This window comes from Nonomuraea sp. NPDC049378 (assembly GCF_055586745.1).
Map to the genome: position 1 here is coordinate 142756 of NZ_JBVJHP010000008.1, position 43347 is coordinate 186102.

A 43347-nucleotide genomic window follows, 5' to 3' on the forward strand; every position below is an offset into this window, starting at 1 on the left:
GGGGGGGGGGGTGGGGTTGTGGGGTGTGGGGTGGTGGTTGGTGGGTGTGGGGGGGGGGGGCGGGGGGCGGGGGTCCGGCCCGGGGCCGCCCCCCCCCCCCCCCCCCCCCCCCCCGGGCCCCGTCAGGCGGGCGGAGGGATCCGGGTCAGGCGGGTCCCACCGGCCTGCCAGGCATCAGTTGATCGGCGGGTAGGCGTTGGCCAGCAGTTCGCGGAACTGCGCCGAGAACCACTGACCCGAGATCGGCGCGTCCGCCAGCGCGCCCGTCAGGTTGTTGCCGTTGAGGTCGTTGCCGCGGTAGGTCGGGTCGCACATCCGGTCGAACCGCTTGCCCTCGTCGTTGTCGATCTCCTCGCTGGAGCCGTCGGACTCGCCAGGAGGCTTGACCCAGACGTAGGCGTCCAGACCGCTCGCCGGGCTGGCGGTCGGCCGCTCGCCCATGCCGGCGCCGCTCTGGTTGCACCAGTTGCCGGCGTGGATGCGCCGGTCGACCCGCGACTCCTCGACGAACTGGTTGACGTCGGTCGAGGAGCTCGGGCCGCTCGGGCGGTCGGAGCCGCCCCAGCCGTTGCGCGAGGTGTCGATCAGCATGCCGAGCCCGCTCCTGAAGCCCTTGGCGATCAGCGCGTCGCGCAGGGCACGGGCGAAGGTGAGCTCGTCGATGTAGTAGTTCCAGTCCACCCAGTCCGACTGGCGGACGGAGGTGCCGTTCACGTTCGTGTTGATGGTGAAGTGGGGCTCCGTGGTGATCGAGTAGTTGGCGGTGTTGACGATGAAGCCGTCCACGCTGTCCACGCCGGCCTCGGTGCCCGCGACGGTCTCGTGGAACAGGTCGACCGCGGGCTGGAAGTTCGAGTCCCAGCCCAGCCAGGCGTGGTGGGCGGCGTCGACGTAGGTGTAGACGTTCGAGATGGCGTGCAGCTGGTCGAGCGCGTAGCGGACGCCGTCGCGGTAGCCGCCGGCTCCGTTCGCCTCGCGGCAGTCCTCGAAGCTGTCGATGTTGGTGACCAGGTTCGGCAGCGAGTCGGGCTCGATGATCGTGACGATGCGCAGGTTGGCGTACTGCGGGTCGTCGAGGATGTCGGCGATCGGGTTGATGTACTCGTTCTTGTAGCGGTTGAACCCGTCCTCCGAGATGCGCAGCTCGCCGTTGGAGGCCAGCGCCGAGCAGTCGCGGTTGGGCAGGTTGTAGATGACGACCTGGATGGTCAGCGGCGCGGAGCCGTTGGCGGCGTCCTGGCTGACGGCCTCGTCGAGGTGCTCGCGCAGGCTCATGGCGCTGTCGGAGCCGCCGATCGCGGCGATCCTGTCCATCCACACGGCGGTCGAGATGTCGGCCACCGCGGATCCGCCGGGCTCGGCCGCGGCCTTGGCCGACCAGTTGGGGTTCACGTAGCCGGTGGCCCCGGAGTACGGGTTCTCGACGTGCGGGCCGGGCTCGTTGCCGCCGTCGTCGTCGGCCTCGGTGGCGGTGACCGTCCTCGAGGTCAGGCCGGTGGAGGCGACGGTGAAGGTGCGGGTGCCGTTGGCGGTGTCGGAGTCCTGGGCCGCGGCCAGGGTCACGGTCTGCGGGGTGTTCCAGTTCGAGGTGGTGAACGTGCGGCTGGCGCCGGAGGAGACGGTCAGGTCGGCGTCGCCGCTGCCCGCGGTGGAGGTGACGGTCACGCTCGACGAGGGCTGCTCGGCCAGGCGCACCGTGTACGTGCCGGTGGAGCCCTCGGGTACGGTCACCGACGTCGGCGAGACGATGATCGACTGCTCCGTGGTGGCGTCGTCGTCGACCTCGGTCGCGGTGACCGTGGCGCCGGTGACGCCGGTGCCGGTGACGCTGAAGGAGGCCGTGCCCGCCGTGGTGTCGCTGTCCTGGGCCGCGGCCAGGGTCACGGTCTGCGGCGTGTTCCAGTTGGACGGGGTGAAGGTCAGCGAGCCGCCCGAGCTCACGCTCAGGTCGGCGTCACCGTTGGTGCGGGTGGTGGTGACGGTCACGTTGGAGCTGGGGGCCGCGGAGAGCCGGGCCGTGAACGTGGCCGTGCCGCCCTCGTTCACGGCGACCGCGCTGGACGAGGTGACCACCGACGGGTTGGTCGGGGTCGTGCCGCCGCAGGTGGTGCCGTTGACGGTGAACGACGTCGGGTCGGGGTTGCTGCCCGTCCAGGTGCCGTTGAAGCCGACGGAGACGGAGGCGCCGCCGGCCAGGTTGCCGTTGTAGGACATGTTGGTGCCGGTGACGCGGGCGCCGGACTGGCTCCATTGGGCGCCCCACCCGCTCGGGGTGTACTTCTGGCCCGTGGTCGGATAGTCGAACGCCAGCGTCCACGAGCTGAGCGCGTCGCCGGTGTTCTTCAACGTGATGTTCGCGGTGAAACCGCCCTGACCTGGGCTGCTCGTCCACGAATTGGCGGAGTAGGTCACGTCGCAGGCGACCGCGGCGCTCGCGGCCGTGCTCTGGCCGACGACGAGACCTAAGGCCGCGACGCTCACGGCGGTCATGGTCACGGCCCATTTGCGGAGGCCGCGTTGGAGTCTCACGAGCGATCATCTCCAGTGCTAGGTGGCTGGGAGCGCTCCCATGGTGAGCCGGACTCGCAGCCGTGTACAGAGGGCCGCTTCCGCCGGCCTCATTGCCGCCCCGCATGCTCGCCGAATACCATGGAATGAGGATGAAACTTTCATCCCGGGCAGCCTGGTGAGAGGAAACACGGGGGTTACCCGGAAGCCATTCCGTTGACATACGCGGGGGTGCATCCACAATCCATCGTGGGAGCGCTCCCACACCCCCTACTCCCATGGAGACCCCGTGAAGTACAGACCCCCTCTCATCCTGACGCGCTTATCGAGGCGACTGGCCGTGGCCACGACCCTCGTCCTCGTGGCGAGCGCGACCGCGGCCGTGGCCGCCGCACCCGCCCAGGCGGCCGTGGCCTGTGACGTCACCTACACGGCCAACCAGTGGACGAGCAGCCCTGGCCAGGGCGGTTTCACCGCGAACATCACGTTGAAGAACACCGGCGACGCGCTCAGCTCGTGGACGCTGGCGTTCGACTATCCGACCACGGGCCAGAAGTACACCCCGAGCGGGTGGGGCGCCCAATGGAGCCAGTCCGGCACCCGCGTCACCGGCACCAACATGCCGTGGAACGGCAGCGTGGCCGGCGGGGCCTCCGTCTCCGTCGGCTTCAACGGCACCTGGACGGGCAGCAACCCCGACCCGACGTCGTTCACCGTCAACGGCACCACCTGCGGCGGCGAGGGCTCCAACGCGGCGCCCACCGTGTCGCTGACCTCCCCCTCGGCCGGCCAGACCTACACCGCCCCGGCGAGCGTGGCCATCGCGGCCAACGCGGCCGACTCCGACGGCACGATCTCGAAGGTCGACTTCTACCAGGGCTCCACCCTGCTCGGCACCGACACCTCGGCGCCGTACGCCTACAACTGGACCGGCGTGGCGGCCGGCAGCTATTCGATCACCGCCAGGGCCACCGACAACGGCGGCGCGACCACGACCTCGTCGCCCGTCGGGATCACGGTCTCGCAGAACACCGGGCCCGCCCTCGTCGTCAGCCCCACCAGCCTGTCCGTGCCCGAGGGCGGCACCGCGAGCTTCGGCGTGAAACTGTCGCAGGCGCCCTCGTCCAACGTGAGCGTCTCCGTCGCCCGCGCGAGCGGCGACGCCGACCTCACCGTCTCCAGCGGCGCCACCAGGACGTTCACGCCGTCGAACTGGAACACCGAGCAGAACGTCACGCTGGCCGCGGCCGACGACTCCGACACGACGAGCGGCTCAGCGGTCTTCCGGGTCAGCGCCACCGGCTACGACCCCGTCGACGTCACCGCCAACGAGGCGGACGACGACGTCGGCGGCGGCAACGAGTACGTCCAGCGCTTCGTCGAGCTCTACAACGAGCTCCACGACCCGGACAACGGCTACTTCTCTCCTGAAGGGGTGCCGTACCACTCGATCGAGACGTTCATGGTCGAGGCGCCGGACCACGGGCACGAGACCACGTCCGAGGCCTACAGCTACTACCTGTGGCTCGAGGCGGTCTACGGGCAGGTCACCGGCGACTGGTCGAAGTTCAACGACGCGTGGACCTCGCTGGAGACGTACATCATCCCGTCCACGGAGGACCAGCCGACGAACTCCTTCTACGACCCGTCCAAGCCGGCCACGTACGCGGCCGAGCACCTGGAGATCAGCAACTACCCGACCGCGATGGAGACCGGCGTCACCGTGGGCACCGACCCGCTGGCCAACGAGCTGCAGAGCGCGTACGGCACCCGCGACATCTACGGCATGCACTGGCTGCTCGACGTCGACAACACCTACGGCTTCGGCCGCTGCGGCGACGGCACGACCAGGCCCGCCTACATCAACACCTACCAGCGCGGCCCGGAGGAGTCGGTCTTCGAGACGATCCCGCAGCCGTCCTGCGACACGTTCGAGCACGGCGGGCCGAACGGCTACCTGGACCTGTTCATCGAGGACAGCGCCTACGCCAAGCAGTGGAAGTACACCAACGCCCCCGACGCCGACGCGCGGGCCGTGCAGGCGGCGTACTGGGCGCTGACCTGGGCCAAGGAGCAGGACAAGGAGTCGGAGATCTCCGCGACGGTGGCCAAGGCCGCCAAAATGGGCGACTACCTGCGCTACGCGATGTACGACAAGTACTTCAAGCAGCCCGGCTGCGGCAGTCCCTCGTGCCCGGCGGGCTCCGGCAAGAACTCCGCCGCGTACCTGCTGAACTGGTATTACGCCTGGGGCGGCGCGACCGACTCCAGCGCGGGATGGGCCTGGCGCATCGGCTCCAGCCACAACCACGCCGGCTACCAGAACCCGTTCGCGGCCTGGGCGCTGGCCAACGTGGCCGAGCTCAAGCCGAAGAGCGCGACCGGCTCCTCCGACTGGAGCACCAGCCTGACCCGCCAGCTGCAGTTCTACACCTGGCTGCAGTCGGACGAGGGCGCCATCGCCGGCGGCGCGACCAACAGCTGGGAGGGCCACTACGGCACCCGGCCGAGCGACCTGCCGAAGTTCCACGGCATGACCTACGATTGGCAGCCGGTCTACCACGACCCGCCGTCGAACCAGTGGTTCGGCTTCCAGGCGTGGACGATGGAGCGGGTGGCCGAGCTCTACAACGTCACCGGCAACGCCGACGCCAAGGCGCTGCTCGACAAGTGGGTGGAGTGGGCGCTCGACAACACCACGGTCAGCGCCGACGGCAGCTACGAGATCCCGTCGACGCTGCGGTGGAGCGGCGCGCCCGCGGGTGACTTCTCCGCCACGTCCGGCATGCCGCAGGCCAACCCGGACCTGCACGTGACCGTCCTGGACCACACGCAGGACGTGGGCGTCGCCGGTTCGTACGCCAAGGTGCTGATGTACTACGCGGCCAGGGCGAACCACGCCGAGGCGCGTGACACGGCCAAGGCGCTGCTCGACGGCGTCTGGGCGAACCGCGACGAGGCGGGCGTGTCCGTTCCGGAGACCAAGGCCGACTACCGCCGCGTCACCGACCCGGTGTACGTGCCGCCGGGCTGGAGCGGCGAGATGCCCAACGGCGACCCGATCAACGAGGACTCCACGTTCCTGTCGATCAGGTCCTTCTACGAGGACGACCCCGACTGGCCGAAGGTCGAGGCCTTCCTGAACGGCGGGGAGGCGCCGGTCTTCAACTACCACCGGTTCTGGGCGCAGGTGGACGTCGCCGTCGCGCTCGCCGAGTACGGGCGGCTCTTCCCGTGAGGAGGACGACTCTGATAGCGGCGGTGTCGCTGGTCCTGCCCCTGGTGACAGGGGTGGGGCCGGCGGCCCGTGCCGCCGAGCCCGCCTTCGCCTACGGCGAGGCGCTGCAGAAGTCCCTGTGGTTCTACGAGGCCCAGCAGTCGGGCGAGCTGCCCGACTGGAACCGCGTCTCCTGGCGCGGTGACTCGGCCGTGGACGACGGCGACGACGTGGGGACGGATCTCACGGGCGGCTGGTACGACGCGGGTGACCACGTCAAGTTCGGCTTCCCGATGGCGTTCTCCGCCACCATGCTGGCCTGGGGCGCGGTCGAGTACCGCGACGCCTACGCGGACTCCGGCCAGCTCTCCCACCTGCTGAACAACCTCACGTTCGTCAACGACTACTTCATCAAGGCCCACCCGTCGCCGAACGTGCTCTACGGGCAGGTCGGCAACGGCGGCACGGACCACGCGTGGTGGGGTCCGGCCGAGGCGATGGGGATGGAGCGGCCGGCGTACAAGATCGATGCTTCGTGCGGCGGGTCGGATCTGGCGGGGGAGACGGCGGCGGCGATGGCGGCCTCCTCGATCGTCTTCCGCCCGACAAATCCGGAATATGCCGACACGCTGGTGACGCACGCCGAACAGCTGTACTCCTTCGCCGACACGGTCAGGAAGAAGTACACCGAGTGCATCACCGACGCCTCCAGCTACTACAACTCCTGGAGCGGCTACAACGACGAGCTGGTGTGGGGCGCGATCTGGCTCTACCGGGCCACGGACGACGCCTCCTACCTGGCCAAGGCCGAGGCCGGCTACGACAACCTCGGCAACGAGCCGCAGACCAGCACCAAGTCGTACAAGTGGACGATCGCCTGGGACGACAAGTCCTACGGCGCGTACGTGCTGCTGCACAAGCTCACCGGCAAGCAGCGCTACCTCGACGACGCCAACCGCTGGCTCGACTGGTGGACGGTCGGCGTCAACGGGTCGAAGGTGGCCTACTCGCCCGGCGGCCAGGCCGTGCTCGACCGGTGGGGCTCGCTGAGGTACGCGGCCAACACGGCGTTCGCGGCGCTCGTGCACAGCGACTCGATCACGGACGCGACCCGCAAGGCCCGCTACCACGACTTCGCGGTCAGCCAGATCGACTACGCCCTCGGCGACAACCCGCGGGACTCCTCGTACGTGATCGGCTTCGGAGACAACCCCCCGCGGAACCCGCACCACCGCACGGCGCACGGCTCGTGGACCGACCAGATCACCAACCCCGAGCAGACCCGCCACACGCTGTACGGGGCGCTCGTCGGCGGCCCGCCCGACCCGAACGACGCCTACACCGACGAGCGGGACGACTACGTCATGAACGAGGTCGCCACCGACTACAACGCCGGTTTCACCAGCGCGCTGGCCCGGCTCTACCGGGAGTACGGGGGCGCTCCCGCGGCGAACTTCCCGCAGGAGGAGACCCCGGACGGGCCCGAGATCTTCGTCGAGGCCGGCGTGAACGCGTCGGGCTCGACCTTCACGGAGATCAAGGCCATCGTCCGTAACCAGTCGGCCTGGCCCGCCAGGGTGCTGTCCGACGGCTCGTTCCGCTACTACTTCACCCTCGACGGCTCGACGACGGCCTCGCAAATCAGCGTGTCGTCGGCCTACACGCAGTGCGCGGCGCCCACGCTTCACCCCACGGGCGGCACCACGTACTACGTGCGCATCGACTGCTCGGGCGAGGACATCGCCCCGGCAGGACAGTCGCAGCACCGCAGGGAGGTGCAGTTCAGGATCTCCAGCGCGGGCACGTGGGACCCGGCCAACGACTGGTCGTACCAGGGCATCCCCACCACGCCCGGCACGACGCCGGAGAGAACCGAACGCATCGCCCTCTACAGCGGCGACTCCAAGATCTGGGGTGAGCCCCCGGGTCCGGACGTGGAGGACGACACTGCGCCCAGCAAGCCCGGCACGCCCGCGGTCTCCGCGATCACGGGTTCGAGCGCCAGGCTCGGCTGGACGTCCTCCACGGACAACGTGGGAGTGGCCGGCTATGACGTCTACCTGGGGTCCACCAAGGTAGGCACGGCCACGACCACGTCCTACGACCTGACCGGGCTCACCCCTTCCACCGCATACACCGCCCACGTGGTGGCCAGGGACGCGGCGGGCAACACCTCGCCGCCGTCGGACGCCACGACGTTCACCACCTCCGACACGCCCGCGCCCGCTGACGGGTGCGCGGCGGAGTTCGAGGTGACGAACGCGTGGGGCGGCGCGTACCAGGCAGAGGTGACGGTGCGCAACGGCGGCACGGAGGCGATCGGCGGCTGGACGGTCGCCTGGACGTCGCAGAGCTCGATCACGCAGCTCTGGGGCGGCAGGCACACGGTCTCCGGCTCCGCCGTCACGGTCGCGAACGAGGCGTGGAACGGCTCGCTCGCCCCCGGCGCCACCACCACGTTCGGCTTCATCGCGAACGGCACGCCGGCCACACCCGACCCGATCACCTGCACCGCCACCTGACCCCGGGTCGAACCCGTCGGCCCCCGGCTGCGTATGAGGAGGTGAGGCGAAGCAACACTCCTGCCTTGTGACACATCCCGCCCGGATGGGACGGACGCGGCCCGATACCTCCAGTCGGCGCCGCGTCCGTTCGTGTCCTTCACCGGTTCATCTGGCTGTGGTGGCCTGCGCGAAGCGCTGCTTGGCCGCCTCGATGGCGGAGTCGTCCGAGAAGTCCGCGAACGCCTCCTCGTGGTAGCGCGGGGGGATGAGCCGCCTGACCCGCTCCGGATAACCCGCGCCCGCCTCGGGCACCTTGACGAGGGGCGGGATGCCGAGGCGTACGGCGATGGGCCCCGAGGCGCGCACGGAGACCGGCCATTCGCTGCTCTCGCCGGTGATGGCACACAGGTGACGGGCGTAGACCCACTTCACCTCGACGAGGGAGGACGCGCCGGCCGGTTCGGTCCCGAACGGCTCCACGGCGCACACGACGTCCGACTCGAAGGTGTGGCCGTGTGCATGGTGCTCGCCGGTCGACGCCCGTTCCAGGATCATGGTCACCTGGGCGGCGAGCTCCTCGTTCAGCTGGGCGGAGGGCTGCCTGCCCGCGAAGAACATCACCCCGGCCAGGGTCAGGCCGGCCAGGGTGACGCTCGCCGCGACAAGCCCGCGACGCGTTCTGATCACGAGCTGGTGCAGCTCAGGGTGGGTGCTGGGTTGGGGATGGAGCCGGTCGCGTTGAAGCCGAACGAGGTGGTCGCGTTCGGCGCGAGCTGGCCGTTGTAGGAGGCGTTCTTGACGGTCACGTTGGGCGGTTGCCCGGACAGGACGCCGTTCCACGGCGAGCCGTCGAAGGCCTGGCCGCCGCTGTAGGTCCAGGAGACCGTCCAGCCGTTCAGCGCGCTGTCGCCCGTGTTGCGCACGGTCACCTCACCCTGGAAGTGGCCGGCCCAGCCGTTGTCGGTGGCCTTCCACGTCGCGGTGCAGCCGCTGTCGCCGGGCGGCGGGTCGGTCGGCGTGACCGTGGGGTCGGGGTCGGGGTCCGTGCCGCCGCCGGGGCCGACTCCGGTCACTTCGCCGTTGCCGCCGTCGAAGACGACGTCGGAGCAGCTGTAGAAGTTCTCGTTGCTGTCCGAGCGGATCCAGTGGGTGAAGATGATGTGCCGCCCGCTCTTGCCGGACGGGAGCTGGGCGTTCCAGTAGTAGTAGCCGAGCCCGCCGGGGCCGCCGTTCTTGGGCGGGTCGGTGACGGTGCCGAACGGCTCGAGGTCGGACCACTTGAGCGGGCCGTTGGGGTTCCAGCCGTTCTTGGTGATGTAGTAGTCGAAGTCGCCCGGGTGCTCGGCCCAGTTGCTGTGCCGCATCTGGATGTTGGCGCCCGCGGTCAAGTGGGTGAGCGGCCAGTCGTCGCGGACCGCGTTGTAGGCCGAGAAGTCGTAGGGCCCGCCGGTGCCTCCGCTGCAGATCTGCCCGTCGGGGATGAATCCGGAGGTCCGGCCCGCGCCGTCGGAGCGCAGCACGGCGAACCAGTTGTACAGAGGGGTCGTGCCGCTCTGCGCGACCGCGTCGGCGCAGGCGGGGTTGTAGGGCTGAATCTGGCCGTTGTCCCGGAGGCCGTCCTGCCAGCACAGGAACGTGCGGCTGCCGGGGAACATCGTCACGCCGTGGGCCTGTGCCGGTGAGGGCACCATCAGGACACTCGTGATCAGGACCATGACGGCGGTGATCGCCGCCGACTTGAAGAACTTCATGGGGGAATTCCCTTGCGCTGACGACAGAGGAAGACCTGCCCATGACCAGCCCGCCCGGCCAGCGCATTGAATCACGGGTCCGGCCGATCCGACAACGCGCCGTGAAACTTTCAACCGATCTTGGTCATGGTTCCGCTGGTCGCCGCCGCCCGGGTGCTTGCCGCACATCGGTGCCGCCGGGAGGCTGCCATATTGGGAGCGCTCCCAGTACACTTCGTCACCAGACAGGACGGGGGCACATGCCAACGAGCTCGCGCGGCCGTGCTTTGCGAGGGGTGCGGCCGCGCGTTGGAGGGGTACGGCTGGTGCTGCCGTACCCCTCATCAACGCCGTCAGTTCGGGCCGAGTGCGGCCTCGATGTCGTCGAGCCGGGCCTCCAGCTCGCTCAGGCAGGCCGGCGCCAGCCGGCCCTCCCGCAGGCGGTCGGAGAGCTTGCCGCGCAGGCGCTCGGTCCCGCTCGACGCCGCGGGGCCGTGCGGCGCGACGAGGCCGTTCAGCACCTGGTTGAGGTCGAGCACGACGTCGGCGTCCGTCGCGCCGCACGGCGTCCTGTCCTCGAGCGTGGTCCTGAAGCCGGCCACCGCCTGCTCGACGGTGATCGCCGCGGACGGCGAGCTCTCGACCAGCGGCGACGCGGGGGACGGCCGCGGCTGCGCCGCCTGTTCCGGCATGTGGAGCTCCGACTGCTGGAACCAGAGCAGGATCGACAGCGCGATCGTCGCGGAGCCCGCGACCGTGAGCGCGCGCCTGACGTGCCGGCCCAGGGTGGCCGCGCCCAGCGCGCCGGTCAGCGCGGAGACGATCTCCGCCGCGCCCGGCCGCTCCTCCGGCCGGTGCGCGAGGCAGCGCTGGCACAGCGTGGCGACGGCGTAGGGCACGCCGGGCACCCGGGGAGGCGGCGCCGTCCTCCTGGCCGCCTCGATCTCCTCCCACGTCGTCTCCGGGTAGGGGGTGCGCCCGGTGAGCATGGTGTGCAGCAGCACGCCCAGGGCGTACACGTCGACCGCGGGATGGGTGGGCGCGCCGTGCAGCCGCTCGGGGGCGACGTAGGGAGGGGTCCCGCGGGCGTCGTCGGGGTCGCCCGCCCAGGCCGCGATGCCGAAGTCGAGCAGCTTCGGGCCGTCGGCGGTGAGCAGCACGTTCTCGGCCGTGACGTCCCTGTGGACCAGGCCGCGGGCGTGCCCGGCCATCAGCACCCTGGCCAGCCGCAGCGCGATCGCGGCGGCCTCGGTCCACGGCAGCGGGCCCTGCTCGACGCGCTCGGCCAGCGGCGTGCCGTCGAGCAGCGGCATCACCACGAACGCCGCGACGCCCCCGCCCGTGGTGACGGTCTCGCCGTAGTCGTAGATCTCGATGGAGTCGGGGTGGATGAACCTGGCCGCGGCGCGTGCCTCGCTCCGTACGCTGACGCGCTCGCCGTGGTCGGCGTGGAGCGACGAGGTGAGCACCTTGACCGCGACCATCCGGTGCAGGGACTGGTCGAAGGCGCGCCAGATGACCGACATGCCCCCGCGGGCCAGCGGATCCAGCAGCAGATACCGGCGGGCCAGCACATCCCCAGGCTCAAGCCGACTCACGGACGACCAGTTCCGTGGGGAGAACGGGGTCGATGCCCGCGGCGCCCGTCAGGAGCAGCCGGGTGGCGACCGTGGCGAGCTCCTCGACGGGCTGGCGGACGGTGGTCAGCGTGGGGACGGTGTGCCTGGCGACAGGGGCGTCGTCGAATCCGATCACCGCCACGTCGGTCGGCACCTTGCGCCCGGCCCTGCGCAGCGCCTGGATCGCGCCCGCCGCCATCAGGTCGGAGGCCACGAAGACGGCGTCGAGGCCCGGGGCGTGGCGTAACAACCACTGCATGGCGTGGGTGCCGGAGGCGGCGGTGAAGTCGCCGTAGGCCACGGGCACGTCGGGTGCGCCCGCCGCCTGCAGGGTGCGCACCAGGCCGTCTAATCGGTCGCGCGCGGCAGGTAATGAGGGCGGCCCGCCGATGGCGGCGACGTTGCGGCGGCCGGTCAGCAGGAAGTGCTCCGCCGCCTGTCGGCCGCCGTCGATGTTGTCGACGTCGACGTAGGGGAGTTTGAGGTCGTGGGGCGGGCGGCCGATGTTGCGCACCGGGATGCCCGCGGTGGACAACTTGATCGCCAGGGGGTGGCGCTCTCTCGCGCCCACGATGAGCACCGCGCCGGACAGGGCGGGCAGCGTGGACGACGTGGGGGTGACGGTGGTCACCATGAGATGGGTGCCGTGTTCGGCGATCACGCTGCCGGCCGCGGACAGGAGCCTGGCGTAGTAGGGTTCGGAGAAAAGCCGGGGAAGGTGGTCACAGATCACCGCTGTGACACCGTCGGCCATGGTTTTGGCGGCCGTTCCCCGTGGTGCGCGTTGCCGTACGTAGCCCATTCGGGAGACGGCGTCGTAGACTTGGCGGCGGGTCGAAGTGCTGACCCGCACCGAGCCGGTGAGGACTCGTGATGCGGTCGCGGGGGAAACCCCTGCAGCGGCCGCCACCTGTGCCAGTGTGGGCTGCTCGGTCATGGAGCACCTCGCGGAAAGATCCTGGGAGCGCTCCCACGTTACCAATGTTTCGCCGCTGTTAATAGGGCCTTTGCAAGGAGTGCGTCCTGCTGTACGGACGCGCTCCGGATCGATCGGCCAGGCATGCCGGTAGCCGTGGAAGCCTCCCGGGCCGCCGGATTTCCGACGGCCCGTTCAGGCATTTACGGCCCCTCCCTATGGGGTCACCCGAGGCCGACGTCCGCGTCGTCCAGCTCCGGATCGGTGACATCGTCGCCGGAGTCCGGCTCCGACCGGTCGGACCGCGAGGGCTGGCAGCTCGAGCCGCAACCGCCGAAACGCGAGGTGTTCATCGGGTGGAACTCGGTCTCCGGCACGCCCTTCAGCGCCAGGAGCATGGTGTCCTTCCAGATCGGCCCGGGGATCGAGGCCCCGAAGACCGAGCTGTAGTAGCGGCCGCCGATGGTGACGCCGTTGAGCTTGTGCTTCTGCGCGCCCCGCGTGTCACCGATGCTGACCGCCCCCGCCAGATCGGGGGTGAACCCGGCGAACCAGGCGGCGGCCTGGTCGTCCGTGGTGCCGGTCTTACCGCCCGCCGGGCGGCCGATGCCGCCGACGCCGCGCATCGTGCCCTTGGTGAAGACCCCCTCCAGGATGTACGACGCGGCGTCCGCGACCTCTGGATCCAACGCCTGCTTGCACTCGGGCTGGTACGTCTTCGTCTTGCCGTACCGGTCGGTGATCTTGCTGATGGCCATGGGCTTGCAGTATTTGCCCCGGGCGCCGATCGCCGCGTAGGCGGTGGCCACGGTCACCGGGTCCATCTCGTTGGTGCCGAGCGTGAACGTCTCGAACTCCGTCAGCGGCAGCCCGTCGGAGCGCTTGATGCCCAGCGACTTGGCCGTCTTGACCGTGTCGCACAGCCCGACCTTCTGCTCCAGCGCCACGAAGAAGGTGTTCACCGAGCCCCAGGTGCCGGTGGCCAGCGACTTGAAGCCGCCGCCGCCCCCCTCGGCGTTGGTGACGGTGTGGGAGGGGTCGCCGATGTTCTCGCCCTTGCAGTTCTTGAACGAGGAGTAGTAGGGCGCGCGGTAACCGCTGCCGGTGGAGACCCCGTCGTGGATCTTCATGCCCTCCTTGAGGGCGGTGAGCAGCGTGAAGACCTTGAACGTCGAGCCCGCCTGGAAGCCGGTGCCGCCGCCGTGCACCGCGTCGGCGACCACGTTGTACGACATCTCGTTCTTGCGCTTGTTGTCGCCGTACTTGCGGCTTGCGGCCATCGCCTTGATCGCGCCCGTGCCCGGCTCCACCAGGGCTTCGGAGGCGACCGCCTTGTCCGACGCGTGCACGTGCTTCCTGATGGCCCGGTCGGCGGCCTTCTGCATCTTCGGGTCGAGCGTCGTCTGGATCGTCAGGCCGCCCCGGTTGAGGAACTGGGTCCTGGCCTTCTTCGTCGCACCGAAGATCTTGTTGCTGAGGATCTCGTTGCGCACGTACATGCAGAAGTAGGGGTAGGCGCTGGCCCCGCAGCCGCCGGGCAGCGGCTGGCCCTTGTCGAAGCCGAGCTTCTCGGCCTTGGCCTCCTTGGCCTGCGCGGGCGTGATCTTGCCCAGCTCGGCCATCCTGTCGAGCACCACGTTGCGCCGGTGCAGCAGCCGCTCGCGCTGTTCCCTGCCGAGGTTGGGGTCGGTCGCGTTGGGGTCCTGCACCGCGCCGGCCAGGGTGGCGGACTGCACCAGGTTCAGGCTGGTCGCGTCGACTCCGAAGAAGCGCTTGGCCGCCGCCTCGACGCCGTAGGCGCCGGCCCCGAAGTAGGCGATGTTGAGATATTTCTCGAGGATCTGGTCCTTGGTGTACTTCTCCTCGACCGCCATCGCGTAGCGCAGCTCCCTGAGCTTGCGCGCGTAGCTGGCCTCGAGCGCCGCGTTCTTCTCCTTCTCGGTGGTCGCCGAGTTGAGCAGCACCTGCTTGACGTACTGCTGGGTGATGGACGAGCCGCCCTGGGCGATGCCGCCGGAGCTGAGGTTCTTGGCCAGGGCGCGCAGGGTGCCCTCGATGTCGATCGCGCCGTGCTCGTAGAAGCGGAAGTCCTCGATCGAGATGATGGCCGTCTTCATGATTTCGGCCACGTCGGCGAGCTTGACGTTCTCGCGATATTCCTCGTAGAACTGCGCGATCTGGTTGCCCTTGGCGTCGAGCACCGTCGTCTTCTCCGCGAGCGGGGGCTCCTTGAGCTCCTCGGGCTTGATGCCGAGCTCCTCCGATGCCGAGACGAACATCGCTCCCGTGCCTCCGACCGCCGGCAGCGCGATGGCCGCGGTCACCACACCTGCAGCCACCGCCGCACCGGTCAGGCGCGCGATACTCGACATACGGGACATGCTGGTAATACCTCCCCCTCTTGGCATTCGGGTGCATCCTAAACCCAGCCATGACGTGTTCTATGTAAAACCTTGGACCCTGTGAGACGGGAGTTTGTTCGGGCGGCGCGGCCGGTTTTCCCGTGTCTGTAGGTATATCTGACGTTCGTGCTGCATGGGGCCCCTGTGCGGGCTGTGGCGATCTTTCTCCTCGCGATCGGCCGATTTCCCCCAGCCGAGGGCAAAGAAGCGTGTTGTCTGGCGGGTCCCCTGCCACCCGTCTGGCAACGTCGGCCAGGGCGTTTCCTGCTGGCCTTGGTGGAGGAGTCTTATGCGTGGTGTCGGACATAGCGCGGACTTCGACCGTCTGCTCTCGGCCGCCAGGTCATATTGGGGCGACACTCCCGGCGGCGACGGCTGCGTCGTGGCAGAGGCGTACGACGACGACATCCGGGTCGTGACGCGCACGCTGCTGGTCGCGAGGGCCGTGTGCGACCTGATCCCGGCGCGGCTGGTCGTGCTGACCGGCCCCGAGTGGCGGCGCCTCGCGGAGGCGTTCGGCGCCGCCGGCGACGTCCAGCCGGAGCTGCCACCCCTCGCGCTCGTCACCAGCCGCGCCGACCGCTCGGTGACCAGGGAGATCCCGGTCGTGCACGTCCACGGCACCGGCTCGCTGAAGGCGTACACGATGTTCCCCGACCAGGGCCCGTGCTCCTTCTTCGACGAGCTGCCCGCCAGGGTCGGCGCGTTCTTCGAGCGGCACGTGTGGCCGCACAGGAAGACGATCAGGCCCGGGGCCGAGCGGGTCGCATGGCGGGCGAAGAGCGGATACCAGCTCCGTACGGACACCGAGCGCCGCCAGCTCCGCTACTACGGCTGCTCCCGCCTGGGCATCGACGCCGACCGGCCGACGATCGCCGTGTTCGGCCACACCCCGGGACAGGACACCGAGCTGTACGACGCGACGGCGGAGTTCGCCGCGTCCGACGAGTCCGCGAACTGGCTGTTCCTCGACCCCGTCGCGAACGGCCATTCCCGGATGAAATGTGTGACCGGCGCCCTGTCCACCAACATGCTGTGGAGCGTGACGGACGTGGGCGTCACCTTCAGGGACAGCGACCTGCCCGCCTTCGGCATCCCCGTCATCCAGGCAGGCTGGTCGGAGGGCAGCGCCTGCGGCGCCACCTATCTGGCCCGCTCGCCCGCGGACCACCGCGGCCTGCTGGAGGAGGCCATCGGCAGGCACGCCAAGGGCGAGTCGTTCCTCGGCCCCGAGCAGCGCGAGCGCGCCCGCCTGTGGCTCTGGCTGCGCCGCTGCGGCTCCGACGTCCCCACCCAGCTCCTGCCGCACTGGGAGCACGGCACTGAGGACTACGCCCGAGCCCTCGCCGTCAACCTCCGGTACGTCGAGCGCGACGGCGACCCCCTCTACCGTGCCGTCGCCCGCATGTGGGATCGGCGCGAGCCCGTGCTCACCCGATTCGACTTCCACGACCCGGCAGCGCTGGCCACCACCATCACCCCCGAGAGGAGCATCCGATGACCAGCAGCACAGGATCCGACACCGACACCGACCTCGACCAGGTGATCCTGCCCGCGATACCACCCGTGCACCTGCTCAGCGGGCAAGTTCCCTCGCTTCAGGTGACCGACCGGCTGCACAGGGGCAGCCACATCGTCGGCAGATTCGAGACCTCGGGGCTGGCCGGTTTCAAGGTGGCCGCGCAGGGACGCCCGCTGCGGGTACTGCTGACGCTGTCGGCCGACGACCGGTCGGTGAGCGGCTGGCACACAGGAAAACCCGTGCCAGGCGGCCCGCTCACGCGGCTCGTGCAGATCCGCTCCCAGGGGCGGCTGCGCCAGTGCCTCCTGCTGAAAGGCCGGCGGTCGCACGCCAAGGTGGCCTTCGACCTCGCGGCCGAGGAGATCCCCGACGACGGCCTCGTCTGCATCGAGGCGCTCGACATCATGGAGGGCGACGGCGTCGGCGAGGAGGTGCGCCGCATCGTGTCCGGGCGCGTCGCCCCCGACGGGGTGGCCGGCGTGCGCCTCGACAAGGTCGTGCTGGACGAGCCGCCGGAGGTGGACTTCGACCCGGACACGCTCGACGGCTCCCGCTGCGAGCTGTCGACGCTGATCAGCGCCGGCGGGCTGGCCAACCTCAACCGGCAGGGCGTACGCGTGCTGCGGTCGGGCATGTTCGTCGTCAACCCCGTGCTGAAGGACACCTTCGGCGCGACCGGCCGCATCACCCTGAGGCTCGGCACCAAGGCCGAGCCGGCCAGCCTCATCCCCGCGTCGTGGCGGCGGGTGAACAGCGAGCTGCGCTGGCTGCGGCACGCCACCAAGAAGCTGCTCGGCTCGGCGGCGCCCAGGGTGGATCGGGTGCTCAGCGTCAGGGACGGCGAGGCGGTCGAGTTCGAGCAGCGGCCCTGCGGCAACGTGACGGAGCTGGAGCTGGCCAGCCCGACGACCTCGCCGCTGCTGGTCTTCGTCGCCTCCGGACGCGGCGTGCTGACGACCCTGGAGTCAGGCATCTCGCACTGACCGGATCAATGGAAAATGCCAGATCTTCCGTGAAAACGCCGTGCTGAGGGCAGTCTGTATGGATGACCGAGCGTGGATTGCGAATCGAAGCCACACGATACGTGCACTGCACGGTCATGCGCGCCGGCGGTGAGCTCGACCACGAGGGCAGGGTCAGGTTCAGCGCCTGCATCACGTCCGTGTGGGACTGGTCGCAGGGGCCCGTGCTCGTGCTCGACCTGCACGACCTGGACTTCTACGACTCGTCGGTCATCGGGGTGCTCGCGATGGCCATGCAGCGGATGGAGGAGGAGCGCAGCGGCGGCCGGATCATCCTCGTCCAGCCGGACCAGCACCTGCTGTCGGTGCTGCGGCTGACGGACCTGCTGTCGCACGTGGAACTGGCCGACAGCGTCGACCAGGTCGTGGCGGAGCTGATGGTGCAGGCGCAGGACGGGTCGCCAGGGCGGGCCTCACCACGCGTGATCACCAGGGACGCCGGGCGAGACGATCGCCGCTGAGCGGCTCCGCGCGGACGGCGGAGCCCGCCACGTGCGTCACGTTCAGAGCCCGTACGCCTCCAGGAGCCGCAGCCACACCTCGCTGACCGTCGGGAAGGACGGCACCGCGTGCCAGAGGCGGTCGAGCGGCACCTCGGCGGTGACGGCGATCGTGGCGGCATGCAGCAACTCGGCCGCCCCCGGCCCGGCGAACGTGACGCCGAGCAGCACCTTCCTGTCCTCGTCGACGACGGCCCTGGCCTGGCCGCGGTAGCCGTCGCCCAGGAGATAGGCACCGGTGACCGAGCCCATGTCGTAGTCGACGACGCGCACCCGGAAGCCGTCCGCGCGGGCCACGGCCTCGGTACGGCCGACCGCGCAGATCTGCGGATCGGTGAACACCACCTGCGGCGCGCCGTAACCGCCCGCCAGGTCGCGCATCGCGGGCAACTCCTCACCGCGGGCCCGCGCGGCGATCACGTCACCGCAGACCCTGGCCTGGTACTTGCCCATGTGCGTGAGCAGCGCGCGCCCGTTGACGTCGCCCACGGCGTACAGCCAGCCATCGGAGACCCCGGTCGCGCGCATGCTGTCGTCGACCTCGATCGGGACGTTGTCGGGCAGGCCCACCGTGCCGAGCCCCACGTCGCGGACGGCGGGTCGGCGTCCCGTGGCCACCAGCAGCTCGTCCGCCTCCAGCACGGGCCCCTCGGGCAGGTGCACCGTCACCTTCCCGTCCGGCTCCGGCCGCTCGACCCGGCTGACCTGGGTGCCGGTGCGCACGGTGATTCCCGCGTCCGCGAACGACCGGGCGAGCAGCTCACCGGCGAACGGCTCCATCCTGCCCAGCAGCCCGTCGCCGCGTACCAGCAGGGTGGTCTGCCGGGCGCCCAGGCCGTGCATCGCCTGCGCCATCTCGCAGGCCACGACCCCGCCGCCGAGCACCACGAGCCGCTCGGGGATCACGCTGGTCGCGGTCACCTCGTGGCTGGTCCACGCATTCGCCTCGGCCAGCCCGGGCACGGGAGGCACGGCGGGCGTACTGCCCGTCGCCACCACGACGGCCTGGTGGGCCGTCAGCAGCCGCTCGCCGCCGTCCGCCAGGGCGACGCGCACCCGCCTCGGACCGTCGAGCCTGCCGCGCCCGCGGACGAACTCGGCCGGCACGCCCTCGATCCACCCCACCTGGCCGGAGTCGTCGAAATGGCCGACGGTCTCGTCACGACGGGCCAGCACCGCCGCCGCGTCGATGGGCCCGAGCTCCATGCCGGGCACCCGCGCCACCTCGCCCGCCAGATCGACCGGCCGCAGCAGCGCCTTGCTCGGCACGCACGCCCAGTAGGAGCACTCCCCGCCCGCCAGCCGCTCCTCGACGATCGCGGCCGTGAGGCCGCCGCGCACGGCCCGGTCCACGACGTTCTCACCGGCGGGACCGGCGCCGATCACGACGACGTCGAACTCGTCAGCCACCTTGCCTCCCAAGCACTCGATTCGGACGTGGGGAAACTCTTTCACGTCCGTGCGCCTATTACCGGGAACCTCCCGGCCCGTCGCCGGGGTGAGAGGCCTTTCATCTGGCACTCATGGTGGTCCAACCGCCGGCCGAGAGCCTGAAGGCAGCCGCGGAGGAACCGCGGGAGCACGTCAGGAGGCTTTCCCATGGCTCAGGAGTTACGGCGGGCCCTGCTCGCGATCTCGCTCACGCTCGGGCTGGGCGCCGGCACGATCTTCGTGACCGCCCCCGCCCAGGCGGCCGTCCCCACCACCCTCACGATGTCCTCGGCCGACGACGATGACGATGACGACGGCGCACCCCGTGGGGGCGTGGACACGGGTCTTGGCGGGCTGGCCCGTGACGACGACGATGATGACGGTGCGGCTCCGCGTGGCGGGGTCGACACCGGGATGGGCGGGACCGCGGCGGGCGCGGACGCCGGCAGGACCGCTGAGTCGGCCGCGCCCGTACGGTTGCGCGTCCCCGCCATCAAGCTCTCCACCAAGATGATCCCGTTGCGCCTGGACGCCGAGCGCCGCCTGGTCGCCCCCAAGGCCTTCGACAGGGTGGGCTGGAACGAGGCAGGGCCGGAGCCGGGCGAGCGGGGCGTGGCCGTCGTCGCCGGGCACGTCGACTCCACCACCGGTCCCGCCGTGTTCTACCGCCTGCGCCACCTGCGCAAGGGCGACCGGGTGCACGTGGACCGGGCAGACGGCAGCACGGTCACGTTCGTGGTCGGCCGCGTGACCCGCTATCCGAAGAGCCGGGTACCGGACAAGGAGGTCTATCACGGAGGTGCGGGCGCCGAGCTGCGCCTGATCACGTGCGGCGGTACGTTCGACCGCGCCCGCCGCAGCTACCGGGACAACGTGATCGTGTTCGCCCGCGGACGGGCGTCGCCGGTGTGCCGCAGGGGAGCCGGTTTCCCGGCGGCACACCGGTTGTCCTGGCCCGCATTCGTCTTCGCGTACTGAGGTCGGAACCGCGTAGGCGCGGCTCGGCCGGGCGACCACCTGACCTACGACGTTCTATGACGGGCCCCCTGCCAGCGGGTTGGGCAGGATGGCCCACCGGTCGCCGGGCGGCGCGTCGTCGAGCTGGGCGAGCAGGTGGGCCTTCACCGTGAGGTGCGCGCCGAACACGGCGTCGCGGTCGGCGTGCGCGTCGGGCGTGCCGGGCAGCTCGTCGAACGCCCTGCGCGCGGCCGCGGCCACGACGTCCCACAACGTCGCCTCCGTGGCGCGGTCGCGCCGCCCGAGCAGCGCGACCAGGCTGCCGAACGTGGTGCCGACGAGCGAGCCGAGCAGCTTGCCGTGCAGCACGTCCGGGTCGTCGGTGAGCAGCCTGGGGCTGACGGGCGGGGTCTCGATCCCGTTGCGGGCGAGCCGGGCGGGGCTGATCCTGACGTCGGCCAGGTCCCGGTAGATCAGCCGGTACGGCAGGCCGTCACGGTCGAGCGCGACCAGCAGGTTCTGGCCGTGCGCCTCCAGCGCCACGCCCAGGGCGAGCATGCCGAGCAGGTCCTCCGACGCCAGGCGGGCGAACGCCGCCAGCCACGCGACGGGGTCGCGGACCATCTCGCGGGTGATCGCCGCCACGGGCAGCACCGTCTCCGCGCCGGCGCGCGGTGTGGGCTCCCGCAGCATGGCCGACACGTCGGCGCTGTGCTCGCCGTCGACCCTCGCGGCGGCCCCCGCCAGGTAGCCGGCGACGGCGGGACGCCCGCCCCGCCGCCCCGACAGGGCGGCGAGCAGGCGCGACAGCGGGACGCAGTCCCGGACGGAACCGGGGGAGATGTCCCTGACGCTGGAGGTCATCCGGGTGCTGAACGCCGTCTTCACGTGCGGGCCGCCGTCCACGGGGGCGAGGGTGCGTACGGACGTCAGCGGCCGGGCCGGGATCGCCCCCGTGGCGTACGGGCGTAGGCCCAGGCCGGGCAGGACATGGCGGGTCTGCCAGGGGTGCAGGGGGAGCAGGAGCCGGTCGCCGTCCACGAGCGCGGCCGGCCACGACCCCGTCACCAGGCACGCGGCGGCGGGCAGCGCGACCAGGTCGAGGGCGACGGTGGTGCGGTGCTCCGGCATGTACGCGAGCTGCTCGGCCACGGAGACGCCGGGGCGGTTGCGGCAACCCGGATGGTAGGGATGCCCGTCGACCACGCTCTGCTCGTAGTCCTCCGGCGTGTTCGGGCCGTCGGGGCCGGCCCGGGCGGTGGCGGCGGCGCGGGACAGGGCCAGCGAGGCGACGCTGTTGTCCAGGTCGTGGACCAGCCGGGTGGTGCCGGGCAGGGCGAGCGCGGCCAAAAGCTCGGCGGGGTGCGTGTACGGCCGGCCGTCCAGCCAGAGAGCCGGCTCGCCTCCGAGGTCGTACGGCAGCCGCGCCCGCCCCCGCAACCGCCGCCCGTCCGCCAGCGCCACGCACACCTGCCCGCCCTGGCGCCCGTCCGCGAAGCCCGCCGGCCGTGCGAGGCCGGGCAGGGGTTCGTACAGCAGGCTGCGCCACAGGCGGCCCAGCACGGCGGCTCGGGCGCCAGGCAGGGCGGCGGCGTAGCCCGCTGAGAGCTCCGGACGCACGACGGCCAGCTCCGCCTCGAACGCGGCCTCCGCCGCCCGCGCGTTTCGCGTCATGTCCTCCTGGCTACCCGGAGGGTTCCGTTCACGCGCCAGGTTCCGCCCCCGTGGGCACGTCGAGGAGCCCGAGGCTCTCCTGCTCGCCCCTGCGCGTGATGACCTCGTTGATGGCCCGGGCGAGCCGCTGCCTGCTGTAGTCGCCCTCGGGCAGCTCGTTGAGGTGGGTGAGCAGGTCGGCGGGCAGATTCACGTGCTGGGACACCGCCGAGTACACCTCCCGCATCGCCACCCGGTCCCGGCCGCGGAACGCCTCGTCGATGGCCTGCTGCAGTTCGTCGCGCACGGCGTGGTCAGTCATCGGTGTCATCTCCTGTAGGTCCGGCGAGCAGATCCTCCGCCTGTTCCATCACCATCTCGACCGAGACGTCGCGCACCCACGACCGGTCGTGCGGGCAGCGCTCCGCGGCCGGGTCCACGCCGCTCGCGCCGCACTGCGGGCAGGCCGTGGTCCAGGAGATCAGCGGGCGGTGCCGGGTCCTGCTCAGCGGCCCGGCGTTGATGAGGTTGCCGCACCAGTAGACGCCGACGGTGGGCGTGCCGACGGCGGCGGCCAGGTGGCGCGGGCCCGTGTCGTTGGACACCAGCAGGTCGCAGCGCTCGTACAGCGCGGCCAGCCCGCCGATGCCGAGCGCGCCGACGACGGCGACGGCGGGCCGCCGGATCGCCTCGACCACGCCCAGCACCAGGTCCTCCTCCTCGCGGGTGCCCGTCACCACGACCGGCCTGCCCAGCCGGTCGGCGACCTCGGCGAACCGTTCCACAGGCCAGCGCCGTCGCGGGTCGCGCGCGCCCGGATGCACGGCCACCAGCCCGGGCGGCGGCTCGCCCAGCAGTTCCGTCGCCTCGGCGCGGTCGGCCGCGGTGAGCGCCAGCCGCGGCTCCAGCCCGTCCGCGACCCCGCCGACCAGCGCGGCGACCTGCAGGAAGCGCAGCGTCTCGTGGTGGTAGTCGGTGTACGGCACCCAGCGGTCCAGCCGCTCGGCGCCGGGGGCGCGCATCCCCGCGCTCACCCTGGCGTCCAGCCGGCGGACGAACGGGTTGGAGTAGCGGCCACCGCCGTGGATCTGCACCGCCAGGTCGAACCGGCGCCTGCGCAGCCGCTCGCACAGCTTGTCGGGCGCGGCGTGCCCGGGCTCGACCGTGGACACGCCCGAGATCGGCGGCAGCGCCACCACGTCGTCCACGGGCCCCGGCCGTCCCGCCAGGAACGCGGCGTGCCACGGCATGCCCAGCAGCGTCAGGTGCGCGCCGGGGTAGGCCCGCTTGAGCGCCTCCAGCGCCGGGACGGCCAGCAGGAAGTCGCCGAGGGCGTTGGCCCGCAGCACCGCGATCCGTTCCACCCCGCCGACCAGCGCCGTCATGGCGCCTCCCGTACGGGGGCTGCCGGGCGCTTGGTGTGAAGGGTGGTGCATAGCCGCCTGGCTACCCCGAGACGTCATGCCCGTAACACCCGCCTAAATACTCCATCGCGGGTTTGACCTGGCCTTTTGCTGGTATGCGCCTCTCATGGGCACAGAGCGGGTCATCAGCGCCGCGGTGGTCGGCGACGTCATGCTCGACTCGTGGCTGTACGGCTCGGCCAAGCGCCTGGCGCAGGAGGCGCCGGTGCCCGTGATGAGCCTGGAGACCACCGTGGTCGCGCCGGGCGGCGCCGCCAACACCGCCGCCAACCTGGTGGCGCTGGGCGCCCGCGTCCGGCTCGTCGGCGTCGTGGGCGACGACGAGTGCGGCGAGACCCTGGTGCGCTCGCTCCAGCTGCGCGGCGTCGGGACGGACCTGCAGACGGTGCCGGGGCGGCGTACCGCGCACAAGCGGCGGCTGGTCACCAGCGGCCAGCTCACCGCGCGCTACGACGAGGAGGACCTCGACGGCATCCCCGGCCACGCGGAGCGGCGGCTGCTCGGTCGGCTGGCCGGCGCCATGGCGGGGGCCGACGTGGTCGTCGCGTGCGACTACGGAGGCGGCGTGTTCACCCCGGCCGTGCGCCGGGCGCTCGCCGGGGCGCCCCTGCTGGTGGTGGACGCGCACGCGGTGGCGGCGTGGCGGGAGTGCGCGCCGGCCGCGGTGCTCCCGAACTTCGCCGAGGTCGTACGCCTGCTCGACGACGGTGTGGAGCCCGGCGACCGGCCGGCGTACCTGGCGGCCCGGTCGGAACGGCTGCTGGAGCTGACCAGGGCCGGGGTCGTGGTCACCACGCTGGACGGGGAGGGCACGCTGCTGCACAGGCGCGGCCTGCCGCCGTACCGGACCTACGCCAGGCCCGCGCCGCAGCACATGGCGACGGGCGCGGGCGACACCTACACCGCCGCGTTCGCTCTCTGGCTGGCGGGCGGGGCCTCGCCCGAGGAGGCCGCGGAGGCGGGCCAGGCAGCGGCCGGCGTCGTCGTACGGCGCCAGGGGACGGCCGTCTGCACCCGCCACGAGCTGATGCGCGCGCTGCGCCGCCACGAGGGGACGGTCCAGACGGCGGAGAGCCTCGCCCAGCTGCTGGACGAGCACCGGCGCAGGGGCGAGCGGGTGGTGTTCACCAACGGCTGCTTCGACGTGCTGCACCGGGGGCACGTGAGCTACCTGGAGGAGGCGGGGCGGCTCGGCGACGTGCTCGTGGTGGCCGTCAACAGCGACGCGGGCGTGGCCCGGCTGAAGGGCCCGGGACGCCCGGTCAACCCGTGCGAGGACCGCATGTCGGTGCTGGCGGCGCTGAACGACGTCGACTACGTGACCGAGTTCGACGAGGACACGCCGGAGCGGCTGCTCAGGATGATCCGGCCCGAGATCTACGTCAAGGGCGGCGACTACACCCCCGAGATGCTCGCGGAGGCCCCGCTGGTGCGCTCGCTGGGCGGCGAGGTGCGCGTGCTCGGTTACGTCCGCGACCGGTCGTCCACCGCCATCATCGGCCGCATGCGGGCGATGCCCTGAGGTTTGGCGGCCCCGCCGTTCGGTAGACGGCTGCTCATGACACAGACCCTTCCGGCCCGCCCTCACCTGCCTGCGGAAGCCGAGCCCCGGCGGAAGCCGGAGCCACGGCGCAGGCCGGTCAGGCGGGCCGCCGCCCGCGGCGCGATCGCGTCCATGGCGATGTCGGGCAGCAGACAGTTCACCACCGCGCTCGGGCTGGTCGAGAGGACGCCGCCGGAGTCGGTGATCGAGCGGACCGCTCCCCGGATGTTCCACAAGATCCCGGTCGGGCGCCGGCCGGCCCTGGTGGAGGCGGTGCACTGGACGTACGGGGCGGTCGGCGGGGCGGTCTTCGGGCTGTTGCCGGGCGCCGTGCGCCGCCGGAAGTGGGCGGGCCCCGTCTACGGGCTGCTGGTCTGGGCCGCGTTCGAGACGGCCATCGCGCCCGCCCTCGGCCTGCCGCGCAGGAAGGGCACCGCCGTGGAGCGGATCGCGCTGCTGGCCGACCACCTGTTGTACGGGACGGTGGTGGGCGCCTCGCCGTGGCCGTACCAGGACACGCCTCAGAGGTGAGCCGAGAGCGCCCCGGCCAGCCACGGGCGCAGGATCGGCAGCACGGTCGCCGAGTGCATGGCGGACATGTGGTCGAGCCCGTCGAGCACCTGGACGTCCCAGCCGAGGGCTTCGAGCTCGGCCCGGTGGCGGGCCAGGGTGCCGCCGATGCTGACGTGCGTGCCGCCCCACCGCTCGTCGTAGTGGATCTCGTCGGCCGAGCCGGCGAAGCAGAGCCGGGGGCAGGAGAGCCGGACGGCCCGGTCGTCGAACCCCTGCAACTCCTCGTAGAGGGTGACGAACTGCCGGGTCTGCTCCTCGGTGGTGGCCACCTCGGCCGACGACCAGTCGTACGCGTCGCCCGTTTCGGTCTTGTCGGTCTTCTCGGGCTGGGGCGCCTGCCCGGTGGCCATCTCGTACGTCGCGTTCGTCACCCGCAACATCTCCGCGTACGGCGCCCCGTACGCCGGGAAGCCGCCCATGACGAGCGCCGAGAGCCGGTCGGTCCTGATCGCCAGCTGCAACCCGCTCACCGCCAGCCACGAGTAGCCGTAGTACGCGAACCGCTCGGCTCCCGCCGCGTCGGCCACGGCCACCAGGTCGGCCGCGATGGCGGCGGGCGTGAGTGTGGCGGGTTTGGGCGTGGCCATGACGTGGCCCTGGTAGTCGAAGGCGATGACCTGGAAGGCGTCGCCGAGGCCGTCGATGAGCGAGCGCCCGAGCGCCGGGTCGGCGCCCCATTTCCGCATCTCGTCGGCCTGCTCGCCCTCGACGGGGCGCGGGTCGACGGGCAGCAGCAGGGCCGGGCCCGAGCCGTGCACCTCCACGTCGATGGTGCTTCCGTCGTGCAACGTCGCCTTGGCCATGGCGGGCTCCTCGTTGATTCGATACGCCGTAAAGTATTGTCCCGGCGAGAATAGCTTATGGCGTAAAGAGTCTCAACGGGTTGGGCACGGGCACGCACCGCATGTCGCCGCCGTCGGCGCCCAGCCAGCGCAGCGTGAGATTGGCCTTGGCCGGCACGTGCGAAGCCGACAGCAGGTCGCGCAGCTCCACGGGATCGTCGTGGTCCTTGCCCGCGGCGGCGAACACGCCCCTGGCCCGCGCCCACAACTCCGCGCGCAGCCCCGGATGGCGGGCCGCGACCGAGCCGCCGATCTCTCGCAGGTGGTTGGTCACCAGGCAGTACACCAGCCGCTCCCAGGCGTAGGAACGGCTCACCAGCGGCGCGTCCCCGAGCGCGGGATGCCGGTCCGCGACCAGCTTGACGCCCTCGTGATCGCGGAAGACGGCCTGCGCGGGCATGCCCTGCCCGTCCACCGCGATCAGCACGTTCTGCAGGTGGCATTCGAGCACCACGCCGTGGCGCAGGTAGGCGTGCAGGAGCGGGGGCACCACGTGGTCGAGATAGGCGCCCCACCAGGCCAGCGCCTGCTCCTCACCCAGCCCGTCGAGCGGGTTGCCGGCGAACCCCTCGGCGATCGCCGCCGACAGCAGCGGCGTCAGCCCGGGACGAACGTGCTCGCGCAGCCCGTCGCGGACGATCGCGGCGAGCCCCTCGCCGCCGTCCGAGCCCAGCCGGGCGCTGCGGTAGCCCCGGTCGCGCAGCACGGCCGGGCGCGGCAGGTGACAGGGCAGGTCGTCGAAGGCCAGGTCCAGCGCGTCGGCGACCACGGGCAGGCGGCGCAGATCGCGCAGCCACAGCCGGCGGACGTCGTTCGTGATCCGCACGTCCAGGCTGAACTTGCAGAACAGGTCCGCCTCCGGCAGGTACACCGTGCGGATCGACGCGGTCGGCACGGCCACGGCCGCCGTGACCCCGAGGTGGCGCAGCCGCCCGCCGCGCAGGCCGCCCAGCAACTTCACCTGCCAGGGGTGAGCGGGCAGCGCCACCAGGCCGCCGGCGTCGAACCCGCCGGGCCGGTCCCGCGCCGCCGCGAACCCTCCGTGCCCGTCGGGCCCGGCCGCGAACGTGCCGGGCAGGTCGGGTCCTGCCGCGCGTCCGAGAAGGTCGAGGCCGGTGGTGTCACCCTCCTCCACCAGATCCTCGGCGGGGACGCCGAGCAGCGGCAGGGGAAAGCTCGCGTGCGCCTCCGGCGAGTACCGCAGCCACACCTCCGGCCCCGACCCGCCGCGCGCCTTGGGCGCGGGATGGTAGCGGTGGCCCGCCACCAGAGCCTGCTCCGAGCGCAGGTACGGGTCCGCGGGCGGCGCGGCGGTCCGCCTGGCGGCCAGCAGCGCCGCCGTGACGTCCCGGCTGTGCAGGATCTCGGCGGGCAGCGCGTCGTTGCCGACCCCCGTGCCGGCGCGCAGCTCGGCGGAGGCCAGCGTGACCAGCTCGGCCAGCGTCAGCTCGCGCCAGCCGCCAGGCGTGCGGAGGGCGGGCCTGCCCGGGTGGCGCGCGTTCCGGACCCGCAGGACGCGGCCGGTCGCGGGCAGCAGGTACGCCCCGGGTTCGGGGCCGTACGGCCCGGCAACCTCGCGCAGGAGGCAGTTGAGCAGCGCCGTCGCCGTGAGGTCGTCGGCGTCCGCCCCTGCCTCGCCGTGCCCGGCCGGCGGGAGGAGGCCGTCAGTGATTGCCATGGCGAGCTTCTCCTACCGTTCATTCATCAAGCATCCCCCGGTGGGTCCCCGGGACCCGTGGCCCGGTCCCAGGCACCTGCCCCGGCGGCGGGGTCTCACGACCGGTTTCCCGTCCGTTCTGCGGCCGGTGGTCCCGTGCCTCTATCTAGACCGATCGTTCTCGAATGTGTTAGCTTGGCGGCATGGCGAGGAACAAGGAGTTCGACCCGGACGTCGCTTTGCAGAAGGCGCTGGACCTCTTCTGGGAACGCGGCTACGAGGCGACGTCGATGGCCGACCTCGTCGAGCACCTGGGCGTCGCGCGGGCGAGCGTCTATGCCACGTTCGGCGGCAAGCGGGAGCTCTACCTGCGGGCGCTGGAGCGCTACCTGGCGCAGCGCGACGTCGTCGGGCCGCTGGCCCAGCCGGGGCCCGCGCTGCCCGCGATCCGGGCGTTCCTCGACGCCTACGTCGCCGAATGCCTGGCCGACGAGCTGCGAAGAGGCTGCATGGTGGTGAACACCGCCGTGGAGTTCGCCGCGCGCGACGCGGCCATGTCGGCGAAGGTGGTCGCGAGCTGGGCGGAGCTGGAGACCGCGATCGCCGCCGCCCTCGTCAGGGCGCGGGCCCAGGGCGAGATCCCCGCGGAGAAGGACCCGCACGCGCTGGCCAGGTTCCTGCTCGTGCTGCTGCAGGGCGTCAGGGTGCTCGGCAGGGCCGACCCCGATCCCTGCCGGCGGCTGCGTGACGCGGTCGATCAGGCGATGAACGTCATCAACATTTAAGAACGATTGGTATGGAATAATGGCAGAACGTTTCGCAGGCAAGGTCGCGCTCGTCACGGGCGCCGGCGGGGTCGTCGGCCGTGCGGCCGCGCTGGCGTACGCGAGGGAGGGCGCGGCCGTGCTGCTCGCGGGCCGCGACCCCGCGCGGCTGGCCGAGGTCGTGCGGCAGATCGAGGCGGATGGGGGGCGGGCCGGGGCGTTCACGCTCGACATCACCAGGTCCGCCGAGGTCGCCGCCATGGTGGAGGCGGCCGTCACGCGGTTCGGGCGGCTCGACGTGGCGTTCAACGCGGCCGGGATCTTCGGCACGCTGGCGCCGGTGGCCGGCTATGACGAGGACGTCTGGGACGACGTGCTGGCGGTCAATCTCAAGGGCGTGTTCCTGTCGATGAAGCACGAGATCGCTCACATGCGCGCGCACGGCGGCGGCGTCATCGTCAACGTCGCCTCCAACCTCGGCGCCCACTGGCGGTTGCCCGGGGCCGGCGCTTATGTCGCGTCGAAGGCGGCCGTGAGCCACCTGACCCGCACGGCGGCACTCGAATACATCGCGGAGGGCGTACGCATCAACGCCCTCAGCCCCGGCCCGATCGACTCGCCCATGTCCGCGCGGCCCGGCGAGACCCCCGAGGAGCGGGACATCCGCATGAAGGACGCGCTGCCGATCGGCCGGGTCGCGGCCCCCGAGGAGATCGCCGCCGCGGCGCTGTGGTTGTCGTCGCCCGAGTCGTCGTTCGTCGTGGGCCACGACCACGTGATCGACGGCGGCGCCACCGCCTGACCTGCTCAGGAGGCCTGGAAGTCCGCGACGTTCTCCTTCGTCACCACCTTCACCGGCACCGCCACCGTCTTCTGCACCGTCTCGCCCTTGGCGACCTGCACGGCGGCCTCCACCGCCTGCCGGCCGAGCAGCTGGGGCTGCTGCGCGACGGTGGCGGCCATGGTGCCGGCCTGCACGGCCTTCAGCGCGTCCGGCGTGCCGTCGAAGCCGACCACCTTGACCTGCTGCCCGGCCCTGGCCCCCAGCGCCTTGATCGCGCCCAGCGCCATCTCGTCGTTCTCCGCGAACACGCCGGCGACGCCGGGATGCGACTGGATCAGGTTGGTCATGACGTCCAGCCCTTTGGTCCTGTCGAAGTCGGCCGGCTGCTTGGCGACGACCTTGATGTTCGGGTACGCCGCGATGCCCTGCGTGAACCCCTGGCCGCGGTCGCGCGAGGCGGACGTGCCCGGCGTGCCCTGGAGCACGGCCACCTCGCCCTTCTCGCCGAGCTGCTTGGCCAGCTCCTGCGCGGCCATCTTGCCGCCCGACACGTTGTCGGAGGCCACCGTCTGCGCGACCTCGGCGCCGTTGACGCCGCGGTCGGCCGCGACGACCGGGATGTTCACCCGCTCCGCCGCCTTCACCGCCGGGGCGGCCGCGTCGGAGTCGACCGGGTTGATGATGACCGCCTTCATGTTCTGGCTGGTGAAGTTCTGGACCTGGTTCACCTGCTGGGACGCGTCGTTCTGGGCGTCGGTGACGGTGAGCGTGGCCCCGAGCCTCTTCGCCTCGGCCTGCGCGCCGTCGCGCAGCTGGACGAAGTACGGGTTGTTCAGCGTCGACACCGACATGCCGAGCTTCAGCTCGCCGTCCTGAGCGCCACCCCCGCCCCCGCCCCCGCCGGCCGAGCCGCACGCGGCCAGCCCGAGCACGGCCGCGGCCATGATGATCGCGGGACTGCGCATGATGTATCCCCTCCTAGTTGGTTCCTCTGCGCCGCAGGGTGTCGACGAGGACCGCGAGCGCGATCACCACGCCGATCACGACCTGCTGCCAGAACGCCGAAACCGACAGCAGGTTCAGCCCGTTGCGCAACACGGCCAGGATGAGCGCCCCGACGAGCGTGCCGAGCGCCCTGCCCTTCCCGCCGGACAGGCTCGCGCCGCCGATCACCACGGCCGCGATCGCGTCGAGCTCGTAACCCGCCGCCGCCTGCGGCTGCGCCGAGGCCAGGCGGCTGGCCAGCACGATCCCGGCCACCGCGGCGAAACCCCCGGACAGCGCGTACGTGATGAGCAGCTGCCGGCCCACCTTGATCCCCGACAGCCGCGCGGCCTCCTCGTTGCCGCCGATGGCGTACATGGCGCGGCCCGGATAGGTCCTGTTGAGGATCACCGCCGCGATCACGCCCATGACCACCATCACGATCAGGGGGATCGGCAGGTAGGTCCCGATCGTGCCGCCCAGCTCCGACACGGCGTCGGGCATCGCGATCGGGCTGCCCTCCGAGACGACCAGGGCCAGGCCGCGGGCGATGCCGAGCATGGCCAGCGTGGCGATGAACGGCGGCAGCTTGCCGTACGCGATGAGAGCCGCGCTGACCAGCCCGCACGCGACGCCGACCGCGAGCGACAGCAGAGTGGCCAGCGGCCACGGCAGCCCGGCCGACGTGGCGGTCCAGGCGAGGGAGATCGCCGACAGCGCCGCGACGGACCCGACGGACAGGTCGATGCCGCCCGTCACGATCACGAACGTCGACCCGAACGCCAGGATCGCCGTGACGGCGGCCTGGACGCCGACGTTGAGCAGGTTCGTCAGGCTCAGGAAGTCGGCCGACAGCAGCGACAGCGCCACGACCAGCACCACGAGCGCGACCACGGCGCCGTTCTCGGCCAGCCACGCGGCGGCCGGCGAGCGGCGGGGGAGCACGTCAGCGGACATGGGAGGCCTCCATGGTCGCGAGCGCCATCACGTCGTCCTGCGTCGCCTCGGTGGCGCGCAGCTCGCCCACGAGCCGCCCCCGCGCCATGACGAGGATCCGGTCGCTCATCCCGAGCACCTCCGGCAGGTCACTGGAGATCATGAGCACCGCGTCGCCGGCGGCGGTGAGCGCGTTGACCAGCTGGTAGATCTCGACCTTGGCCCCGACGTCGACGCCGCGCGTCGGCTCGTCGAGGATGAGCACCTTCGCGTTCGCCGCCAGCCACTTGCCGATGACCACCTTCTGCTGGTTGCCGCCGGAGAGCGTGCGCACCTCCTGGCTCAGCCCGGTCATCCGGATGCCGAGCTGCTCGGCCACCCTGGCGGCGATCCTGCGCAGGCCCGGCCGGTCCACGAACCCGGCCCGCGTGGCGTCGCGCATGGTGACCAGGCCCAGGTTCTCGGCGACGTCCGCACCCAGCACCAGGCCCTGGGCCTTGCGGTCCTCGGGGACCAGGCCGAGCCCGGCCTCCATGGCGGCGTGCACGTCGCCGGGCGGCAGCCGCCTGCCGCGTACGAACACCTGGCCCGAGTCGTAACGGTCGGCGCCGAACACCGCCCGCGCCACCTCCGTGCGGCCCGCCCCCACGAGCCCCGCCATGCCGACCACCTCGCCGGCCCGCACCTCGAACGACACGTCGTCGAACACGCCCCGCCTGGCCAGCCCGCGCACCTCCAGCAGCGGCTCCCCCCGCTCGGCCGGCCGATCCGGAGCAGCGCGCGGGTACTGCTGGTCGATGGGCCGACCGACCATCAGGCCGACCAGCTCGTCCCGCCGGGTGTTCGCCGGCACCTCGGCCACGGACTTGCCGTCACGCAGCACGGTCACCCGGTCGCCGATGTCGGCGATCTCCTCCAGGTGGTGGGTGATGAACACGACGGCCACGCCCTCGTCGCGCAGCTGCCTGACGATCGCGAACAGCCTGGCCACCTCGCTCGTGGTGAGCACCGCGGTCGGCTCGTCCATGATCAGCACGCGCGCGTCCAGCGCCAGCGCCTTGGCGATCTCCACCATCTGCATGCGGGCGATGCCGAGCCTGGCGGTCGGCGTGCGCGGGTCCACGTCCACGCCGACCCGTTGGAGCAGCCGGCCCGCCTGCTGCTCCATGCGCCTGACGTCCACGAACCCGAACCTGCGGGGCGGACGGCCGAGCGCCAGGTTCTCCGCAACCGTGAGCTGTGGGACGAGGTTGAACTCCTGGTAGATGGTCGCGATGCCGAGCCGCTGCGCGTCGCCCGCCGAGCGGATGTGCACCTTCCTGCCGTCCATGAGCACCCGGCCGCCGTCCGGATGGTACGCCCCGGACAGGATCTTGATCAGCGTGCTCTTGCCCGCGCCGTTCTCGCCCAGCAGGACGTGCACCTCACCGGTGCGCAGGCTCAGGTCGACGCCGTCGAGCGCGACCACGCCCGGGAACGTCTTCCGCAGCCCCTCGGCCCTGAGAATCTCGTGGCTCACACAGGAGCCCTTTCCGCTCAGGAGAGCGACGAACCCCGGAACGCACGAAGTGAGCCGCCCGGCGTATCTCGCGAATTCCTAGCCGGTCAGTTCGGCGATCTGGTCCGGGGTGGCGCCGAGCCGTTCGGCCTCAGAGGCCAGCGCCGCCACCTCGTCGCCGCGACCCTCGCTGCGAAGCATTCCGGCGTATGCGAAGACAGCGCTCAACCAGCCTGCGGCGATGCTCTCCTTGAAATGGTCCTCGGCAGCCTTGATCGCGCCGCGCTCCAGGTAGATCTTGGCGAGAGTTTCGTGGGCGGCATCCGAGCCGTCGGCCACCGCCCGGTCGAGATGGTCGACCGCCTCTCCCACACGGTCGTTGTTCACCAGAAACTCGCCGTAGTAATAGCGGGCGCCTTCGTCATCATTTTCGACCGCCGCGCGGAAGTCGGCCTCCGCGGCCTCGTCCTCCCCCCTTTCCACCAGGAACGTGGCGCGTTCGACATGTGCCCCCGCCAGCCGTTCGGTCACGGCGCGGTCGTAGAGCTCGCGCGCTGCGTCATCGTTGCCCAGCTGCGCTTCGGCGGTGGCCAGCTTGAGCAGCGCCGTCGATCCGGTTTGGTCCTCCGCCTCCAGCAGACTTCTGCGCAACCAGGCGACGGCCGCCTCGGGAGCGCCCCGGTCGAGTTCCAGGCTGCCCAGGTTGCCGAACGCCAGCGCGTCTCCCTGTTCGGCGGCCTGGCGGAACAGGTGCTCGGCCTCATCCTGGCGAGAGTCGTCCTCGCTGAGGAAGGTGCCGAAGTCGTTGAGGGCGCCAGGCTCTCCGCGCTCGACTGCTTTCCTGTACCACTCCTCGGCGCGCTCACGGTCGCCCACAGCGTCGGCCCAGATGGTAGCCGCGCGCAGTGCGGCTACCTCGTGGCCGACGGCCTGCTCCATCAGCTGAGCGGCTTCCACGGCGCGGCCGGTTTGCACCAGGAGATCGGCCAGCCAGTCGCGGGCCTCCGCCTCTCCCGCGGCCAGCGCCTCGCGCAACACGGGCTCGGCCGTGGCGTAGTCCTCCAGATGAATCAGAATCTCGCTGTATGCGATTGCTGCTCCGGGCACGCCTTGTCTGGCCGCCTCGGCATACACGGCAGCTGCCCCCTGGTAGTCCTCCGCCTCGGCCAGCTGCTCGGCCCTGGCGAGCAGGTCGTTGCCATTCATGTCCATTTTCCCTGCCTGCCCAGCGGCGTTCGTCGTCACGGCTATGGTCTATTTTAGACACTGATAGGCCGCCTACTTTTTCTTTTTCTTCTTGTTGGGATTCTCCGGAATCCTGCGGCGTCCTCCGTGGCGGGCGGCGTTCTGGTGCTTGTCCCTCTTTGACTTGCTCGCACCCTTTTTATGTTCGTTTCTGTTCTGCTGATTGAGTGGAGGTTTATTATTATTATTGTTGTTGTTGTTATTGCTATTATTATTATTGCTGTTGTTGTCGTTGCTGTCGCTACTGCGTCTACGGCCAAGCATGGAGGCGGTGCGGTTGTCGCCTGTGCCGCTGCGGCTGACAGAAGTGGGGCGCATAGGGACGTTGCGGCCGCCCGTGCCGGCCAGGGCGGGCGTCCCGCCGGGCCCACCGGGGCGGCGGAGGTTGTCCAGGATGCGGCGCATCGGCTCCGTGACCCTGCGCCGCAACAACTGGCCGAGGACGTTGCCCGTGCCCTGGACACCTTCGCGCCGGATCTTGGCGGCCGCGGCGCGGGCCGCGAGCACGCGCGCGGTGGCGTACGTCGCTCCGGCCGCCCCGCCGAAAGCCAGCAGTTTGGCGACGTCGGCCGCGGCGGCCGCGGCCTGCACGGCCGTCGCGAGCTTCATCCCGGACACGACGTTGGCCGCGCCCTCGAGCCCCACGGGCGCCAGCCTCGCCGCGGTGGCGGCCTGGTCGAGGTGGCCGCCGCTGAGCCCTGTCCTGTCCCAGTGGGCCTGGAGGGCGGTGCCCGACCCGCCGCCGTAGTGCTCCTGGGCGCCGCGTACCGCGGTCTCCGCCCGCATCGTGGCGGGGAGCGCCTGGGCGGCCACGGTGCGAGCGGCGGTGCTCTCGCTGCGCATGTCGTCTTCGTTGACGGTGTAGCCCGGGCTGATCATCGACAGCATGCCCTCAACCGCAGGGGGGACGACTACGCCCATGCGGTATCGGGCTTCTCGAAGCCCTCGGCGTTCGCGACCTCGGTTTCGGCCGTGTTCCTGACCGCCAGGTGCATGCCGTCGCCGGTGTCCTGCATCACCATGGACAGCGCCCGGTGCACGGCCATCGACATCTCGCGGCACTCGGCGTACAGGGCGGTGAACATGCCGAACGTGCCGTCATCCCCGAAGGAGGAGACGCCGTCCCCACGCTGCACGAGGGGGTTGAGAGCGGCGTGGTGCTCCTCCGCGTGGGTCCCGACCAGGGACGCCTTCTCTCCCGTTAAGCCCAGAGAAATTTCGAGTTCCGTCATGGCCACAACGATGCCGACGCAGCCGACGCAGACTCCGGGCACTGCACTGCACGTGCGACTCAGAGGAAAAAACCGAACATCCTGTGCATAGGCCGAGCGGCTGGTCCGTAGCTCGTCTCGCTCTGAAGCCGTCTGACTCCAGTCATGCCTATTGACGGCAGGGAAATGGTCCTCGCGGGACTTTTCGTGACATACGTCTTTTGGGGAAGAACGCAAAACGTGTCACGAGACGAGGACGAAGTGCTCGCGGGCCATCGGTGCGGCGCTCGCCGACGCCGAGCGGCATACCGACGAGCTGGCACGCGAGGCGATCCCCGAATACGAGCCCGTGGCCGCCCGGGCGCGAACTAAGCGGGCTCCGGCCGGAGAGTGACGAACCCCGGGAAGGCGCGGCAGGTGCCGCGTGACCTCAGGTCAGGTCCTGGTCCGCTTCGTCGTTCTGTGCGGCCGAGAGGGTCGCGGGACGCAGGATGCGGGAGGCGCCGACGATCTCGATCCCCAGCAGAGCGCCCTCCTTGTCCAGGTCGAGGATGACGTATCCCGGTATCTCGTCGGCCTCCACCGGGATCTGGGTCGCCGACTCGCCGGCGTTGATGGTGTCGACGAGGTAGACGTAGGCGACGTCGTTCTCGTCGTTGTACTCGATCCGCAAGCCTGCTACTTCTTTCTTCTCCAGAAGGTCGTGATGACCTTGAAGTTGCTGTCGCTCCGGATCACCACCAGGCCGTCGTCCCCCTCGTACTCGGACGTGCCGGGGTTCTTGCCGGGCTTCTTGGTTCCCTGCGACAGGGTCTCATTGATCTGCTGCTCGGAGACGTCGCGCTCTTCCTGGCGCTGCCTCGCGTGGCGGGAGAAGAAGCCGCCGTTGTTGTCGCCACCCGAGTTGCCCCTGCCCCTGCCGCTCCTGCGGCTCATCTGGGCCATGCCGTCCTGGACGGAGCGAGGGCCGGACGGCGAGCGCAGTCCTGCCGGGCGCATCGGGAGGCTGCGGCCGCCCGTGCCGGCCAGGGCGGGCGTGCCGCGGGGGCCGTTGAGGCGGTTGAGATCGTCGAGGATGCGGCGGCCCGGTTCGGTGACCCGGCGGCGCAGCAGCTGGCCGAGCACGTCGCCGGTGCCCTGCACGCCCTGTTTCCTGATCATCCGGTTGCGGGCCCTGGCCAGGAGGATGCGCCTGACGGCGAACGCGGTGCCGCCGGCCACGGCGCCCAGGGCCAGCAGCCGGGCGACGTCGACCGAGGCGTGCGCCGCCTGCATGATGGTCGCGACCTTCACCCCGGACACCACGTTGGCCGCGCCTTCGAGGCCCACGGGTGCCAGCCTCGCCGCGTTGGCGGCCTGCTCGAGGTGGCCGCCGCTGAGCCCGGTTTTGTCCCAGTGGGCTTGCAAGGCGGTGCCGGACTCGCCGCCGTAGTGCTGCCCGGCGCCGCGTACCGCGCTCTCCCCCTGCGCGGCGGCGGAGACCCCCTGTGTGGACGTGGCGCGGGCGGCGGCGCTCTCCGTCCGCATGTCGTCCTCGTCGATGGTGTACCAGGTGCTGACCATCGGCATGATGCCGCTGACCTCTGGAGGGACGGTTATGCCCATGTGGCACCGGTGTCTCTCAACGCCTCGGCGTTCGCGGCCTCGGTGTCCGCGGCGTTCCTGACCGCAAGGTGCATGCCGTCGCCGGTGTCCTGCATCACCGTGGAAAGCCCCTGGTGCACGGCCATCGACACCTGCCGGCTCTCGGCGTACGCGCCGATGAACATGCCGAACGTGCCATCATCCCCGAAGGAGGAGACGCCGTCCCCGCGGTGCGCGAGGGGGTTGAGAGCGGCGTGGTGTTCCTCCGCGTGGGTCCTGACCAGGGAGGCATCTTGCCCCGTTCCTCCCAGGTCCATCTCCATTCCCGTCATATCAGTAATTGTACTGTGACTCATTAGCGATATTGCGTGACTTGTCATGACATTTGGCACATTGGTAGGGAACGAACCAGGTGTCGCTAGACTGGGCCGCCGGTTCGCTCATGACCATCGGAGTGAGACATGCGCCCACCAGCACCGGAGGACGACGCGGAGTTCGTGGCCCGGTACGTCGAGAAGAGCCGGGAGGTCATCCGCGGCATCAAAGCCGCTCAGGCCGCGATCGGTCAGGTACAGGGCCGGGCGGAGAGCAGGGACGGGCTGATCGATGCGGCCGCCGACGGGCACGGAAGGGTGACGCGCCTGCGCATCGACCCGCGGGCGCTGCGGCAGGGCGAGCGGGCGCTCGGCGGCCAGGTGACGGCGGTGCTGCGCGCCGCGCAGGAGGAGGCCGCGCGCCAGGCGCGGGAGATAGCGGACGAGGCATCGGAACGCGCCGACGCGCTGCCCAAGCCGCTCGACGAGACGTTCGTCCGCGACCGGGTCGAGCAGGCGGCCCGCGACCTTCTTTCGTGAACGGGAGGCGGAACGTGTACGGCTTCGACCAGCCCTTCGGCGACGAGGAGGACGTCGACGCGCCCGTGCGGCAGGGCGACCAGCTCATGGCCAGGATGGAGGCCGCGCAGAACGACCTCGACAAGATCGTCGGCACCGGAAAGGGGCCGTCGCGACACGTGACGGCGTCGGTCGACCAGGAGGGCCGCGTTCTCGACGTCACGTTCGACCCCCGCGCCATGCGGCTGGGCAGCAGAGACCTGGCCGACGAGGTGCTCGCGGCGATCGGTGCGGCGTGCGCCGACGCCGAGCGGCAGACCGACGAGGTGCTGCGCGAGGCCATCCCCGGCTACGACCCCGTGGCCGCCCGGGCCGAGCTCGAACAGGCCCTGGCCGGCTGGGACTGACGGGTCACGGCCGGTGGCGCACGGGACGACCGGGCCTGACGGGTCACGGTCGTGACGTGGGGAAGGACGCCTCGACGCGGAAGCCGCCGTCGGCGTCCTGGCCGATCTCCATGGTGCCGCCGGCCAGCTCCACGTGCCGGCACAGGTCGAGCAGGCCCATGCCGGGGTCGCTGACGGCGACCCAGGCGTCCGGCCTGCCGGGAGTGTTGCGCACGCTCAGCCGTACGGCTCCCGGCCGGTAGCTCACCTGCACCCGCGCGTCCGCGCCGGGCGCGTGCTTGCGCACGTTCGTCAGGGCCTCCCGCACCAGCAGGTACGCCGCCCGCCCCACCACGCCCGGCACCGGCGCGGGCGTGCCGGTCACCGCCAGCTCGACGGGCACCCCCGCGCAGGCCGACTCGGTGATCAGCGGTCGCAGGTCGGGCAGCGGTAACCCCAGGTCGAAGCCCTCTCCCGACGTGCGCCGCAGCAGCGCCACCATGTGGCGCAGCTCGTCCAGCGCCTCGCAGCCCGTCGCCCGCAGCTCCTCGGCCGCCGTCCGCACCCGCTCGTCGGGCGCGCTCATGGCCAGCATCCCGGCCTGCAACACCATCCGGCTCACGCGATAGGTGACCACGTCGTGCATCTCGCCCGCCAGCCGTTCGCGCTCGATCCGCTCGGCCCGTTCGGCCTGCCCGCGCCGGATCCGGGCCCGGGCGGCGGTGTACATCCCGTACATGACCGCGAGTGCGATCACCGTCTCGGTACGCAGGACGAGGGGCATCTGGTGGGGCAGCGCCAGCACGGCGAGGGCCAGGACGATCACCGGCAACCACTGCGCGGCCCCGGGGTGCCGATCAGTAAGCCGGTCGCCGGGCCGATCACTGGGCCGATCACTGGGCCGATCACTGGGCCGGTTTCCGGCGAACGCCATCGCGCCGTACGCGGCGAACGCGGCCGTGGGCGGCCAGAACGGCGCGCCCACGGGCGGGACCGCGGCGGGCGCCGCGAACACGAGGAGCACCGGCAGGGCGAGCGCCGTGCCCGCGCTGATCCACGCGACCGTGAGCGGGGCCCTGCGCATCCAGAGCAGCGACAGCGCCGGCGCCATCAGAAGCGCCAGCACCAGACCCTGGTAGCCGGTCGCCGCGGTCAGGCCTGCTGCGACGATGACCGCGATCGCGTCGATCGGCCGCGGGCGGGCTCCGTCCACCGGCTCATCGTACGTTCGCGGGACTGGCGTGCCCACCCCTCAGCGCACGACCGGTCACGCCCTGGTGATGCGGACCGCGTCGGCGATCACGTATCCCGTGGCGGGCGTCCAGCGGCTCACGCCGACCACGTCGTAGGTGCCGGCCGCCAGCGTGTACGTCCCGAGCACCCGCCACTGCCCGCCCCCCGAGCGCTGGTCGACGGAGACCGTCCGGTTGCCGCCTGACGCCGCCACGATGTACGGGGTCGCGCTGTTGTAGCCGGGATCGGACGGATACCACACTTCGACCCGGTAGGTTCCCGCGCTGGGGATGGCCGCACGGAACCAGGCGGGGTCGCTGGCCGACACCGGCTGGGCGAAGCGGTAGTCGGTGCCGTGCAGCTGCCCGGAGAAGGAGGAGGTGCCCCAGTTCGTGCTGGCGGTGAAGCCGGTGCCGGCGTTGTCGACGACGACGCTGAACGTGCCGCCGCCCGCCGCCACGACCCGGCCCGCGCTCGGCGTGCTTTCCTGGTGGGTGCGGTTGAGCGCGCTCACGTAGTAGGTGTAGGCCGAGCCGCCGGCGGTCGTGTCCGTGAACGTCGTCTGCCGGGTCGTCGTGACGAGGTTGCGGGCGTCGGCGAAGAAGCACGGGTCGGCCGCGGACCGCTCCCCGTCCACCCGGTACACCGCGTACGCGGTGCCCGAGCCCGTCCACGCCAGCCGGACGCCGTCCGAGGCGCGCGCGGCCGAGGTGATCGACGGCGCGCCCGGCGCGCTGCCCGAGCCGCGCGCGGGCAGGAGCGCGGGCCTGGTGTAGTGGGCGTCGACGACCCGGGTGAACGCGCCGATCCTGTCGGCTCTGACGTCCTTGGCGCTGAAGAACACGTCGCCGACCACTTCGGGGTGTTTCCTGTTGTCGTGCAGGTGGTCGCTCAGTTCGGCCGGGTCCTGCCAGGCGGCGGCCTCCCCGGACGCGCCCGCCCGGTAGGCGGCCTGGCCGACGACGAGCTGCACGCCGGTGCCGCGTACGACGTCCGACCACCAGGCGGTGAGCACCTCGTACGCGGCGGTGGAGAACCCGATGTGCCAGTAGATCTGCGGCGAGATGTAGTCGACCCAGCCCTGCTTGACCCATTCGCGGCTGTCGGCGTAGATCGCGTCGTAGGACTGCAGGCCCGAGGTGCGCGAGCCGAGCGGGTCGGTGCCGGCGTTGCGCCAGATGCCGAACGGGCTGATGCCGAACGAGACGTGCGGCTTGGCGGCGTGGATTCGCTGGTCGAGCTCGCGTACGAGGAGGTTGACGTTGTTGCGCCGCCAGTCGCCGATGGTGGCGAACCCGGCGCCGTACCTGTCGTACGTGGCGGCGTCGGGGATGGTCTGGCCGCTCACCGGATAGGGGTAGAAGTAGTCGTCGAGGTGCACGCCGTCCACGTCGTAGCGGGAGACGGCGTCCATGATCGCGTCCTCGATGAAGGCGCGGACCTCCGGGATGCCCGGGTTGTAGTAGAGCTTGCCGCCGTAGGCGAAGCGCCAGCCGGGGTTCGTGCGCGCGGGGTGCGTGGAGACCAGCCTGTTCGGGTCGTCGTGGTTGGCGATCCGGTACGGGTTGAACCAGGCGTGGAACTCCAGGTTGCGGGCGTGTGCCTCGTTCACCATGAACGCCAGCGGGTCGTAGCCGGGGTCGCGGCCCTGGGTGCCGGTCAGCCACTGCGACCACGGCTCGTGGGGCGACGGCCAGAAGGCGTCGGCCGTCGGCCTGATCTGCACGATCACGGCGTTCATGCGCTTGCGTACGGCCAGGTCGAGCCAGGCCCGGAACTCCGCCTGCTGCGCCGACACGCTCAGCCCGGTGCGGCTCGGCCAGTCGATGTTCGCGACCGAGGAGATCCACATGGCCCTGAGCTGGCGCTTCGGGGTCGCGGGGTCGGTCGCGCAGTCGGCTGACGCGGTGGCTGCCATGGCTTCAGGCGCTGGGACGGGGGCCACGATGCTGACGAGTGCGGCGGTGAGCGCCGCCAGGACGGTACGCAGGAGCGCGGTCACGAAAGGAAGTTTCAGCGCCACTCGTTGAAAGCGCAATAGTTTTCAGGGGCCCAATCTCACGAGCCCCTCGCCTCCCGGAAAGGTGGGGCGAAAAGTTTCACTTAACCGGGAAGTAATGTCAATTATCGACATTAGTCAGGAAGGTGTCGTACCGTGCCCCCGTTACCCTCAACGAGGAGCACCCATGACTCTCGCCCGCACGCGATTAGCCGCCCTCGCCACCTCCCTCCTCGCCGTCCTGCTCATCGTCGCAGGTCAGCCCGCCGTCGCCACGGCCGAGGAGAACCCGCTCGCCGCCGCGTTCGACCGCGCCGCCGCCGAACACGACGTGCCCCGCGACCTGCTCGTCGCCCTCGCCTACGCCGAGACCCACCTCGACGGGCACGGCGGCGAGCCCAGCGCCAGCAATGGCTACGGCGTGATGCACCTGGTCAGCAACCCCACCAACCACTCGCTCGAACAGGCCGCAGAGCTCACCAAGCTCCCGGTCGACAAGCTGCGCGCCGACGACGAGGCCAACATCCTCGGCGGCGCCGCCGTCCTGCGAGCCCACGCCGACAAGCTCGGCCTCGACGAGACGGCCAGGAAGGACATCGGCCGCTGGTACCAGGCCGTGGCCAAGTACGGCAACGCGACCTCACCCGAGCTCGCCCGCCTGTACGCCGACGCCGTCTACGAAGGGCTGGGCCTCGGCATCGACATCCGTGGCGTGCAGGTCAAGCCGCAGGAGGTCACCGCCGACCGCGGCGACCTCGCCAACGCCCGCGACCTCAACGCGCGCGCCGTGGCCAGCACCGACTACCCGCCGGCCGCCTGGGTCGCGGCCAACTCCGGCAACTACACCGCCTCCAGCCGGGAATCGAGCTACAACATCGACCGGGTGGTCATCCACGTCACCCAGGGCTCGTACGCCGGCACCATCTCCTGGTTCCAGAACCCCAGCGCCAACGTCTCCGCCCACTACGTGGTCAAGTCGTCCAACGGCGCCATCACCCAGATGGTGCGCGACAAGGACGTCGCCTGGCACGCGGGCAACTGGTCCTACAACACCCGCTCGATCGGCATCGAGCACGAAGGCTGGGTCGACGACGCCTCCTGGTTCACCGACGCCATGTACCGGGCCTCCGCCGCCTTGACGCGCCACCTCTGCGACAAGTACGGCATCCCCAAGACCCGGACCGGCATCATCGGGCACAACGAGGTGCCCGGCGCCACCCACACCGACCCGGGCAGGCACTGGAACTGGACCACGTACATGAACTACGTGACCGGTGGTGACGACCCGCCGTCGTGGACGACGACCGTCGACAACGCCACCTCCGGCCAGTTCACCGCCAGCGCCAACTGGGGCACCTCCACCTACTCCAGCCAGCGCCACGGCGCCGACTACCGCTTCGCCGACCCGGTCTCCTCCAGCGACCCGGCCTGGTACTCGGCCACCATCCCCAGCGCGGGCACGTACCACGTGGAGGTCTGGTATCCGTCCGACGCCGGATACAACAGCTCGGCGCCGTACATCGTGGCGACATCGAGCGGCAACCAGACAGTCTACGTCGACCAGAGATCCGGCGGCGGATCCTGGCGCAGCATCGGATCCTTCTCGCTCAACGCCGGCACCTACAACGTCGTGGGCGTGAGCCGGTGGACCTCGGGCACCGGCTACGTCATCGCCGACGCGGTACGGATCAGCCGGAGCTGAAAGCCGTGCGGTTCGTGCCCACTCTGGCGGGGGCACGAGCCGTACGCGGGCCGGGGCGGCGCCCGCTCCCGGGCCAATCCCCCCCCACCCCCCTCCCCCCCCCAAACTCCCCACCCCCCCGCCGATCGTCCTCCGTGGGCACCCCGGGCCGCGGGTGGATCGGGGTCA

General features: G+C 71.1%; 36 protein-coding genes. 13 read left to right on the top strand and 23 right to left on the bottom strand.

The window, feature by feature from the left end:
- Window positions 1-174: 174 nt before the first annotated feature.
- On the bottom strand, window positions 175-2490 hold the full coding sequence (locus ACZ6SA_RS18990; protein ID WP_465829523.1) for a glycoside hydrolase family 6 protein: 2316 nt from the start codon (window positions 2488-2490) through the stop codon (window positions 175-177).
- Between the two features lie 358 nt (window positions 2491-2848).
- Between ACZ6SA_RS18990 and ACZ6SA_RS18995 the strand changes: the two genes are divergently transcribed.
- Window positions 2849-5746, top strand: a complete 2898-nt coding sequence (locus ACZ6SA_RS18995; RefSeq protein ID WP_465829235.1) for a glycoside hydrolase family 48 protein — start codon at window positions 2849-2851, stop codon at window positions 5744-5746.
- Window positions 5689-8247 carry a glycoside hydrolase family 9 protein gene (locus ACZ6SA_RS19000; RefSeq protein WP_465829525.1) on the top strand — a complete coding sequence of 853 codons (2559 nt, stop codon included), beginning with the start codon at window positions 5689-5691 and terminating at the stop codon, window positions 8245-8247. Before ACZ6SA_RS18995 ends, ACZ6SA_RS19000 begins: the two co-directional genes overlap by 58 nt.
- A gap of 147 nt (window positions 8248-8394) precedes the next feature.
- Here the strand turns inward: ACZ6SA_RS19000 and ACZ6SA_RS19005 are convergent, their stop codons facing one another.
- From ACZ6SA_RS19005 to ACZ6SA_RS19025, 5 genes are all read right to left on the bottom strand, one after another.
- On the bottom strand, window positions 8395-8916 hold the full coding sequence (locus ACZ6SA_RS19005) for a hypothetical protein (protein ID WP_347647946.1): 522 nt from the start codon (window positions 8914-8916) through the stop codon (window positions 8395-8397).
- On the bottom strand, window positions 8913-9980 hold the full coding sequence (locus ACZ6SA_RS19010; protein ID WP_347647945.1) for a lytic polysaccharide monooxygenase auxiliary activity family 9 protein: 1068 nt from the start codon (window positions 9978-9980) through the stop codon (window positions 8913-8915). The genes ACZ6SA_RS19005 and ACZ6SA_RS19010 overlap by 4 nt, the downstream gene beginning before the upstream one ends.
- A 332-nt stretch (window positions 9981-10312) precedes the next feature.
- A complete protein-coding gene (locus tag ACZ6SA_RS19015) occupies window positions 10313-11533 on the bottom strand; it encodes a serine/threonine-protein kinase (protein WP_465829238.1) in 1221 nt (406 codons plus the stop codon).
- A 10-nt stretch (window positions 11534-11543) separates the two neighbouring features.
- Entirely contained in the window at window positions 11544-12515 is a 972-nt protein-coding gene (locus ACZ6SA_RS19020) for a LacI family DNA-binding transcriptional regulator (protein WP_347647943.1), read from the bottom strand.
- Between the two features lie 203 nt (window positions 12516-12718).
- A complete protein-coding gene (locus ACZ6SA_RS19025; RefSeq protein ID WP_347647942.1) occupies window positions 12719-14866 on the bottom strand; it encodes a transglycosylase domain-containing protein in 2148 nt (715 codons plus the stop codon).
- A gap of 319 nt (window positions 14867-15185) precedes the next feature.
- Here ACZ6SA_RS19025 and ACZ6SA_RS19030 point away from each other — a divergent pair, with 319 nt between their 5' ends.
- The 3 genes from ACZ6SA_RS19030 to ACZ6SA_RS19040 all read left to right on the top strand — a co-directional run bounded on the left by ACZ6SA_RS19030 (window position 15186) and on the right by ACZ6SA_RS19040 (window position 17901).
- The gene (locus tag ACZ6SA_RS19030) at window positions 15186-16397 is read left to right on the top strand and encodes a hypothetical protein (protein WP_347647941.1); all 1212 of its coding nucleotides are present in this window, start codon (window positions 15186-15188) and stop codon (window positions 16395-16397) included.
- Window positions 16394-17401, top strand: coding sequence for a hypothetical protein (locus tag ACZ6SA_RS19035; protein ID WP_347647940.1), 1008 nt, complete (start codon window positions 16394-16396; stop codon window positions 17399-17401). The genes ACZ6SA_RS19030 and ACZ6SA_RS19035 overlap by 4 nt, the downstream gene beginning before the upstream one ends.
- A gap of 62 nt (window positions 17402-17463) precedes the next feature.
- Complete coding sequence (locus ACZ6SA_RS19040) at window positions 17464-17901, top strand: STAS domain-containing protein (protein ID WP_465829241.1); 438 nt, start codon at window positions 17464-17466, stop codon at window positions 17899-17901.
- Window positions 17902-17943: 42 nt separating this feature from the next.
- Here ACZ6SA_RS19040 and ACZ6SA_RS19045 read toward each other — a convergent pair whose 3' ends face one another.
- Window positions 17944-19350 (bottom strand): dihydrolipoyl dehydrogenase family protein, encoded by a 1407-nt coding sequence (locus tag ACZ6SA_RS19045; protein WP_465829243.1) that lies wholly within the window; start codon window positions 19348-19350, stop codon window positions 17944-17946.
- A gap of 189 nt (window positions 19351-19539) precedes the next feature.
- Between ACZ6SA_RS19045 and ACZ6SA_RS19050 the strand changes: the two genes are divergently transcribed.
- Window positions 19540-20349 carry a class F sortase gene (locus ACZ6SA_RS19050; RefSeq protein WP_465829245.1) on the top strand — a complete coding sequence of 270 codons (810 nt, stop codon included), beginning with the start codon at window positions 19540-19542 and terminating at the stop codon, window positions 20347-20349.
- 54 nt (window positions 20350-20403) lie between these two features.
- On the opposite strand, the gene ACZ6SA_RS19055 is transcribed toward ACZ6SA_RS19050, so the two are convergent.
- From ACZ6SA_RS19055 to ACZ6SA_RS19065, 3 genes are read right to left on the bottom strand one after another with little or no spacing between them, the layout of a single operon-like run.
- Window positions 20404-22002: an IucA/IucC family protein gene (locus ACZ6SA_RS19055; protein WP_465829247.1), complete on the bottom strand. Its 1599-nt coding sequence runs from the start codon at window positions 22000-22002 to the stop codon at window positions 20404-20406.
- A 28-nt stretch (window positions 22003-22030) separates the two neighbouring features.
- Window positions 22031-22303 carry a hypothetical protein gene (locus ACZ6SA_RS19060; protein WP_347647935.1) on the bottom strand — a complete coding sequence of 91 codons (273 nt, stop codon included), beginning with the start codon at window positions 22301-22303 and terminating at the stop codon, window positions 22031-22033.
- Entirely contained in the window at window positions 22296-23366 is a 1071-nt protein-coding gene (locus ACZ6SA_RS19065) for a glycosyltransferase family 9 protein (protein WP_347647934.1), read from the bottom strand. Before ACZ6SA_RS19065 ends, ACZ6SA_RS19060 begins: the two co-directional genes overlap by 8 nt.
- Before the next feature lie 145 nt (window positions 23367-23511).
- Here ACZ6SA_RS19065 and rfaE2 point away from each other — a divergent pair, with 145 nt between their 5' ends.
- A complete protein-coding gene (gene rfaE2 / locus ACZ6SA_RS19070; protein WP_347647933.1) occupies window positions 23512-24927 on the top strand; it encodes a D-glycero-beta-D-manno-heptose 1-phosphate adenylyltransferase in 1416 nt (471 codons plus the stop codon).
- Window positions 24928-24963: 36 nt separating this feature from the next.
- Window positions 24964-25479 carry a hypothetical protein gene (locus ACZ6SA_RS19075; RefSeq protein ID WP_347647932.1) on the top strand — a complete coding sequence of 172 codons (516 nt, stop codon included), beginning with the start codon at window positions 24964-24966 and terminating at the stop codon, window positions 25477-25479.
- Here the strand turns inward: ACZ6SA_RS19075 and ACZ6SA_RS19080 are convergent.
- Both ACZ6SA_RS19080 and ACZ6SA_RS19085 read right to left on the bottom strand, forming a co-directional pair.
- Window positions 25470-26324, bottom strand: a complete 855-nt coding sequence (locus ACZ6SA_RS19080) for an alpha/beta fold hydrolase (RefSeq protein ID WP_347647931.1) — start codon at window positions 26322-26324, stop codon at window positions 25470-25472. The genes ACZ6SA_RS19075 and ACZ6SA_RS19080 overlap by 10 nt on opposite strands.
- 55 nt (window positions 26325-26379) lie before the next feature.
- Window positions 26380-28041: an IucA/IucC family protein gene (locus tag ACZ6SA_RS19085; protein WP_465829250.1), complete on the bottom strand. Its 1662-nt coding sequence runs from the start codon at window positions 28039-28041 to the stop codon at window positions 26380-26382.
- A 182-nt stretch (window positions 28042-28223) separates the two neighbouring features.
- Between ACZ6SA_RS19085 and ACZ6SA_RS19090 the strand changes: the two genes are divergently transcribed.
- Both ACZ6SA_RS19090 and ACZ6SA_RS19095 read left to right on the top strand, forming a co-directional pair.
- A complete protein-coding gene (locus tag ACZ6SA_RS19090) occupies window positions 28224-28805 on the top strand; it encodes a TetR/AcrR family transcriptional regulator (protein WP_465829252.1) in 582 nt (193 codons plus the stop codon).
- Between the two features lie 19 nt (window positions 28806-28824).
- Window positions 28825-29586: an SDR family NAD(P)-dependent oxidoreductase gene (locus tag ACZ6SA_RS19095; RefSeq protein WP_465829254.1), complete on the top strand. Its 762-nt coding sequence runs from the start codon at window positions 28825-28827 to the stop codon at window positions 29584-29586.
- Window positions 29587-29591: 5 nt separating this feature from the next.
- Here ACZ6SA_RS19095 and ACZ6SA_RS19100 read toward each other — a convergent pair whose 3' ends face one another.
- The 9 genes from ACZ6SA_RS19100 to ACZ6SA_RS19140 form a co-directional block, all read right to left on the bottom strand.
- Window positions 29592-30533: a D-ribose ABC transporter substrate-binding protein gene (locus tag ACZ6SA_RS19100; protein ID WP_465829256.1), complete on the bottom strand. Its 942-nt coding sequence runs from the start codon at window positions 30531-30533 to the stop codon at window positions 29592-29594.
- A 13-nt stretch (window positions 30534-30546) separates the two neighbouring features.
- Window positions 30547-31509 carry an ABC transporter permease gene (locus tag ACZ6SA_RS19105; RefSeq protein WP_465829258.1) on the bottom strand — a complete coding sequence of 321 codons (963 nt, stop codon included), beginning with the start codon at window positions 31507-31509 and terminating at the stop codon, window positions 30547-30549.
- Complete coding sequence (locus ACZ6SA_RS19110; protein ID WP_465829260.1) at window positions 31499-33007, bottom strand: sugar ABC transporter ATP-binding protein; 1509 nt, start codon at window positions 33005-33007, stop codon at window positions 31499-31501. The genes ACZ6SA_RS19105 and ACZ6SA_RS19110 overlap by 11 nt, the downstream gene beginning before the upstream one ends.
- Window positions 33008-33085: 78 nt before the next feature.
- On the bottom strand, window positions 33086-34192 hold the full coding sequence (locus ACZ6SA_RS19115; protein WP_465829262.1) for a tetratricopeptide repeat protein: 1107 nt from the start codon (window positions 34190-34192) through the stop codon (window positions 33086-33088).
- A 72-nt stretch (window positions 34193-34264) separates the two neighbouring features.
- On the bottom strand, window positions 34265-35152 hold the full coding sequence (locus tag ACZ6SA_RS19120) for a hypothetical protein (RefSeq protein ID WP_465829264.1): 888 nt from the start codon (window positions 35150-35152) through the stop codon (window positions 34265-34267).
- Window positions 35143-35463, bottom strand: coding sequence for a hypothetical protein (locus ACZ6SA_RS19125; RefSeq protein ID WP_465829266.1), 321 nt, complete (start codon window positions 35461-35463; stop codon window positions 35143-35145). The genes ACZ6SA_RS19120 and ACZ6SA_RS19125 overlap by 10 nt, the downstream gene beginning before the upstream one ends.
- Window positions 35464-35872: 409 nt before the next feature.
- On the bottom strand, window positions 35873-36115 hold the full coding sequence (locus ACZ6SA_RS19130) for a DUF2283 domain-containing protein (protein ID WP_347647921.1): 243 nt from the start codon (window positions 36113-36115) through the stop codon (window positions 35873-35875).
- 5 nt (window positions 36116-36120) lie between these two features.
- Window positions 36121-37047 (bottom strand): DUF4258 domain-containing protein, encoded by a 927-nt coding sequence (locus ACZ6SA_RS19135; protein WP_465829268.1) that lies wholly within the window; start codon window positions 37045-37047, stop codon window positions 36121-36123.
- Window positions 37038-37358, bottom strand: coding sequence for a hypothetical protein (locus tag ACZ6SA_RS19140; protein ID WP_465829270.1), 321 nt, complete (start codon window positions 37356-37358; stop codon window positions 37038-37040). The genes ACZ6SA_RS19135 and ACZ6SA_RS19140 overlap by 10 nt, the downstream gene beginning before the upstream one ends.
- A 129-nt stretch (window positions 37359-37487) precedes the next feature.
- Here ACZ6SA_RS19140 and ACZ6SA_RS19145 point away from each other — a divergent pair, with 129 nt between their 5' ends.
- Window positions 37488-37880: a YbaB/EbfC family nucleoid-associated protein gene (locus tag ACZ6SA_RS19145; protein ID WP_347647918.1), complete on the top strand. Its 393-nt coding sequence runs from the start codon at window positions 37488-37490 to the stop codon at window positions 37878-37880.
- Window positions 37877-38266: a YbaB/EbfC family nucleoid-associated protein gene (locus ACZ6SA_RS19150; protein ID WP_465829272.1), complete on the top strand. Its 390-nt coding sequence runs from the start codon at window positions 37877-37879 to the stop codon at window positions 38264-38266. The genes ACZ6SA_RS19145 and ACZ6SA_RS19150 overlap by 4 nt, the downstream gene beginning before the upstream one ends.
- A 43-nt stretch (window positions 38267-38309) precedes the next feature.
- On the opposite strand, the gene ACZ6SA_RS19155 is transcribed toward ACZ6SA_RS19150, so the two are convergent.
- The gene (locus ACZ6SA_RS19155; RefSeq protein WP_465829274.1) at window positions 38310-39458 is read right to left on the bottom strand and encodes a sensor histidine kinase; all 1149 of its coding nucleotides are present in this window, start codon (window positions 39456-39458) and stop codon (window positions 38310-38312) included.
- Window positions 39459-39512: 54 nt separating this feature from the next.
- Complete coding sequence (locus ACZ6SA_RS19160; RefSeq protein ID WP_465829276.1) at window positions 39513-41480, bottom strand: family 10 glycosylhydrolase; 1968 nt, start codon at window positions 41478-41480, stop codon at window positions 39513-39515.
- A gap of 184 nt (window positions 41481-41664) precedes the next feature.
- Here ACZ6SA_RS19160 and ACZ6SA_RS19165 point away from each other — a divergent pair, with 184 nt between their 5' ends.
- Complete coding sequence (locus ACZ6SA_RS19165) at window positions 41665-43179, top strand: golvesin C-terminal-like domain-containing protein (RefSeq protein ID WP_465829278.1); 1515 nt, start codon at window positions 41665-41667, stop codon at window positions 43177-43179.
- The last annotated feature ends 168 nt before the right edge of the window (window positions 43180-43347 follow it).

Bases quoted from the DNA above. Each gene is read 5' to 3' on its own strand.
- ACZ6SA_RS18990 (WP_465829523.1), bottom strand. From the start codon at position 2,490: ATGACCGCCGTGAGCGTCGCGGCCTTAGGTCTCGTCGTCGGCCAGAGC.
- ACZ6SA_RS19010 (WP_347647945.1), bottom strand. From the start codon at position 9,980: ATGAAGTTCTTCAAGTCGGCGGCGATCACCGCCGTCATGGTCCTGATC.
- ACZ6SA_RS19020 (WP_347647943.1), bottom strand. From the start codon at position 12,515: ATGACCGAGCAGCCCACACTGGCACAGGTGGCGGCCGCTGCAGGGGTT.
- ACZ6SA_RS19025 (WP_347647942.1), bottom strand. From the start codon at position 14,866: ATGTCGAGTATCGCGCGCCTGACCGGTGCGGCGGTGGCTGCAGGTGTG.
- ACZ6SA_RS19030 (WP_347647941.1), top strand. From the start codon at position 15,186: ATGCGTGGTGTCGGACATAGCGCGGACTTCGACCGTCTGCTCTCGGCC.
- ACZ6SA_RS19035 (WP_347647940.1), top strand. From the start codon at position 16,394: ATGACCAGCAGCACAGGATCCGACACCGACACCGACCTCGACCAGGTG.
- ACZ6SA_RS19040 (WP_465829241.1), top strand. From the start codon at position 17,464: ATGACCGAGCGTGGATTGCGAATCGAAGCCACACGATACGTGCACTGC.
- ACZ6SA_RS19050 (WP_465829245.1), top strand. From the start codon at position 19,540: ATGGCTCAGGAGTTACGGCGGGCCCTGCTCGCGATCTCGCTCACGCTC.
- ACZ6SA_RS19055 (WP_465829247.1), bottom strand. From the start codon at position 22,002: ATGACGCGAAACGCGCGGGCGGCGGAGGCCGCGTTCGAGGCGGAGCTG.
- ACZ6SA_RS19060 (WP_347647935.1), bottom strand. From the start codon at position 22,303: ATGACTGACCACGCCGTGCGCGACGAACTGCAGCAGGCCATCGACGAG.
- ACZ6SA_RS19065 (WP_347647934.1), bottom strand. From the start codon at position 23,366: ATGACGGCGCTGGTCGGCGGGGTGGAACGGATCGCGGTGCTGCGGGCC.
- rfaE2 (WP_347647933.1), top strand. From the start codon at position 23,512: ATGGGCACAGAGCGGGTCATCAGCGCCGCGGTGGTCGGCGACGTCATG.
- ACZ6SA_RS19075 (WP_347647932.1), top strand. From the start codon at position 24,964: ATGACACAGACCCTTCCGGCCCGCCCTCACCTGCCTGCGGAAGCCGAG.
- ACZ6SA_RS19080 (WP_347647931.1), bottom strand. From the start codon at position 26,324: ATGGCCAAGGCGACGTTGCACGACGGAAGCACCATCGACGTGGAGGTG.
- ACZ6SA_RS19085 (WP_465829250.1), bottom strand. From the start codon at position 28,041: ATGGCAATCACTGACGGCCTCCTCCCGCCGGCCGGGCACGGCGAGGCA.
- ACZ6SA_RS19090 (WP_465829252.1), top strand. From the start codon at position 28,224: ATGGCGAGGAACAAGGAGTTCGACCCGGACGTCGCTTTGCAGAAGGCG.
- ACZ6SA_RS19095 (WP_465829254.1), top strand. From the start codon at position 28,825: ATGGCAGAACGTTTCGCAGGCAAGGTCGCGCTCGTCACGGGCGCCGGC.
- ACZ6SA_RS19100 (WP_465829256.1), bottom strand. From the start codon at position 30,533: ATGCGCAGTCCCGCGATCATCATGGCCGCGGCCGTGCTCGGGCTGGCC.
- ACZ6SA_RS19105 (WP_465829258.1), bottom strand. From the start codon at position 31,509: ATGTCCGCTGACGTGCTCCCCCGCCGCTCGCCGGCCGCCGCGTGGCTG.
- ACZ6SA_RS19115 (WP_465829262.1), bottom strand. From the start codon at position 34,192: ATGAATGGCAACGACCTGCTCGCCAGGGCCGAGCAGCTGGCCGAGGCG.
- ACZ6SA_RS19120 (WP_465829264.1), bottom strand. From the start codon at position 35,152: ATGGGCGTAGTCGTCCCCCCTGCGGTTGAGGGCATGCTGTCGATGATC.
- ACZ6SA_RS19125 (WP_465829266.1), bottom strand. From the start codon at position 35,463: ATGACGGAACTCGAAATTTCTCTGGGCTTAACGGGAGAGAAGGCGTCC.
- ACZ6SA_RS19135 (WP_465829268.1), bottom strand. From the start codon at position 37,047: ATGGGCATAACCGTCCCTCCAGAGGTCAGCGGCATCATGCCGATGGTC.
- ACZ6SA_RS19140 (WP_465829270.1), bottom strand. From the start codon at position 37,358: ATGACGGGAATGGAGATGGACCTGGGAGGAACGGGGCAAGATGCCTCC.
- ACZ6SA_RS19145 (WP_347647918.1), top strand. From the start codon at position 37,488: ATGCGCCCACCAGCACCGGAGGACGACGCGGAGTTCGTGGCCCGGTAC.
- ACZ6SA_RS19165 (WP_465829278.1), top strand. From the start codon at position 41,665: ATGACTCTCGCCCGCACGCGATTAGCCGCCCTCGCCACCTCCCTCCTC.